The organism is Neisseria sp. P0018.S001 (assembly GCF_051957355.1).
Lineage (GTDB): Bacteria > Pseudomonadota > Gammaproteobacteria > Burkholderiales > Neisseriaceae > Neisseria > Neisseria subflava_A.
The window spans coordinates 57,672-115,342 of the sequence record NZ_JBQCWN010000005.1 but is presented as its reverse complement, the minus strand read 5'-3'; the positions used below and the strand labels follow the sequence as shown (position 1 = coordinate 115,342).

The window sequence follows — 57,671 nt, the reverse complement described above, 5'->3', positions numbered from 1 at the left end:
GAAGGCAACCTTGGTATGGCTAATGCCGTATTGGGCTTTTTGTCTGAAAAACTGCCGATTTCCCGTTGGCAGCGCGACCTGACCGACAGCACCGTATTGCGCAATATGGGCGTAGGCGTGGGCTATGCCGTATTGGGCTTTGCCGCCCATCTGCGCGGTCTGAACAAGCTTGAGCCGAATCCTGCCGTCCTTGCTGCCGATTTGGACGCTACTTGGGAGCTGCTGGCCGAGCCGATTCAAACCGTGATGCGTCGTTACGGCGTAGCCAATCCTTACGAGAAGCTGAAAGACCTGACACGCGGTAAAGACGGCATTACGCCTGAAGTGTTGAAACTCTTTATCGAGTCGTTAGAAATTCCGGCAGAAGCCAAAGCCAAATTGCTTGAGCTGACCCCTGCATTGTATGTGGGTAAAGCTGAAGAGTTGGCAAAACGAATTTAAAAGGCTTTTGTAGGGTGCACTTTCTTAGTTATTGAAATTTTTTGATAGATAAGAAACCAACCCTCTACATCCGACAAATTAAAAAGGCCGTCTGAAATCTCTTTCAGACGGCCTTTTTCGATTCAATCCGTTATTTCACTTTGTCTTTCAATGCGCCGTAGCCGGCAGCGTCCATTTCTTCCAAAGGGATGAATTTCAAACTTGCGCCGTTGATGCAATAGCGCAGGCCGCCTTTGTCTTTCGGGCCGTCGGCGAAGACGTGTCCCAAGTGCGAGTCGGCGGCATGGCTGCGCACTTCGGTACGGCGCATGTTGTAGCTGAAATCGTCGTGTTCGGTAACGGCGGCGGCATTAATCGGGTGGGTAAAGCTCGGCCAGCCGCAGCCGGAATCGAATTTGTCGGCAGAGCTGAACAGGGGTTCGCCGCTGACAATGTCCACATAAATACCGGGTTTGAACAAGTGGTCGTATTCATGACTGAAGGCGTATTCGGTCGCGCTGTTTTGGGTAACTTGGTATTGTTCTTCGGTCAGGAGGCGTTTGAGTTCGGCAGTGCTGGGTTTTTTATACGTTGCCGCGTCAAAGCCTTTGCCTTGCGGGGTAGCTTTGGTTTTGCCCGGCAGCGGTTCGTCGGCTTTGCGGATGTCGATGTGGCAGTAGCCGTTGGGGTTTTTAATCAGGTAGTCCTGATGGTATTCCTCGGCGTCGTAGAAGTTTTTCAGCGGCTCGTTTTCGACGACGAGGGGCTGTTGGTATTTTTGCTGCTCGCGTTTGAGGGCGGCGGCAATGACGGCTTTTTCTGCGGGGTCGGTGTAGTACACGCCGCTGCGGTATTGCGTGCCGATGTCGTTACCCTGTTTGTTGAGGCTGGTCGGGTCAACGACGCGGAAGAAATATTGCAGGATGTTGTCTAGGCTGAGTTTGTCGGCATCGTAGGTGACTTTGACGGTTTCGGCATGGCCTGTATCGCGGTAGGACACGTCTTCGTAGCTCGGGTTTTCCGTTTTGCCGTTAGCATAGCCGGAGACGGCGTCAATCACGCCGTCTATGCGTTGGAAATAGGCTTCCAAGCCCCAGAAGCAGCCGCCGGCGAGGTAGATGGTGCGCGTATTCATGATTGCTGAATCCTTTTTCTGTGTGTCGGGTTTGTAGAACGAGTTTTTCAGACGGCCTATATCGGCATTCGGGTCGCGGATTAACGCCAATGCCTGCGCTTCATTGATGCTGCCTTTGACGATGCGCTGTACGTCGCCGTCTTTGCCGATTAATGCCCACGACGGATAAACGCCGATATTCAGGCTTTGGGCGATGGTGCCGCCGTTGTCGGTCACGACAGGCAGCTTAGGATAGTTCAAACCGGCATACCATTTTTGAAAGTCGCCGTCTTTTTTCTCGTGCAGAAAACCGGGAGACGCGACGGTAATCAGATTGGCAGAACCGAATTTTGCATCTTGCGCCCATTTTTCGGTTTGTCCCAATTCGGACAAACACAAAGGACACCAACTTGCCCAAAATTTAATCAGGGTCGGTTTGTCTTTTTTCAAGAAAACACCGGCAGGGCGGTTGTCAGGGGTTTTCAATGAGGACAATGTCTGCGGTACGGTTGCGGCTTCGGTATCCATTATTTTGGATGAGCAAGCGCCAAGCGCAAGCAGGCAGCTGAACTTGGTGCAAAGTGAAAATAATGTGCGGGGATTCATCTCTATGTTTCCTGTATGGATGGTTTGTTTCATTAGACGTTGGAAATGCCAAAACCTGACAACCTTGATTTTCAGACGACCTTGCCACGTAAAATACGCTACAATACTCCCTATTTCAAGTTTCTAAAATTAAAAGGAAAATTTAATGTTCAGCTTCTTCCGTCGCAAGAAAAAACAGGAAACTCCGGCTCCTGAGGAGGCTCAAGTTCAGGAAACCGCAGCAAAAGTAGAATCTGAAGTTGCTCAAGTAGTTGAAAATATTAAAGAAGATGCCGAATCTTTAGCAGAAAGAGTCAAAGGGCATGTTGAATCAGTTGTCGAATCGGCTGTTGAAACTGTCAGCGAAACCGTCGGGCAGGTACGGGAAGCTTTGACCGAAACGCCGTCTGAAACAGTCGAAAAAGTAGAAGAACACATTGAAGTGGCAAAAGAAGCGGCCGTTGAAACCGTCAGCGAGGCTGTTGAACAGGTTCAAGAAACCGTTTCCGAGATGCCGTCTGAAGTGGCCGAGGTTGCTGAGGAAGCAGCAGAACAGGCTGAAGCGGTAAAAGAAGCAGCTGTTGAGGCAGTTAGCGAGACTGTCGAGCAAGTTCAAGGAGCCGTTGCGGAAACACCGGTTGAAGCCCCTGTTCCGGCAGAAGAACAAAAGCTCAGTTGGGCTGCGCGTTTGAAACAAGGCTTGACCAAATCACGCGACAAAATGGCAAAATCGTTGGCCGGCGTGTTCGGCGGCGGACAAATCGACGAGGATTTGTACGAAGAGCTGGAAACCGTGCTGATTACCAGCGATATGGGCATGGAAGCCACTGAATACCTGATGAAAGACGTGCGCGACCGTGTCAGCCTTAAAGGCCTCAAAGACGGCAACGAATTGCGCGGTGCGCTGAAAGATGCGCTGTACGACTTGATTAAGCCTCTGGAGAAGCCTTTGGTCTTGCCGGAAACCAAGGAGCCTTTCGTGATTATGCTTGCCGGTATCAACGGCGCAGGCAAAACCACGTCTATCGGCAAACTCGCCAAATACTTCCAAGCGCAGGGTAAATCTGTATTGCTGGCGGCAGGCGATACTTTCCGTGCCGCTGCGCGTGAGCAGCTTCAAGCTTGGGGCGAGCGCAACAATGTGACCGTGATTTCGCAAACCACAGGCGATTCCGCAGCCGTTTGCTTTGATGCCGTCCAAGCCGCCAAAGCGCGCGGGATCGACATCGTGCTGGCCGATACTGCCGGACGCCTGCCGACGCAGCTTCATTTGATGGAAGAAATCAAAAAAGTGAAACGCGTGCTGCAAAAAGCCATGCCTGATGCGCCACATGAAATCATTGTCGTGCTTGATGCCAACATCGGTCAAAACGCCGTCAACCAAGTGAAAGCCTTTGACGAAGCGCTGGGTCTGACCGGCCTGATCGTCACCAAGCTCGACGGTACGGCCAAAGGCGGTATCCTTGCCGCCCTTGCCTCTGACCGCCCTGTTCCTGTCCGCTACATCGGCGTAGGCGAAGGTATCGACGATTTGCGTCCGTTTAATGCCAAAGCGTTTGTAGATGCCCTATTGGATTAAACAGATAGGCTGAGGCTTGTCAACGCAGTTTGCGGGGGGTTTTTGAGTTGTATTTTGAATGACTCTGCATTCGGTTGATACCAGCCAAACAGGCTGTTAAAAAGGCCGTCTGAAACCCAAAATCAGGTTTCAGACGGCCTTTATTTATTTGCAGGTTTAGTTTTTCCGTGCAGTAACAAACTCAGCCAGTTGGCGCAGGCGCAGGGCTTTGTCGCCGAATGGTTCGATCAGGGCAACGGCTTCTGCAATCAGCGTTTCTGCGTAAGTGCGCGCGGCGTGCAGGCCCATCAGTTTGACGTAGGTCGGTTTGTCGTTGTCCGAGTCTTTGCCGGCGGTTTTGCCCAAGGTGGCGGTATCGGCTTCACAGTCCAATACATCGTCGATCACTTGGAAAGCCAGGCCCAATTTGGCGGCGTAGTGGTCTAAGGTTTGGATTTGCGCCGGTGTTAAGCCTGGGCAGGAAAGTGCGCCTAAGGCCACGGCCGCGCGGATGAGTGCGCCGGTTTTGAGGTTGTGCATCTGTTCCAATTCGGCCTGATTCATGGCTTTGCCGACATTGGCCAGGTCGATGGCTTGTCCGCCCGCCATGCCGAGGCTGCCGGATGCCTGGGCCAGTGTGGACAACATGGCAAGCTGGCGTTCGGCAGGCAGGCCTGTCGGACGGCTCAGTACATCAAAGGCTTGGGTTTGCAGCGCATCGCCGACCAAAAGGGCGGTTGCTTCATCGTATTGCACATGGCAGGTCGGTTTGCCGCGGCGCAGGCTGTCGTTGTCCATCGCCGGCATATCGTCATGAACCAACGAATAGACGTGCACCATTTCGATGGCCGCCATCGCCTGCTCGACGGCATTTTGGTTTGCTTCGCCCAATTCGGACGCGGCAAGCACCAAGAGCGGGCGCAGCCGTTTGCCGCCGCCGAGGGTAACGTAACGCATGGCTTCGTGCAGCGTGTGCGGCACTTGGCTTTCAGACGGCAAGAAATGCGCCAGCAGCAATTCGGTTTGCGCTTGGGCTTTTTGCTGCCATGTTTTGAGTTCATTCGCCGGGTTCAAGGTTCAACTCCTTCAGTTCGCCGGCATCCAAGACTTGCAGTTTCTGCTCGACTTCCGCCAATTTGGTTTGGCAGTATCTGACCAATTCGTTGCCTTCCTGATAGGCGGCCAGAGCGTCTTCCAGCGGCATTTCGCTGCTTTGCATGGCCTGGGTCAGGGTTTCGAGGCGGGATAAAGCTTCTTCAAAGGATTGGGGGGCGTTTTTTTTCATGGTTTGAAATGATGGGCAGAAAAGGGGAATTGTAGCATTTTTAGATGATGAAGGCCGTCTGAACTGGGATGAAAACGAAATCAAAGATTTCTGTTTCTTTGTTCAGACGGCCTTTTTTCAAACGGAATAACGTTATCAGCCCGGTAAAACGGCTTTTTGATAGTTGAGCGCGATAAACTGCTTCTCGGCATCCAATTCAGTGATTTTGAACAATGCCTGCGATTTGGGCAGCGCGTCAAACGGAATACCGGTCGCACGCGTTACCAGCGGCAGGCCTTCAATGCGGACGAGGTCTTCTTTGAGGATGGTGGCCGTCAGCTCGCTCGTGCCTTGCTGTTGCAGATAGACGAGGCTCCAGTAGGCTTCCATTTGGCGTTGGAAGTCGGCGTAGGCTGTATAGGCGGCATCAAAGTCGCGCAGCGCGGCGAAAAGCTCGGCATCGCTGTTTTGATACAGCGGCTCGGCAGTGTCGTCGATCAGGCTGATCAGCTGCTTTTGGTTGATGTAGTCGGCGGCGCGGCGCAGCGGCGAGGTAAACCAGCCGTAATGCTGCACGCCCATGCCGATGTGCGGCTCGGATTTGGTGCTCATGCGCACTTTGCCTGCCGGTTGGACGCGGAAAAGGCCGGGCAGCTCGTTTTCGTCCAGCATTTGCGCCCAAGTGCTGTTGGCAAGAATCATCATCTCGCTGACCAGCGTATCGATGGGCGAACCGCGTTCGCGGCGGACGACGGATACGTTGCCTTCCTCATCCAATTCGATGCTGTAATCGTATTGCGGCGCACGGTCGGGTTCGTATTTGCCGCGCGCTTTTTGCAGGGCGATGGCAAATTGATAGAACCAAATCAGGTCTTGATGGTGGGCGAACATCATTTCGCCGGCTTCGTCCAAGCCGGTTTCGGCGTTGAAATGCGGCTCGATGGTCTGAATGCGCAGGTTTTCAGCGATGTTGACGGCTTCGATTTTGCAGGTCGGCTCGCCGACGTTGAACTCGCCGTCCACATCGAAATAAATGCTGACGGCAGGGCGGTACGCGCCCGCATCAAGGCTGAACGCGGCAATCCAGTTTTCGGGCAGCATGGTGATTTTGCCACCGGGGAAATAGACCGTGCTCAAGCGTTCCATGATGTTTTTTTCCATTTTGTCGCCTTGAGCGACAGCGAGAGACGGTGCGGCGATGTGGATACCGACGCGCTTCGTGCCGTTGCCCAAGTCGGTCAGGCTCAAGGCATCGTCCACTTCGGTGGTCGATTCGTCGTCAATGGAAAAGGCGGTAACGTCGGCCTTGGGCAGGTCGGGCATTTCGGGAAGGGAGAGGTCGGGGAAACCTGTTCCTTTGGGGAAATATTTGATTTCAAACCCGTCTTGCAGGTATTGGGGAATGGACGTAATGCCGCCTGTTTTTTTCGCCAGTTCGTAGGCGGAGGTTTTCAGCGCATCGGCGGCTTTGGTAAAGGCTTTGTAGGTCAGCGACTGCTTGTCGGGCGCGTGCAGGATGGTTTTCAGATCCGCTGCGATTTCAGACGGCATCTCGCCGCGTTTCAAGGCTTCCGCCCAAGCGTCGATTTGCGCGTCTTGTTGTTTTTTGCGTTCGATGGCGGCAAGCGCTTGTTTTAAGGTTTCTTCGGGCGCGGCTTTGAACACGCCTTTGGCTTTTTTGTAGAAATACATCGGCGCGGCGTAAAGCGCAATCAAAGTCGCCGCCAGCTCGGTTTTGGTCGGCGCATGGCCGTAATATTCTTCGGCGATGGCTTCGGCGGTAAATTCCTCTTCGCCGCATACTTCCCACAATAAATCGGTGTCGATATCCGCCGCCTGTGCCTGCGCGTTTTCCAAAAATGCCGCCATATCGCCGTCAAACTCGGCAAAGACATTGTTTGCCTTCACTTTGGTGCGTTTGCCGTGTTGGGTATCGACTTGGTAGGTGGCGTCGTTTTTTTGGACGATGGAGGCAACTTTGAATTGGCCGGACTCTTCGTAAAAGATATTCATTTTTTTCGGATTTTATGATTTGTAGGAAACGCGTGATTTTAGCAGATTTGCACAAGAAAGGCCGTCTGAAAAACATACTTTCAGACGGCCTGTTCAAACGGCGGATGATTAATACTGATATGCCGCCAGTTTGCGTTTGATTTCAGGCAGGGCTGCGCGTGCGGCCTGTTCACCCAGTTGGATGGCGCGTTGTTTTTGGTCGAAGCCGCCAACCGAACCCAGCTCCAAAACCTGCGGTTTGATGACCACATTGGCTTGTCCCAATTCTTGATGCAACGCAGTTTGACTCATCACGTTGAAGGTTTGGTCAAGATAGGAGAACATGCCTTGGCTGACATTTTTGGCCGGACGGGCGGAAATATCGACGGCAATGATGAAGTTTGCGCCCATTTTTTTCGCCGCGCTGACCGGTACGGGTTGCGACAGGCCGCCGTCTACATATTTGCGGTTGCCGATGACGACAGGCTGGAATACGTTTGGAATCGACGCAGAAGCGCGGACGGCCTGTCCGGCATTGCCTACGTTGAACACCACCGGTTTGCCGCTTTCAAAATCAGTCGCAACGGCGGCAAACTTGATGGGGAACTGCTGCATCGGGCGGTTGCCGACTTTGCGGTTGATGTAGTTTTGCAGTTTTTCGCCTTTGATGAAGCCGCTGGTGGACAAGGTCAAATCCACCAAATCGGTTTTACCCAAAATTTCCGCTTCCAATTCGAGGCGGTCGGGCGACATTCCCGAAGCGTACATACTGCCGACAATCGAGCCTGCGGATGTGCCGGTAACAATTTTGACCGGAATATTGTTTTCTTTCAAAACCTTAATAATCCCAATATGGGCAAAGCCTTTGGACGCGCCGCCGCCCAAAGCCAGCGCAACTGTGGCTTTCGGTTTGGGTGCAGGATGCGAAACCGTATTTTGACCCTGCGTAGAAGGTTTGGATTGCGGTGCGTTGCCGCTCGGACAGGCAGCCAATACCAAGACGGACGAAGCGGCTAAAAACGTTTTGAATGTGGAAAAAAGTTTATTCATGTTCAGACAGCCTTTAATATGTCGAAAGGGTTATTTTACTCTGAAATTAAGTCGAAAGGCCGTCTGAAATCAAGTTTCAGACGGCCTTTTAAATCAAGCTTAAGCCAATTCGAGCTGTTTTTCCAAGCTTTCGACCAGTTGGTCGTCCAAATTCAAAGCTTGGGACAAACGGCTCAGGAACACAATTTCCTTGCGCGACAAGTCCGCGCAGACCAATCGGGCCGCTAGATAAGTTTCGGCTGCCAAAGCCTCGTCGCTGCCGACCGAAGCGGCAATTTGCTCGATAGAGGCCGGTTGCGCATATTCTGCTTGCAACCATGCCGCAGTTTCCGCATCACTGCCGCTTTCACGCTCAATCGCCGCGCGTTCCGCATCGTCAATCAGGCCGTCTGAAGCCGCCGCCGCAATCATCGTTTGCAAAATTACACGGCTGTGGTTTTCGCCAATCAGACCGGCAGGTTGGAATGCACTTTGCGGCAATTCGTCCTGCTGGCGGTTTTGTTTCCAGTTTTGATAGCCTTTATAAGCCAGAAAACCCAAAGCAGCGACCGAGCCGGCCTTGACCAGCTTCTTCGTATTTTTCTTTTTCAACAGCATCGATGCCAAAGCACCCGTCAGCGCACCACCGCCGAAAGAATTGAGCGGACTGTCCGCCACTGCTTTGCCGCCTTTTTGAGCCGCACCCAAAACCTGATTGAGCAACTGACTGAAATCCATAAAAAAATCTCCTGAAAACAAATACATTGCAAATATAGGGCAGAAACACCAAAAAACCAAGCCAAAGAAAGTTAAAAGGTGCAAACAAGTTTTCAGACGGCCATAGCCGACTTTCGGTACAATCACACCATTCCAAACAATAAACCCCATCATGACCGATACCGCCCAAATCATTACCAGCTATGGCCGCCGCTATATTGTCCGCACCCCCGATGGCCAAACATATGACGCCACCACCCGCAAAAAACGCGTCGATTTCGCCTGTGGCGACCAAGTCCGCATCAGCCCCATCAACGGCGAACAAGTCGTGATTGAAGACTACCTCCCGCGCGAAAGCCTGCTCTACCGCCAAGACGCGTGGAAAACCAAACTGATTGCCGCCAACGTTACCCAACTCCTCATCGTAACCGCCGCCAGTCCCTCACCCAGCGAAGCCCTGTTGCAACGCGCCCTCCTCGCGGCAGAAGCGGCCGGTATCGACGCCGTCATTATCCTCAACAAAGCTGACCTCCCCGAAACCGCCCAATGGCGCGAGAAACTCAAATTCTACGAAACCCTCGGCTACTCCGTGGTCGAAACCAACGCATTGGAAAACGCCGACATCCTGCGTCCCATTTTAGAAGGGCAAACCAACATCCTGCTCGGACAAAGCGGCATGGGCAAGTCCACCCTGACCAACGCCCTACTCGGCAACCAAGCCGCCCGAACCGGCGACATTTCCACCGCGCTCGACTCCGGCAAACACACCACCACCCACGCCCAACTATACGATTTAAACGCAGAAACCCGACTCATCGATTCCCCCGGTCTGCAAGAATTCGGCCTGCACCATCTCCAAGCCGCCGATTTATTGCAATACTTCCCCGACCTGCGCCACCTTATCGGCCAGTGCCGTTTCCACAACTGCACCCACCGCGCCGAACCCGGCTGCGCCGTCAAAGCCGCTGCCGAATCAGGCGAAGCCAAACCCGAGCGTATCGAATTTCTGCAACGCGTTACCGATGAATTATTGAAATAAAGTTTTAACGGAAATAAGCGTTTGGATAAATAAAAAGGCCGTCTGAAAGTTTCAGACGGCCTTTTGTTGAAGCATAACCAAATTTACCTTTCAACCGGTATCGCTACCTTAGCGGGAAAGAGAAGGTGCTTTTCGTGGCGGATTGATCATGAGAAGCACGGCTTCTTCAATTTGTTTGTCCTCCCGATCATGGAGCTCTACCGGAAACTTCAGACGCAACACTGTAACAATAGCGCCAACCGATAAGCCTGCATCATTAAGCAACTCAATTTCTTTAAGTACCGGTGCGGAAAGGTTTAACATGGTTTCTCCTTAAGATTTGATACTTAGCCCACTTTATCCCCGGGCTGTGCGCCTGCGTCGACATCGAGGAGCTTCAGTTTGCCCTCTGCCATGGCGGCGGAGAGGATCATGCCTTCGGATACGCCGAATTTTGCCATTTTGCGCGGAGCGAAGTTGGCGACGGCGATGACCATGCGGCCGTTCAATTCGGCAGGATTTGGGTAAGAGGCGGCGATGCCGGAGAAGATGATGCGTTTTTCAAAACCGAAATCGAGGTCGAATTTCAAAAGTTTGGTGCTGCCTTCGACGGCTTCGCAGTTTAAGACTTTGGCGACGCGCATATCGATTTTCATAAAGTCGTCAAAGCTGGCCTGTTCGGCGACTTTTTCGTATTTGCTCTCTTCGGTGGCAGGCGCGGCTGCGGCGGCGATGCTTTGTTTGTTGGCTTCGATTAAATCGTCCACTTGTTTTTGCTCCACTCGCTGCATGAGGTGTTCGTATTTGTTGATGGCGTGTTCGCCCAAGGTTTCGCGTGTATTTGCCCAAGTGATGGCTTCCAAATTCAGGAATTTGGCGGCATTTTCGGCCACTTTCGGCAAGACGGGGGCGAGGTAGGCGGTCAACATGGTAAAGGCGTTGATGAGCTCGCTGCATACTTCGTGCAGGCGTGCGTCTTGGCCTTCTTGTTTGGCGAGTTCCCAAGGTTTGTTGGCATCAACGTATTCGTTGACAATGTCCGCCAAGGCCATGATGTCGCGCAGGGCTTTGGCATATTCGCGGCTTTCGTAGCATTCGGCAATGGCTTCGCTTTGTGCGACAAGTTTTGCCAGCAATTCGCTGTCGGCAACATCTTTCAGACGGCCTTCAAAGCGTTTGGCGATGAAACCTGAAGCGCGGGCGGCGATGTTGACGTATTTGCCGACGAGGTCGCTGTTTACGCGGCTGATAAAGTCTTGCAGGTTCAAATCGATGTCTTCGATTTTGCTGTTGAGTTTGGCGGCGATGTAGTAGCGCATCCACTCGGGGTTCAGGCCTTGTTCCAAATAGGATTTGGCGGTGATGAAGGTGCCGCGCGATTTGGACATTTTTTGTCCGTCCACGGTCAAAAAGCCGTGTGCGTACACGCCGGTCGGGGCGCGGTGGCCGGAGAAATGCAGCATGGCAGGCCAGAACAGGGCGTGGAAATAGAGGATGTCTTTGCCGATGAAGTGGTACATCTCGGTTTGGCTGTCGGCTTTGAAGTATTCGTCAAAATCGATGCCGATGCGGTCGCACAGGTTTTTAAACGACGCCATGTAGCCGACGGGCGCGTCCAGCCAGACGTAGAAGTATTTGCCCGGCGCGTCGGGGATTTCAAAACCGAAATACGGTGCGTCGCGGGAGATATCCCAGTCGGACAGGGTGGTTTCTTCGCCTTCGCCCAGCCATTCTTTCATTTTGTTGAGGGCTTCGGGTTGCAGATGGAGCTTGCCGTCGTGCGGGTTGTTGCCGGAAGTCCATGCTTTGAGGAAGTCGGCACATTCACCCAGTTTGAAGAAGAAGTGTTCGGATTCGCGCAATTCGGGTTTGGCACCGGAAACGGCGGAATACGGATTAATCAGTTCGGTCGGGGAATAGGTCGTGCCGCAGACTTCGCAGTTGTCGCCGTATTGGTCTTGGGCGTGGCATTTCGGGCATTCACCTTTAACGAAGCGGTCGGGCAGGAACATTTGTTTTTCGGGGTCGAAAAGCTGCTCGATGACGCGGCTTTCAATTTTGCCGTTGGCTTTCAGCGCGCGGTAAATGTCTTGGGAAAACTGTTTGTTTTCAGGAGAATGGGTGCTGTAATAATTGTCGTAGCCGATGTTGAAACCGGTAAAGTCGGCGAGGTGCTCTTCGCGTACTTTGGCAATCATGTCTTCAGGCGCGATGCCTTGTTTTTGCGCGGCAAGCATCACGGGCGTGCCGTGGGTGTCGTCGGCGCAGCAGTAGTAGCATTCGTGGCCGCGCAGTTTTTGGAAGCGTACCCAAACGTCGGTTTGGATGTGTTCGACCATGTGGCCGAGGTGGATGCTGCCGTTGGCATACGGCAGCGCGGAAGTGACAAGGATTTTGCGTGTCATGGTTTGTGCTTTGAAAAACAATGGATAAAGATGTTGGGAATTATACCGCAAAACAATACGCAAAGGCCGTCTGAAACCCGATTGCCGGTGTTTCAGACGGCCTTTTATTTATCGGCTGCGTATGGGATCAACCACGTACGCGTTCAATTTTTGCGCCTACGCCGCCAAGTTTTTTCTCGATGTATTCATAGCCGCGGTCGAGGTGGTAGATGCGTTCGACGATGGTTTCGCCTTCTGCGACCAAGCCGGCCATGACGAGGCTGGCGGAGGCGCGCAGGTCGGTTGCCATCACGACGGCGCCGGAGAGTTTTTCCACGCCTTTGATGTAGGCGGTGTTGCCTTCGGTGGTGATGTCTGCGCCCATGCGGTTGAGTTCGGGAACGTGCATGAAGCGGTTTTCAAAAATGGTTTCCACCACGCGGCTGCTGCCCTCGGCAATGGCGTTCATGGCCATAAACTGCGCCTGCATGTCGGTTGGGAAGCCCGGGTGGACGACGGTGCGGATGTCCACGGCTTTGGGGCGTTGTTGCATGTCGATGGAAATCCAGTTGTCGCCTGCTTCGATGATGGCGCCGGCTTCGGTCAGTTTGTTTAACACAACTTCCATGGTTTTCGGTGCGGCATTGCGCAGGACGACTTTGCCGCCGGTCATGGCGACGGCGCAGAGGAAGGTACCGGCTTCGATACGGTCGGGAACGACGCTGTGTTCGCAGCCGTGCAGCTCTTTTACGCCTTCGATGGTCATGGTTGCTGTGCCGATGCCGCTGATTTTTGCGCCCATTTTAACGAGGCATTCGGCCAAATCGACGACTTCGGGCTCGATGGCGCAGTTTTCGAGGATGGTGGTGCCTTCGGCAAGCGTGGCCGCCATCAGCAGGTTTTCGGTACCGCCGACGGTTACGACATCCATGGTGACGCGCGTGCCTTTCAGACGGCCTTTGGCTTTGACGTAACCGTGTTCGATGGTGATTTCCGCACCCATGGTTTCGAGGCCTTTGAGGTGTTGGTCAACCGGGCGCGAACCGATGGCGCAACCGCCGGGCAGGCTGACTTGGGCTTCGCCGAAGCGGGCGAGGGTCGGGCCTAAAACCAAAATGGATGCACGCATGGTTTTTACCAGCTCGTAAGGTGCGCAGGTGTTGTTGACAGTGCCGCCGTTGATTTCAAATTCGGAGATGTTGTCGGTCAAAACGCGTGCGCCCATGCCTTGCAGCAGTTTTTGGGTGGTTTTGACGTCGGCGAGCATGGGTACGTTTTTCAAGCGTAAAGTGCCGGAAGTCAGCAGACCGGCACACATCAGCGGCAGGGCGGCGTTTTTTGCGCCGGATACGATGATTTCGCCGTTGAGGGGGCCGTTGGCAGAGATTTTGAGTTTGTCCACAGGATGTCTTTCGTTATTTGTCTGCACGGTTTATGCCGCACAAATGAAATGAGATGGGTAATAAACCATCAATTATAAGGGATTATGCCCTTGCTGTTAGATTTGGCAGTATTAAATTTTCACAAGGTTTGTTTAAGTTGCAAAAGGAATAAGATTTCAGGCCGTCTGAATGGTTCAGACGGCCTGTTTGCTAAGGCTTATTTTTTGGCTTTGAAGCCTAAGAGGTGTTGCGTGGTGGCCAGCCATGCGCCAAATACGCCCAGCGCGATGACGAAGCCGAATACCAACGACACTTCGCTAAATGTGAAGAAACGCCAGCCGATGTTCAGACCGTAGGGTTTGAAAATCGCGTCCACCAGCGGCCGTACTTCGGCCAGCAGCCAAGCCGACAAGCCCAAGCTGACGGCGGCGGAGAAAATACTCTGCCACATTGCCTGATAAAGGAAAGGACGGCGGATGAAGGAAGCGGGCGCCCCCAACAGCTTGGTGATTTCCAACTCTTCCTTACGGCTGAGGATTTGCAGGCGGATGGTGTTGTGTGCCACCAAGACAAAGGCCATGCCTAAAGTCAGCGAGAGAAACCACAAAATCTTGCGGATAAATTCGTTAATACGATAAAGGGTCTGTACCCATTCGGTATCCATGGTTGCCGATTCGACGCGCGGCAGTTTGGTAATGTCTTTATAGATGGCCTGCATTTGATCCGGAGAAGTGGCAGGGTCGGGTGTAACGATAAAGACATCGGGCAACGGGTTGCCATCGAGCATGGAAACGAGGTTTTGGTCGAGATTGGTCTGCAATTCTTCCAAACCTTCCTGCTTGCTGATAAAGCGGACTTTATCGATACGGCTGTCGCGTTGGAGCAGGTTTTTCACCGTATCGGCATCAGAACCTGCCGCATCGGTGTCCATATAAACCGTAATCTGCGGCGACTCGTTGAGTTTGCCCAACACGCTTTGACCGCTTTGGATGCCCAAATACATAAACAGCGGCAAGGTCATGGCAACGGCAAGCATGAGCAGGGTCAGCAGCGTGCCGATGGGTTGGCGCAGAAGCTCTTTGAGCGCGGCGCGCGCCGATTCGACGTGTAACGAGATGTAATGAATCATGCTCATGCGAGGCGTCCTTTCTGCAGGCGCAAGACGCGGTGGCCGTAATCTGCCATCAGCGTTTCATCGTGCGCCGCAACAATCACGGTTGTGCCTGCTTCATGGAAGGTTTTGAACAATTCCATAATATCCAGCGCATAGGCGCGGTCGAGGCTGGCGGACGGCTCGTCGGCAATCAGCAGGCTGGGTTGGTGAACCACTGCGCGCGCGATGCACAAACGCTGTTGTTCGCCGCCGGACAAAGTGATGGGCATATCGTTTTCGCGGCCTTTCAAGCCGACTTTCTCAATCGCAATACGTGCGCGCTCTTCCGCTTTGCGCGGCTGGTAGCCGCTAATCCGCAAAGGCAGGATAACGTTTTGCAAGACATTGCGGTCGTAGAGGATTTTGTGGTCTTGGAAGACAATGCCGATATGTTGGCGCATAAAGCCGATCTGATTGTCGCTCAAGGTGCCGAGGTCTTGATTGTTGAACCAAACCTTGCCTTTAGTAGGCTTGGTAATGCCTGAAATCAGCTTCAAAATGGTGGATTTGCCCGAGCCTGAATGGCCGGCGATAAAAATCATCTCACCTTTGTTAATCTGGAAACTGACATTTTTCAGGGCTTCGAAACCGCCGGGATAGGTTTTGGAAACTTGTTCGAAACGGATCATGGGTTTTCCTGAAAATAGGGATTCAGACGGCCGGCGTCATCGATAGGGCAACATGCCGTCTGAAAAAATGGGATTATTCACAGATTATAAATATTTCGGCTGCTTTTTGATAGTGAAACCCCGGTTCTGCTGGCGGAGACACTGCCGGTTTGCAACACAAAGCAATATGGTTTGAAATAAAGGCCGTCTGAACGATTGGGTTTCAGACGGCCTCGATATCAGCGTAGGTTAAGCACCCTATCTGCTGTTTTATTTACATTTGGTTTTGGCCAAATTCACGGCGGCGGTCAGGCTTTTTTCGTTGACTTCGCCGGTGATGGTTTGTTTGTAGCCGCATTTCGGCGCTTCGACAACTGTGAAGGGCAATACGCCGACGTTGTTGCCGTGGGCTTTCATGAAGTTGCGGCTGTTGGCGCCGGTGTAACGCCAAATCGGGTAGCTAACCGGCGTTTGTTTCAGGAACTTGCCGATGTTGTCGGTGGTATCCAGCGCGATGCCGACCATATCGACGCTGCCTTTTTTCTGAGCTTTGTACCATGCGGACATGGCGGGCATTTCTTTACGGCAGGGGCCGCACCAGGTTGCCCAAAGGTTGACCACGCGCACGGGGGCTTTGAGCGATTCCAGGCTTTGCGGTTTGTTGTCCTGCCAACCTGCCGTTTCATCGGCGGCAAAGGCCGGAGCAGCGGTAAAAACGGTGGCGGACAGTAGAAGGGCGGTTAAGGCTTTCATGGTTGTATCCTTGAGGTTGCCAATCGAAATTGTGTTTATTGTAAAACGGTTTGGTGGGTATGCCTACCGATTCGTATCAAGATATCAGGTAAAAAGTTTGAGTAAAAATCAGTTGCAGACGATAATAACCGCCATCATTGAATGATTTTGCAATAATACGGAGACTTTCATGCCGTCTGAATTCACACTTTATCACAACCCGCGTTGCAGCAAATCACGTGACGCGCTGGCTTTGCTCGAAGAAAAAGGCGTTGCCGCCGACGTGGTCAAATATCTGGATACCGCGCCCGATTTGGCGACTTTGCAGGATATGTTTGCCAAACTCGGCATCGAATCGGTGCGCGGCATGATGCGCACCAAAGACGATTTGTACAAAGAATTGGGTTTGGACAATCCCGATTTGGACAATGCCGCCCTGCTTCAGGCAATTGCCGAACACCCTGCCCTGCTCGAGCGTCCCGTTTTGGTAACGCCTACGCGCGCAGCCATCGGCCGTCCGTTGGAAAACATTGCCGCCCTACTCGGCTGATGGGGTTGGATAAGGCCGTCTGAAGATGATTTCCCTGCTTAAAAGCCGCAATGGCCTGCGATATTACCTGTTTCGCGGCCTTGCTTTGAGCGTTTTGCTGGTGTGCGGTATTTTTTTGAGCGGCACATGGCAGATTTACCGGACAGGTTTGCAAACCTTGCCGAAGGACGCTCATGCCGATGCGGCGGTGGTGTTGGGTGCGGCGGCGTGGGACAAACGCCCGTCGCCAGTGTTCCGTGAGCGCATCAACCATGCCATCACGCTCTACCAAAGCCATCGGGTCGGCAAAATCATTTTCACCGGCGGTACGCCCAAAAAAGGATTTATGACCGAAGCCGAAGTGGGGCGCCGATACGCGCTCAAGCAGGGCATACCGGCGCACAATATCCTATTTGAAAACACGTCGCGCAACACTTACGAAAACCTGCGCAATATCGTCCCTATCATGCACGCCAACGGAGTCGGCAGCATTATCGTTGTCAGCGACCCGTATCATTTGGCGCGCGCTGAAGAAATGGCCGCCGATTTGGGCTTGTCAGATGCGCAGTTCTCCGCCACCCCGACCACGCGCTTTGATGAGCGCAGCAAGAAAGCCAAGTTCCTGATGCAGGAGAGCTATTCTTTGTTTCTCTACCGTATCGGCAAATGGAGCGATGCGGTTTGGAATTGGATAGGTGGTTGAGCTTTCGGTAATCCATGTAAAAGGCCGTCTGAAGCCTTTTAGGTTTCAGACGGCCTAAATGTATTCTTGCTTATTGATATTGATTTGCAGCTACACTGCCAAAAAAGACTACAGCCAGTACCAGATAAATTACCATTACGATGGCAAACAGAATCAAGGTAGCCTTGAAATAATTGGCTTTATTTGGATTGGTGTTTGAGCCGAATGCCCATACAAGCATCATAACTATATTGACCAGCGGAATCATCATAATCAAGTTTGTTATCAACCATTCTTTGATGCTTACAATCGGAGCCTGCTGATGGCCGATTTGGTTTTGTTCAATCATATCTTGTCCAATTATATTAAATAAAAAGAATAATAATTATACATAATAAAGCCTTATTAGTATAGCATACATATTCAGACGGCCTGAGCCTATGATTTTTGCAGCCGCTATTTCAATCGGATGTAAAACGTACCGTCCGGCACGACGGGCAGGTATTTGCGGTAGAAGTCCAGATAGGTCTTGTTTGGGTCTATGTCGGCAAACTGCTGCGGGTACAGGGTTTTGGCGATAAATTGCGCGCTGGCCAAATCGGTGAGCGAGCGGGAGGCGGTGTGGTAGATGCCGTAAACGCGTTTGTTTTTGACGGCAGGAATGTCTGCCCAGCCTTTGCGTTTGACAAATCCGGCCAGGCGGCGTTGCGCATCGGCCTGGCTGATGCCTATGCCCATCGCCATAATGTCAGGCTTGTCTTTATGGCCGTTTTCCGTCCCCGAAATGACGATGACGTCGGGTTTGGCCGTCAGGAATTTTTCAGGGTTTATCGGTCCCCAGTTTTTAACGTAAGGCGCGGCGATATTGTTGCCGCCTGCTGTGTCGGCAATCGCGCCCCACATATCTTTGCCGAAGGTGTAGCTGTATTCGGACGGGCCTTTGTCGCCGAACTCGATATAGATTTTCGGTTTGGACTGCTTGGCGCGCGCGACGCGTTTTTGGATGTCGGCAATGCCTCGGGCGTATTCGGCGGCAATTTTTTGGGCGCGCGCCTGCGTACCGTTGAGTTCGCCGAAAATTTCCGCACTGCGCGTGTGCCGCGCGACGGTTTCGGCGTTGAAATCGACCACGACGACGGGTATGCCTGCCGCTTCAATGCGCGGCAGGTGGGTGGCGACGACCTTATACTGCCAGTCGGCCAGAATCAATACGTCCGGCTTGAGCGCGAGCGTTTTCTCCAGTGAAAACGTGCCGGTGTTGATGTTGCCGATGTCCGCAATGTTTTGCAGCGTAGGCAGCTTCTGTTTGAACATCGCCCAGCTGCCGGGATTGAATTTCTCCCAAAACTCACGCGAAATACCGATGACGTTTTTAAATTTGTCCGCGCCCGTTACCGCGATATAGTCGGGATAGTAAAACGCCAAAACCGCGCGTTTGACAGGGACATCGACTTTGACTTCGCGTCCCAATACGTCTTTGATAGTTTTGATTTCGGCTTGGGCAAAAAGGGGCAGGAGGGCAAGGGCGGTAAATAAAGCGCGTTTGTTCATGAGCGGATACTTTCAAAGAAATGATTATCATTTGTCTTGTTTTCAGGAGAAAAGTTCCCAGACGGTCCTTCTGCGCCGACATTATTTTCAGACGGCCTTACATTGTTTAAACCACGCCGAAAAAGTAAAATAACCGTTTTAAAAGATTTTGGAGCCATCATGACCGTCAAAACCCGTTTCGCCCCCAGCCCCACCGGCTACCTGCACATCGGCGGCGTACGCACCGCCCTGTTCTCATGGGCATTTGCCCGCCATCATAAAGGCGAATTCCTATTGCGTATCGAAGACACCGACTTGGCGCGCTCTACTGCCGAATCCGTCAACATCATCCTTGACGGCATGAAATGGGTCGGCCTGAACTACGACAACGCCGACAACGTCGTTTACCAAACCCGCCGTTTCGACCGCTATAAAGAAGTCATTGCCGAACTTTTAGAAAAAGGCCATGCCTACTACTGCTATTGCAGCAAAGAAGAGCTGGAAGCCATGCGCGAGAAAGCCGAAAAAGAAGGCACGGCGACTTACGATCGCCGCTGGCGTCCGGAAGAAGGCAAAACCCTGCCCGAAATCCCTGCCGACGTGCAACCCGTCGTCCGCTTCAAAACGCCTTTGGACGGCGTTACCAAATGGACGGACTTGGTCAAAGGTGAAATCTCCATTCCCAACGAAGCGCTCGACGACCTGATTATCGCCCGCGCCGACGGCACACCGACCTACAACTTCTGCGTCGTGGTGGACGACTACGACATGGGCATTACCCACGTTATCCGCGGCGACGACCATGTGAACAACACCCCTAAACAAATCAACATCTTAAAAGCCATTGGCGCTACCCTGCCCGAATACGGCCATCTGCCGATGATTCTTAACGAACAAGGCAAAAAAATCTCCAAACGCAGCGGCGATACCGTTGCCATTACCGACTTTGGCGCAATGGGCATCCTGCCCGAAGCTATGCTCAACTATCTGGCACGCTTGGGCTGGGCGCACGGCGACGACGAGTTCTTCACGATGGAACAATTCATCGAATGGTTTGATTTGAAAGACGTTTCCCCATCCCCAAGCCGCATGGATTTGAAGAAACTCTACTGGATTAACGGCGAACACATCAAAATCACCGCCAACGAAAAACTGGCCGAAATGGTGAAACCGCGCCTCGCCCTGCGCGACATCCATGAAACAAGCAAGCCTGCTTTGGAAGATGTGTTGGCATTGGTCAAAGACCGCGCCCAAGACCTGAACACACTTGCCGACGAGTGCCTCTACTTCTACGTCAAACAAACGCCTGCCGAAGCAGACGTGCAGAAACACTGGGACGACGAAGCCGCCGCCCGTATGCTGCGCTTTGCCGAACGCCTCGAAGGGCTGGAAGACTGGACAGCCGAAGCCATCCACGACCTCTTCAAACCTTTCTGCGACGAAGAAGGCATCAAAATGGGCAAACTCGGTATGCCCCTGCGCCTCGCTGTCTGCGGTACGGCGAAAACCCCAAGCGTCGATGCCGTATTGGCATTAATCGGCAAAGAAGAAGTGTTGAAACGGATTCGTTCGTAAGGCATGAATGATAAAAGGCCGTCTGAAATGTTTCAGACGGCCTTTTCTAATAAAACCAGAAAATAATGGAATAAGGCGGAGAATATGAGAAAATAATAGCCGCCTGCCTGCCACAACAGTTGATTGAATTAACTTTTATCGGCAGCCTGAATGTCCGGATTGGATAAAATAAGCCATTAAGAACAAAGACCAACAAGCATATTATGTAAACTTGGCGGCTGAAAAATCAGCTCTGCGCTTTACTTTGCAAATCAAACAACTTTAAAGGAAAACCCATGAAAAAAACCTTACTTGCCCTGATGATGCTATCTGCCGCCGCGGCGTATGCCGGTGAGGCGGAAGACCGTTTGCTGTCTGTTCAATCGGTTTACCGTGCCGCTTTGAATGAGCAAAACAGCAACGACAGCAAAATCATTTCCCTGCAAAGCGATTTGGAAAGCGCGCAGCGCCGTTTACAGGCTGCGCAATCCGATATTGACCGTTTGAAAGGCGAAATTCAGACGGCCTTGGCTCAGAAAGAGCAGCAAAATGCCAAGCTGCAACAAGCCGGCCAGATGTTGGACGCGGCTTGGAATGCCGTTTACGGCGTAGGCGGCAGCAAGGCGAATCAATAATTTAGACATTGTATTATTTGCGTTTTACGCTTCTTTTATTATATTTATAAGGAAACCTCATGTCCCTACCTCCCTGCCCGAAATGCCACTCCGAATACACTTACGAAGACGGTGCTCAATACGTTTGCCCTGAGTGTGCCCATGAGTGGAACGAGGCTGATGCTGCGGCTGCAAGCGATGATGCCTTGGAAGTCAAAGATGCCAACGGCGCGGTCTTGCAAGATGGCGATACGGTTGTCTTGATTAAAGATTTGAAAGTCAAAGGCAGCTCTATGGTCATCAAGCAAGGCACCAAAGTCAAAGGCATCCGCCTGCAAGAGGGCGACCACAATATCGGTTGTAAAATCGATGGCAGCGCGATGAACTTGAAATCTGAGTTCGTCAAAAAAGCCTAAAGATTTTATTTTTGAAAGGCCGTCTGAAACCCTAATATCAGGTTTCAGACGGCCTTTATATATTTCATTCAAAATAAAACAAATCTTTATTTAAAATTAAATAAATTCAATAGAGTTGAATTTCAGGCCGTCTGAAAAAGCGGCGGAAAAATGTTCCGCACATACGCGGGTGCAAAAACGTTAAAATAACGCTTTCCCCTATTCTACGGAACCATTATGCCTCAGCCGACCGCCAAACAGATTTTGCACGAAGTATTCGGTTATCCCGAATTTCGTGGCAAGCAGGAGGCTATTGTCAATGCTTTGGCCGGCGGCGAGAGTTTGATGGTGCTGATGCCGACGGGCGGGGGCAAGTCTTTGTGTTACCAGATTCCGGCGCTGATGCGCGAAGGTGTGGCGGTTGTTGTATCGCCGCTGATTGCGCTGATGAACGACCAAGTGGCCAGCCTGCATGTGGCCGGGATTGAAGCGGCGGCAGTCAACAGCAGCACATCGGCAGATGAGGCGCGCGAGATTGCCGACAAACTTGCCCAAGGCCGTCTGAAACTGCTTTATGTCGCACCGGAACGCTTGGTTACCGACCGCTTTTTACGTTTTCTCGACCAACAAACCGTCAGCCTGTTTGCCATTGATGAGGCGCATTGCGTCAGCCAATGGGGACACGATTTCCGCCCCGAATATCAACAGCTCGGCATGCTTGCCGAACGCTATCCGAACGTCCCGCGCATCGCCCTGACCGCTACCGCCGATGCGGCCACGCGCGCCGACATCAAGCATTATCTGCATTTGGACAATGCGCCCGAATTTATTTCCAGCTTTGACCGCCCGAATATTTATTATCAGGTTATCGAGAAAAACAATGGCAAAAAACAATTGCTGGATTTCATCCGCAAGCAGATGCATGGGCAAAGCGGTATTGTGTATTGCCTAAGCCGCAAAAAAGTCGAGGATGTGGCGCAGTTTTTGTGTGAAAACGGCTTGGAGGCGATTCCATATCATGCCGGTTTGAGCATGGATGTGCGCGAGGAAAACCAGCGCCGCTTTACGCATGAAGACAATATTATTGTGGTGGCGACCGTGGCGTTCGGTATGGGCATAGACAAACCCGACGTGCGCTTTGTCGCCCATCTCGATATGCCCCAGAGTGTCGAACATTTCTATCAGGAATCGGGGCGCGCCGGTCGGGACGGGCTGCCTGCCGTGAGCTGGCTGTGTTACGGTTTGAACGATTGGGTGTTGCTGCGCGAACGTATTGCCGAAGGCAACAGCGATGAAGTGCAAAAGCAAATCGAAATGCAAAAACTCGATGCCATGCTTTCCGTCTGCGAAACCGCTGCCTGCCGCCGCGTGCTGCTGCTCAAACATTTCGGCGAAGAATCCGAACCCTGCGGCCATTGCGACAACTGCCTGCATCCGCCCGTGCGGTTTGACGGCACGGTGTTGGTGCAAAAATTACTCAGCTGCGTGTACCGCGCCGGACAACGTTTTGCCGCCGGTTACATCACCAACCTTTTACGCGGCAAAAGCGACGATTGGATACTGCGCAACGGCCATGACAAGTTATCCACATTCGGCATCGGCAGCGAACAGACCGACAAGGAATGGCGCAGCGTCATCCGCCAGTGCATCAGCTTGGGCTATCTCACCGTCAATGTCGAGCAGCATCAAGCCCTGCAGCTGACAGAAGCGGCAAAAAAAGTCCTTAAGGGCGAAACCGAAGTCATGCTGCGTCCCCTGCGCCGCGAAAAAACGGCCACCCAAAAACCGAAAGACGATTGGTTGCGTACCGAGCGCGAAGAGCGTTTGTGGCAGGCATTGCGCCAATGGCGGCAACAACGTGCCCGGGCAGAGGAAGTGCCGGCCTATGTGGTTTGCGGCGACAAAACCCTGCGTGATATTGTCGAAAAAATGCCCAGAAGTTTGGAAGATTTACACCAAATATACGGCTTGGGCGAGGCTAAAATCAATAAATTCGGTTTGGAGATACTCGACGTTTGCGAAACGGCTGAAGCCGCTACGGTTTCCACAGACAGCGCATAAGTTATCCACAGCTTGGGCGAGCGCGAACAAGCCTTAAAACAGGCTTTGGAAACTTGGCGCGAGCAGCAGGCAAGTGCCGATCAAGTGACGCTGGGAACGGTATTCTCCAACGAAAGCATGGACGATTTGCTGACCAATACGCCTGCCGAACCCATCGACCTTTTAGGCGTGTATAAACTCGGCGAAAAACGCATCGAGCAATACGGCGAGGGCATTTTAAACATCTGCCGCCCGTTTTCAGACGGCCTGAGTGAAGAGGACAAACGCAAACGCCGATTGATGCGCCGTCTGCTTCAGTGGAACATTGATACTGCCCGCCATGAAGGCATCGAAGCCTATCAGATATGCAGCAAAGTTACCCTGCGCGCCATTGCCGCCCGACGGCCGCAAGATTTGGCGGAGTTGGCGGAAATCCACGGCATGAATGAGGAGAAAACCGACAAATACGGCACGGAAATTGTCGAATTGTGTAAACAAGTGGATTAATTGACCGCGTTTTATCGTTAAAGGCCGTCTGAAACCCAATCAAGTATGGTGTTTCAGACGGCCTTTTTGAATTTTTAATCTTTATAAAACAATGAATAAGAAAATAACTTTATTTGTTTTGTCAGTTTTTTAAAGCTGTCTCGTCTAAACAGGCATGAAATATGGGATGGTGCCGATTGATTTTTCGTTCCATCTCATTCGACACACATCGATTAGGAAAATAAATGAACACCTCATCCAACCCCTCTTGGCAGGCCGCTTTCGGCTTGTTGGCACTCAGGCTTTTTGCCGCGTATGAATTTCTTGAGTCTGGCCTGGAAAAATGGAACGGGGAAAACTGGTTTGCAGATATCAACGGTCAATTTCCCTTTCCGTTCAATTTGTTGTCGGATACTGTCAACTGGAATTTGGCCATGTGGGCGGAACTGGTTTTGCCTGCGCTGTTCATCGTCGGCTTGGCAACGCGGCTGTCCGCGCTGGGATTGATGGTCGTGACGGCTGTCGCATGGTCTGCGGTACATGCCGGCTTAGGGTACAATGTGTGCGACAACGGTTATAAAATGGCACTGATTTATTTGGTGGTTTTATTTCCTGTCCTATTGCAGGGCGCAGGCCGTCTGTCTTTGGATGCCCTGCTGAAGAAACGCTGCTGTCGTATCAAGCATTTTCTTTAAGGATTAACGGTCGCGGGCCGACTTTAAATGCCCGATATTATCCCTTGATTTATTTAAACTCGTATTTTAAAAAGGAAGTTAAAATGAAAAAAAATGTAGCTGCTGCTTTGGCCGGTGCGCTGTCCCTGTCTCTGGCTGCCGGCGTTGTTGCCGCTGATAAACCGTTAAGCAGCAAAGCAGGTGTTCAGAAATCTGCTCAAGGCTCTTGCGGTGCGGTTAAAGCCGGTGAAGGTTCATGCGGTGCAAGCGCTGTTTCTAAAGCAAGCGAAGGCAAATGTGGCGAAGGCAAATGCGGTTCAACCGTGGAAAAAACCCACGCCAAAAAAGGCAAAGCATCTAAAGCCAAAGCTGCCAAAGTAGTAGAAGGCAAATGCGGCGAAGGTAAATGCGGTTCTAAATAATCCTGCAATATACCTTTAACAAAGTCGCATTTTATAAACGAAAATGCGACTTTGTCGTTCATACGGCACCATAACAGGACATCACCATGATTCAACATGCAGGCTTGGGCTACCGCCGCGACTTGGCGGAAGACTTCCTCTCGCTTTCAGACGACAGCCCGATACGCTTTATCGAAGCCGCCCCCGAAAACTGGCTGAAAATGGGCGGCAGGGCGCGCAAACAGTTTGACCGCGTGGCGGAACAGCTGCCGCTGGCATTGCACGGATTATCCATGTCGTTGGGCGGACAAGCCCCGCTGGATACCGCCTTGATAGACGGAATCAAAGAAATGATGCGCCGTTATGACTGCACGTTTTTCTCCGACCATTTGAGCTACTGCCACGACGGCGGTCATCTTTACGATTTGTTGCCGCTGCCTTTCACTGATGAGATGGTGAAACATACCGCGCGGCGTATCCGCGAAGTGCAAGACCGGTTGGGCTGCCGTATCGCCGTAGAAAATACCTCCTACTACCTGCATTCTCCGCTTGCCGAAATGAACGAGGTTGAGTTCCTTAATGCCGTTGCCCGTGAAGCCGACTGCGGTATTCATTTGGATGTGAACAATATTTACGTCAACGCCGTCAATCACGGCCTGTTGTCGCCTGAAGCCTTTTTAGAAAATGTGGACGCAGGGCGCGTGTGCTATATCCATATTGCCGGGCATGATGTGGCAACACCCGAATTATTGATTGATACGCATGGCGCGGCGGTTTTACCGACTGTTTGGGATTTGCTCGAACTGGCCTATGCCAAACTGCCGACGATTCCGCCCACCCTGTTGGAACGCGATTTCAATTTCCCGCCTTTTGCCGAACTCGAAGCCGAAGTTGCTAAAATCGCCGACTATCAAATGCGTGCCGGAAAGGAATACCGCCGTGCAGCCTGAAACCTCCGCCCAATATCAACACCGCTTTGCCCAAGCCATACGCGAAGGCAAAGCCGCAGACGGATTGCCGCAAGAGCGCCTGAACGTCTATATCCGCCTGATACGCAACAATATTCACAGCTTTATCGACCGCTGCTATACCGAAACGCTGCAATACTTTGACAGCGAAGAATGGGGCCGTCTGAAAGAAGGTTTCGTCCGCGACGCGCACGCCCAAACGCCCTATTTTCAAGAAATCCCCGGCGAGTTCCTCCGATATTGCCAAAGCCTGCCGCTTTCAGACGACCTCTTGGCATTGATGGACTTTGAACACACCCAGCTGCTCGCCGAAACCGCTCAAACCGACAGCCAAACAGTCCATGACGATTCAGACGATTTGGCCTACATCCTTTCTCCCGCCGCCTTTGTGCGCCGTTATCAGTATGACGTGACCGACGAATTGCAGGAGGCGGAAACCGCCGTTTTGGTGTGGCGCGATAAGGAAGACGACGTGATGTATCAAACGCTCGACGATTTCGACGCCTTATTGCTGGAAATGCTGGCAGAAACGCCCACTTCCCTAAACGGCCTGCAAACCATGCTGGCAGAGTTCATGCCGTCTGAAAACGCTTGGCAGGACGCATTAAGGCAAAAATGGACGGAATGGTTGGAACAGGGCATTTTGGTTGCGGCATAAACCAAGGCCGTCTGAAACGGGCGCAGTCGGTTTCGGCGAAACAAAAATACTACTGAAATCGTTTATAGATTCAATCGCATGCTCTTTCCGTATCAGCGTAAAATCAGAAGCATATTGATCATTCATTTCATACTGATACATTATGGCCCTACCCGAACTGACCGATGCCGAGCTTGCCGAATCCCGCAAGTTGCTGCTGCGCTTTGCCCATATCCAGCTGCCCGACCGCCCCGACTTGGTGGAAGACCTCGTACAGGAAACCATGCTTTCCGCCTACCGTGCGGCCGAGGGTTTCAAAGGCGACGCCCAAGTGAGCAGCTGGCTGTTTGCAATCTTAAAAAACAAAATTACCGACTGCCTGCGCCAAATCGGACGGCAACGCCAAGTTTTCGTCACGCGCGACGAGGAAGCCTTGGATGAAGCCTTTGAAGGACATTTTGCCGCTGACGGGCATTGGACGGATGAAGGACAACCTCAGGGTTGGGACTCACCCGAAGCCAGTTTGAACAATAAAGAGTTCTACCAAGTTTTACAGACCTGCCTCTACCATCTGCCGGAAAACACCGCCCGCGTGTTTACCATGAAAGAAATTCTCGGTTTTTCAAGCGATGAAATCCGCGAACAATGCGGTATCAGCCATGCCAACTATCACACCATCATGCACCGCGCGCGCGAAACCTTGCGCCAGTGCCTGCAAATCAAATGGTTCTCCCATGCCTGACAGGAAAATGCCATGAAAAAATGTCGCAAAATAACCGATCTGATTTCCAAACAGCAAGACCAAGTGCGTCTCAGTCTTTTTAACCGCATTGCCCTTGCCGTGCACCTGTCGCTCTGCCCCCGTTGCCGCGAATATAAGAAACAGCTCGAATTAATCAGCAACGCCATGCACAAGATATTTCGATGATTAAAAAAAGGCCGTCTGAAACCTACCCCTGTCAGTTTCAGACGGCCTTTTTGTATCTGTTTGATTTATCGCTAACCTTGAATAAGCCATGGTTTGCCGTTCACTTTTTTAGCTGCATTTATTTTTAAACTTGCGCCGTTGACCTTTGTTTTTGAGGCATAGCTGAAGATTCTAATATACGGTAGAACAAGATAAAGGCCGTCTGAAAGATGAATTTCAGACGGCCTTTTTCACGGCTTTTAGTGTTGTTCTTCCGGCTCGGGTTCGTCTTTGCCGAACCAGTTGTCAAAGCGGATGGTGTATTTCAACTCGCCGCCGGAGGAACGCGTGCCAATGCGGGCAACGGCTTGGATGGCGCGGGTCAGTTGGTACACGAGTTTGACGGATTGTTCGGCGCTGGAAATACCGTATTCGTAACCTGCGTAGAGGTTGTTGGTGAGCTGTTTGCCGACGGTCAGGACTTGTTCGGCAGGGTTGAGCTCGCCTGTTTGGGCGTTGCGGCTGCGTTTGCTGGTAAAGCCTAAATCATCGACAAGGCCGATGCGGTCGTTGACTTGGCCGGCAAGCAGCGCGCTGGCGGCCGCAGAGAGCGTGGCGTTGTCGCCGTCGCTGCCGCTGCTGGCACGGTTGAGGATGAGCCAGGAGAGTTTATCTTTTTCACTCATGGCTTCTTTGGCAACCAAGGTTACGCGCGGATTGTTGAGGCTGCCGAGGACTTCGACACCTGCACCGACCGGGGAGAGACGGCGTTCGGCACGGATGTTGAGGTTTGGATTGGTCAGCGGGCCGACAAAGGAAACCGATCCTTTGGTGATGTCGAGGTCTTGGCCGTAGGCTTTGTAGCGGCCTTTGACAACGCGAACGGTACCGACGCCTTGTACGGCTTCGCCCGGACGGGACGTGATGGCCAGTTTGCCGCCGATGGTAACGTCTGCGCCGTAGCCGACAAAACGGACATTGTCGTTGATATTCAAGACAAGATTCATATTAATCGGCGTGGTGGCCGTTGCTTCTTTTGGGGTTTCGCCCAGTACAACCACATCATCGTCGAGGGTCGGCATGGAGGATTTTTGCGAACCGAACATACCGTAGTCGGTATTGAGCGTGCCGTTGAGCGATACGCCTTTTTCCGGATTGTAGAGGACTTTGGCCGTGCCGGAGAGCTGCAGTCGGCGGTTTGGACGCGAGAGGGTGCGGTATTTGTCGAAGATGATGTCCACGTCGACATCGGGGTTGGCGTTGGCAAGGTTGACCGCGCCTTTGAGCTCAATCGTGCCGCCACGGTGGAATTTGAGGCTGTCGATCACCCATTTTTGCCCCTGCAGGCGTGAACGCAATACGCCGTTGTCGAGGATCAGGCCTTGGGTTTGATGGCGGTAATAGAGGTTGTCGCCGTTAATCAGGCCGCTCAGTTGCGGATCGTTCAGACGGCCTGCCAAGTTGACGGCGGCGTTCAGACGGCCTTTGAGGGTTTGGCCGACGGGCAGGAAGTTGCGGAAGACTTCGAGGTTGGCAACGTTCAGGTTGAGTTTGCCGCTCAGAGGGGCGGTATCGAAGCTGGTACCCTGACCGATGTTGACGGTACCGTCGGCACGGCCGTAATTGGTTTGGAGGTCGAGGTTGCTGTTGACGGTAGGCGAACCGAGTCGGCCGCCGATGGTGGCGGTCGCGTTCAGACGGCCTGCAATACCTTGGGCTGTAGCCGGCATAAAGGATTTGAGCGAGCCCAAATCGGGAACGTTGATATTGACTTTGCCGCTGACGGGAGCGTTGTTGATGTTGTTGCCGAACTGTTGGGCGATGCCGAGCGTGCCGTTAACTTTGCCGAAGCGGGTGTTGCCTTCCAGCGTGCTGTCGATGCGGCCGTTTTGGAAACGGGTGCGCAGGGCGAGTGCGGAAAGTCCCAAAGGTTGTTTGTTTTTCGGGTCTTTGCTCGGCAGGATGATGTCGCCGCTTTGTCGGCTGATATTGAGGAAGCCGCGCGCGTTTTGACTGTACGCCAAATCCCAGTCGCCGCCCAAGACGAGGTTGTGTTCGATAGGCGGAGTGTAGAAGTTGTGCAATTCGGTAATGTGCAGATTTTGTGCGCTGCCTTTACTGGTAATGCCGGCTTTCTTGTCCCAAACGAAATTTTGCAGGTTGAGGCTGCCGCCCATGGCCGCCCAGCGCGCGCTGCTGAGGGAAACGCGTTCGCTGCCGGCTTCGAGGTTGAGGCGGTTTTGCAGTTTGAGGTTGAACGCGCCGTTGATGTCGAGCGTGTCAACCGTGCCTTTCCATTGGGTTTGGTCTTTGTTGAGGCCGCCGGTGGCGTCGAGGTCGAGCTTGTAGCGTTTGTTGTCCACCGCCATGCTGCTGTTGCCGCGGATGTGGTGGTGCGAGCCTGTGCCGCTGATGAGCAGGTTGACGTTGTCAATCATGGCCGCGCCGCCGGAGACGGCGATGTGTTCGCCTTTAATATCGGCACTCAACGGACGGTTGATATCTGGCGAACCTTTAAGCTTGAAGTCGAGGGTGCGGATGTTGACGGTATCGGCGACTTTGAAGTTGCGCGCTTCTCCGTTCAAATCGGCTTCAAGGGTTTTGAGGCCGTCTGAAAAACTGCCGGAGATGTAGCCGCGCGCGTTGAGCAGGCCGCCCAAGCCGAAGCCGAAACGCGACAAATCGGGGGCGGTAATGTTGAGGTTGAGGCGGTCGCCTTTTTTGCCGAAGCTGCCGTTGGTTTTGATGACGTTGCTGCCGAGGGTCAGGTCGGTCAGGGCGCGCGAGAGGTGTTTGTTTTCATAGGCGACGTCGGCTTTGCCACTGAGCGGAACGCCGTTGAGCGTACTCGGTGCAAACTGCATTTTGCCGGCGAATTTTTCTTGCGCCAGTATGCCGGTCAAGTTGATGTTGCCGTTGACGCTGCCTTGCGGAAGCTGCGGATCGATGCGCGCAGGGTTGAAGGCTTTGCTGACGATGTCCAGCTGCAGTTTGCGGTCTTTGAAGAGTTCGAGCGAGCCTTTGGCGTTGAGCTCGCCACCGTTTTGCGGAACCAGGCGGACTTTGTCGAGCTTGAGCGTGCGCTGGCCGAGCTGTTTGTCGGTTTGGAAAAACAGCATGCCGTCTGTACGCGCAAATCCGCTGTCGAGATTCCAGTTGACGACGGGGGAGGAGGTTTCGCCTTTGACGTCGATACTGCCGTTCAGACGGCCTGCGATGTTTTGACGGACGAAGTCGTCCGCGCCGGTATTGTTGATGCCCAGTGCGAGTTTGAGCTGGTCTTGGGCGGTGTCGATAGAGCCGGATACATCAATGCTGCCGTCTTTGAGCAGGCCGACACCGATGTCTTCGATTTTGACCGTGCCTTTATCGTCGACGATGAATTCGCCGAGGATGCGTTTTACGGGGATATGGTTTTCATCGGCAAAACCGGCTTGGTCGTTTTCCAAGTCAATCGAGCCTTCCAACGCAACGCCGTCAGTAAAGGACGGAATGGTGGTGGCGTCGAAATTCAGGCGCGCTTTGGGCAGGCTGGGCAGGAAGGCCTGCGGATTGATGTTGGAACCTTTAATCAGGATTTCGCCGACGGTTTCGTTGAGGCTGTCGGCGAATGGGTGGATGGTGGATTTGGCAGACAAATGAACGTTGTCGCCGTCGAGCAGCAGATCGGTGTACACGTCTTGCAGGCTGCCCCACAGGCGCACCGTGCCGTGTATGGTTTCGCCCTCAAGCTGACCTTTGGTGTAGATGGCGGTATTGAGGACGTAGGGTTTGTTCAAACCGACCACCACCGCGCCTGTCGAGCTGCTCCAAGGCGTGTCGGCGGTTTTGATGTGGAGGCGGTGTTCTTTTTTGTCGTAATGATAGGCCGCGTGCAGATGGTCGAGATAGACGGTCTGCTTGTCAAAACGCTTGCCCACGCTGATTTTGCCGGTTTCCAAACGGTCGAGATAGGCGGTAACGGGCAGGTCTATGCTGTCGGGTAGGCCTTTTGAAGGCTCTTCTTCTTTGGGCGGCGTGCGTTTGGTTACGATGGCGATGTCGCCGGCCACGACTTCGGTAATGTGCAAGGACGGACGGGTCAGCTCGGACGGTTTCCAATCAAAGCGGAAGCTGCTGATTTTGACATCCGCACCTTCTGTTTCAATCAACCATTTGTCGCCTTCAAAACCTTCAATCAGCGTACCCTTCAGCGTATCCGAAGAGATTTTGACGCCGAACCATGACGGGATCTTGTACAAACCGAAACGCAAACCCGATTCCGTACCGACCAGCCAGCCGATTGCGCCGGCGGAAACGGTCAATACGCCCAAGGCGGACAGGACAAAGCCGCGCAACAGGCGTTTTTTGCGCTTTGGCGGGGCGGGCTGTTGTTCAGACGGCGTGGAAGTGTTTGCAGTATCGGTCATGATATTTTTCTGTTTGTCTGTTGTTCAGACGGCCTGAAATGGCTGAGGCCGTCTGAAAGAATGGATGGTGTATGTTTGTTAAAACCTTGTGCCCAAGCTGATGTGCCAGCGGATTTTTTTGTCGTGATGGCCGTAGGCAATGTCGAAGGAGAACGGTGCAACCGGGCTGAACCAGCGTACACCCAAGCCGGTACCGTGTTTTAAGGTCATGTGTTTGAAGTTGCTTGCCGCATCGCCAACATCGTGGAAGATGGCGCCGGAGAAGCTTTTGGTAACCGGGAATTGATATTCGAGGCTGCCGACCACCAAGGCGCGTTGCGGCAGGACGGAGCCGTTGGGGCCGGCCAAGCCGATGCTGTCGAGTTCGTAACCGCGTACGGAAGTTGCGCCGCCGGTGCGGAACATCAGGCTGGACGGTACTTCTTCGCCTTCGCGGGCATAAACGTAGCCTGCTTGTCCGCGTACGATGAATGTACCGATTTTTTTGTTTTCAGGTGTGAAGAAATAGCCTGCGCGTGCCGTGGCGCGTGCCATTTGGGTGGAGGAGAGGAATTTGCCCAAAGTTGCCCCGATTTTGCCGTCGAGGTAGTAGCCGTTTTGAGGGTGCAGCTCGGTTTCGATGCTTTGTCGTTTCCATGAGGCGGTCAGCATGGTGGCATGGCTTCGGCCCAAATCGTAGCTGGTGTCGGGGACTTTGCGGTCTTCGGTAATGAATTCGAGGCCGAAGCGGGCATCGATATTGTTGCGGTCGCGGACATACCAAATACCGCTGGTCAGGGCGCGTTTTTCAAGGTTTTGCGTGGTCGAGCGGTTGTAGGAAACGTTGCTGGTCCAGTAGTTGCCGCGGTTGTTGCGCGGTTGGCTGATACCGGCGGCCAGCGTGGTCTCGTATTTGTCCATGTCCCAAACGATGGAACCGATGTAACCTTTGTTAAAGAGGTTGTAATAGTCGTAGGCGATACGGCCGCCGATTCCGTATTCGGAGTCGTAGCGGATACCGGTTTCCAGTTTGTGGCGTTTGACTTCGGTCACGTTGATTTTGACGGGAACGCGGTCGCCCTGCAGTTGGTCGAAGTCGGCTTGTACGGACGCGCCGGAATAGTGGCCGTTTTGCTCGAGCGCCTGTTGTAGGTCGAGGATTTTGTCCAAGTCGTAAGGCGAACCGGGGTGGAAACGCGCCATGCCGGAAACCACACTCTCAGGGTAGCGGCGTGTGCCGGTGATTTGGAAATCGCCGAAGTAAATGGGGCGGTTGCTCTCCACGATGACGTTCAAGTCGGCTTTTTGGGTATTGGGATTGATGGTGGCTTGGGTGGTGGTGAGTTTCGCCAAAGGATATTTTTTGCGTGTTACCGCGCTGAGTACGGAGGTTTTACTCGCACTCCAGCCGTCTTGGTCGAAGTTTTCGCCAACGGGCTGCTGCCAGTTTTCCATCGCATTTTGGTAGTACTCGGCCAAGTTGTCGTCATTCAATACGTCGCCGAGGATGGCCACGCTGACGTTGTCGACTTTGGTGCGCGGGCCGGGGGTGACGTTGACGGTATAGCTCTCGCCGTGGTCTTGAATATTGACGTTGCTGTTGAAGTAGCCTTTGGTCCGGAGCATGGTTTTGACGTTGTCGGGTGCCTCTTCGGCGAGGAAGCCGACCTGCTCTTTATCCAGCTCTTCTTCCTGCTGCTGGGTAATCAGCGGCAGGTATTCTTCAAGCATTTCTTTGACTTCGCTGTCTTGGGTGTCGATTTTGACGGGGAATTTGGGCTTGAGTTTGCCTGTTTGGTCGTCTTTGGGCTGCTTGGGCATTTCGGATTCGGGAACAGCTTCGTAGTCTTCTGCTTTGGGAACGGAAGTATCTACTGCCAACGCGTGTCCGTAGGCGAGCGCCAATGATGCAAATAAAACAGGGTAGGTCAGTTTGGTCATGATGTGTGTTCGACAGCGACAATTCTTCAGTTTGGGGATTTTAACATTATTTCTGCAAGCTTTCAGACTATGGTTATAAACGGAAATTTAGCGCGATAACGTTGCAAAATGCGATTTAAGGGCGGATTTTGGTTTGTTTCTATCTGATTGTAATATTTATGTTTTGTGTTTTGACTGATGAAGTTGCCTTTGTATTCGGCCTTATGGCGCAGATTTCAGGCCGTCTGAAATCAAGATACAGAGGGATAAGGCAACGGTATGGGCGTACTTTAAAGTAGGGTTTGAGCGGGTTTGACCGTATTTTGGGCATAAAGTGCCAACTGTGTGATAATAAACCTATCAAGTCCTATGAAAGACTTTAAAGCCTTGAAAATAATGACTTCAATGCTTTTTTATTGCGCTTTTAACGTCTATCAAACTCTCGAATTTGAGTAGTACGTTAATAGTTGGAGCTTATTGATTGGTTAAATTGTTGCATTACTAAAGTGCTTCATAATCGGTAAATTATTAGCTAAAGGAGAATAAATGAATATTTTATTATTAGACGGTGGAAAAGAGTTTGGTCATTCACATGGCGAGTTGAACCACACACTTCACAAAAAAGCGAAAGAAGTTTTGACCGCACTTGGACACAATGTACAAGAAACCGTGATTGATGCCGGCTATGATGTTGAAGCAGAAATTGAAAAATTCTTGTGGATGGATGCCGTGATTTGGCAGATGCCAGGTTGGTGGATGCACGAGCCTTGGACAGTGAAAAAATACATAGACGAAGTATTAACCGCTGGACACGGCAAACTTTACCACAGCGATGGTCGTCATCGTGTCAATCCGACAGAAGGCTACGGCACAGGTGGCTTGTTGCAAGGCAAAAAATACATGCTTTCACTTACTTGGAATGCGCCGATTGAAGCCTTCACCTGCGAAGGCGACTTCTTCGAAGGCAAAGGTGTGGATGCTTTGTATATGCACTTCCACAAACTTAACGAGTTCATCGGGTTGAGCCGTCTGCCGACATTCTTATGTAACGATGTGATTAAAAACCCACAAGTAGAAAAGTACTTAACCGATTACCAAGCACACTTGGAAAAAGTATTTGGCTAATCGCAAAATATTAGTGTAGAAGGTGGGCATTTTTGCTCACCTTTTTTATTTCAAACGCTTATTAAATCCCCAGATAGGGAAAGGAAGATGAATAGACTGAGTTTAGATAAAACAAGCGGTCAAGTTTTGACGGAGATTTGCAAAAACACCTAAAAATTTGACCGCACTTTAAAATAAAAAGTAAACATCCTCAATTTGAAACTGCTTAAATGCTAAACTTTGATGCTGTTTTTGTGAGGTGTGCATGAAAACCTCGCCGACAAATGATTTTTATTTTAGAATGTAAGACTTTTTTAACATATCTTTAAATTGTGAAGGAACGGATATGGCAAGTGGCAATCCGATTTTGAACGCGCTCAATCGCGTCAGCCTGGTGGCGCAAATCGCCATCGGCTTGGTTTTAGGTATTCTTGTGGGTGCAGTTTCGCCGCAAGTCGGTATTAGCGCAGGACTGCTAGGCAGCCTGTTTGTCGGTGCGCTTAAGGCTATCGCGCCGATTTTGGTATTTGTTTTGGTGACTGCCGCCATTGCGCAACACCAAAAAGGCAATCAGGCCTATATCAAACCGATTTTGATTTTGTATATTTTTGGTACGTTTGCCGCGGCTGTGGTGGCAGTTATTGCCAGTATGGCATTCCCGACCACGCTGATTTTGCGTGCGGCCGGCGATGTGTCCGTTGCGCCGCCTTCCGGCATTGTCGAGGTGTTGAAAACGCTGTTGATGAATTTGGTGGCCAACCCGATTAACGCGCTGGCCAATGCCAACTATATCGGCATTTTGGCTTGGGCTTTGGTATTGGGTGCGGCTTTGCGCCATCACGGTTCGGATACGACCCGCCAAGTGGCGGCCGATTTGGCCGATACCGTTTCGACCGTTGTGAAATGGATTATCCGTTTTGCGCCGCTGGGTATTTTCGGCTTGGTGTCTTCTACCATTGCGGAAACCGGTTTTGAAGCGCTTGCCGGTTATATGCAGCTGTTGGCCGTATTACTCGGCTGTATGCTGTTTATTGCTTTGGTGGTCAACCCGATTATTGTGTGGTCGCAAATCCGCCGCAACCCTTTCCCGCTGGTGTTTACCTGCCTGCGCGAAAGTGGCGTTTATGCCTTCTTTACCCGTTCTTCCGCCGCCAATATCCCTGTGAACATGGCATTGGCGAAAAAACTGGGTTTGCACGAAGACACTTACTCCATCTCCATTCCATTGGGTGCAACCATCAATATGGCCGGTGCGGCAATCACCATTACCGTTTTGGCGATGGCTGCGGCGCACACGCAAGGCATTACGGTTGACTTCGCCACTGCCCTGCTGCTGAGCCTGGTGGCTACCGTCAGCGCGTGCGGTGCATCGGGTGTGGCCGGCGGCTCGTTGCTGCTGATTCCTTTGGCGTGCAGCCTGTTCGGTATCGATAACGATGTGGCCATGCAGGTGGTTGCCGTCGGCTTCATCATCGGCGTGATTCAAGACTCTGCAGAAACTGCGTTGAATTCTTCCACCGACGTTTTGTTTACTGCCGCTGCCGATTTGGGCCGTCAACGTAAAGAGTAATTTTTAAGGGCAACCTAAATCCAGTAAAGGCCGTCTGAAAAGTTTCAGACGGCCTTTGTTTTGGGCAAAGCAAAGGGATTTTTAGATGGCCAAGCTGATAGATTGGTTTGGTCGGACTGACGGTATCCGCTGTCATCAGTTGGATTTTTCCCGTAAAATACAGTCTTGAATGTATTTGAACACCTCTTTTCAGACGGCCTGACCGTCTTATCACATTTGCAAAAACAATGATTAAAAAAATATTCTCATGGTTCGAGTCCCGCATCGACCCTTATCCAGAAGCCGCGCCGAAAACGCCAGAAAAAGGGTTGTGGCGGTTTATTTGGAGCAACATTGAAGGCGTGCGCAAATGGATTGCCGTGTTGGCCGTATTTACGGTCGGCGTCGGCATCATGGAAGCCTTGATGTTCCAATTTATGGGCAAGGTGGTCGACTGGCTCGGCGCTTATACGCCGCAAACGCTTTTTGTTGAAAAAGGCCATGCATTAATCGGCATGATGGCCATGGTGGCATTTTTTGCCGTTTGGACCTTTTTCGCTTCCAGTGTGCGCCTGCAAACCCTGCAAGGCGTGTTCCCCATGCGCCTGCGCTGGAATTTCCACCGCCTGATGCTGGGTCAAAGCCTGGGCTTTTATCAGGACGAGTTTGCCGGCCGCGTGTCCGCCAAAGTCATGCAAACCGCGCTGGCGCTGCGTGATGTGGTGATGACCGTTGCCGATATGGTTGTGTATGTGCTGGTGTACTTCATCACTTCCGGCGTAATTCTGTCCTCATTTGATGCATGGCTTATTTTGCCGTTTATCTGCTGGATGATTGGATTCGCCATGATTATGCGCTTCCTGATTCCCAAACTCGGCAAAACCGCCGCGCGTCAGGCCGATGCGCGCTCGTTGATGACCGGCCGCATTACCGACGCCTATTCCAATATCGCCACCGTCAAACTCTTCTCCCATGGCGCACGCGAGGCCGCCTATGCCAAGCAGTCGATGGAAGAGTTTATGGTAACCGTCCATGCCCAAATGCGTTTGGCAACGCTGCTGTACACCTGCAGCTTTATCGTCAACAGCTCGCTGACCGTCGGTACGACCGCCTTGGGTATTTGGCTTTGGTATCACGGCCAAGTCGGCGTGGGCGCGGTAGCCACGGCCACGGCCATGGCATTGCGTGTGAACGGTTTGTCGCAATACATTATGTGGGAGTCTGCCCGATTGTTTGAAAACATCGGTACCGTCAACGACGGCATGGCCACCCTGTCCAAACCCCACACCATCCTCGACAAACCGCAAGCCCTGCCGCTGAAAGTTACCCGGGGCGAAATCAAGTTTGAACACGTCGATTTCTCCTACGAAGCAGGCAAACCGCTCCTCAACGGCTTTAACCTGAACATCAAACCCGGCGAAAAAGTCGGCTTGATCGGCCGCAGCGGCGCAGGCAAATCCACCATCGTCAACCTGCTCCTGCGTTTTTACGAACCGCAAAGCGGCACGATTTCGATCGACGGCCAAAACGTGGACAGCGTTACCCAAGAAAGTCTGCGCGCCCAAATCGGTTTGGTAACGCAAGATACCTCCCTGCTGCACCGCTCCGTCCGCGACAACATTATCTACGGCCGTCCCGATGCGACCGAAGCCGAAATGATTTCTGCCGCCGAACGCGCCGAGGCCACCGGTTTTATTCCTAACTTAAGCGATGCCAAAGGCCGACGCGGCTATGATGCACACGTTGGCGAACGCGGCGTGAAACTTTCCGGCGGCCAGCGCCAACGCATCGCCATCGCCCGCGTTATGCTCAAAGACGCGCCGATTCTGTTGCTTGACGAAGCCACCAGCGCGCTCGACTCCGAAGTCGAAGCCGCCATCCAAGAAAGCCTCGACAAAATGATGGAAGGCAAAACCGTGATTGCCATCGCCCACCGCCTCTCCACCATCGCCGCGATGGACCGTCTCATCGTCTTGGACAAAGGCCGCATCATCGAAGAAGGCAGCCACACCGAGTTGCTCGCGAAACAAGGTCTGTACGCCAAACTTTGGGCGCACCAAAGCGGCGGCTTCTTGAGTGAGCATGTCGAGTGGGAAAACAATTAAGCGCTTTGAAAGAAGATAAAAGGCCGTCTGAAAACATTTTCAGACGGCCTTTATTAATGAAGCAAAGGACAGGTGGGATAACCGCTTTTTCAGTTGAAACCGTAGTTTTTTACAGCCCCAGCGACCAAGCATTTTGGTGTTCGGACAAGTCTTCCAAGCGGTTTTCGTAATGGGCGAAGATTTCTTCGATGATTTCGTCTTCGTCGTCGATGACGTGGATCAGGTTCAAATCCTCTTCCAAAATCAGGTTTCTACCCAGCAACTGCTCGCGTATCCAGTCCAACAGTCCCGCCCAAAATGCTTTGCCCACTAAGATAATCGGGCGGTCGGGCGTTTTGCCGGTTTGTACCAAGGTCAGGCTTTCAAACAATTCGTCCAATGTGCCGAAACCGCCGGGCATGACGACATACGCCACGGCGTGTTTGACGAACATGACTTTGCGTGGGAAGAAGTGTTGGAATTTAATCGACAAATCCTGATACGGATTGGCTTTTTGCTCGTGCGGCAACACGATATTCAGCCCCACCGCCGGACTTGCGCCTGCAAACGCGCCTTTGTTGGCCGCTTCCATAATGCCCGGCCCGCCGCCGGAAATTACCGAAAATCCGGCATCCGACAGTTTGCGCGCCAAGCGTAATGTGAACGCGTAGTCGGGATGATCTTCAGGCGTACGCGCGCTGCCGTAAATGCTGACGGCTGGCTGAATGGCGCGCAATTCTTCGCCGGCTTCGACAAATTCGGAAATAATCTTCAATACATGATACGACTCGCGCGCCTGAATATCGCGGCGGGTTTCGTCGGGCAGCATGGGTTTGGGCAGTTTTTTGAGCAGGCTCACGGTTTTTCCTTCGAGTTTTTATGTGCCGTATTGTAACCCGAAAGGGGCAGGCCGTCTGAAAGTCGGGTTTCGGTGGTAAGTGTACCTGCCACATTTTCAAAAGCCCGTTACAATATCTGCTTTTATTCAACTGCTCCGCCATGCTCGATATTATCCACCGCGACAGCCGCACCATCGCCGTCAACAAACCTGCCGGAATGCTGGTGCACCGAAGCTGGTTAGACAAACACGAAACCCGTTTTGCCGTGCAGACCCTGCGCGACCAAATCGGGCAGCACGTCTATCCCGTCCACCGCCTCGACCGCCCGACTTCCGGCGTCTTGCTGTTTGCCCTCGATACGGAAGCCGCACGGTTATTGATGCAGCAGTTTGAAAACAAAACCATCGAAAAAACTTATTGGGCGATTGTTCGCGGTCATCTGCCTTCAGACGGCCTGATTGATTACGCCCTCAAATATATGCCCGACAAAATCGCCGAAGCGCAGACCGAAGCCACATTGCAGGAAGCGCAAACCACCTACCGCTGTCTGGCGCAAACCGAGTTGCCGTTCCAATCCGCCCTGCGTTATCCGACCTCGCGTTATTCGTGGGCCGAACTTACGCCGCACACAGGTCGCAAACACCAACTCCGCCGCCATATGAAACACATTTTCCACCCCATCGTCGGCGACACCAACTACGGCGATTTGCGCCAAAACCATGCCGTTGCCAAACATGTCGGCACGCAACGCCTGATGTTGCACGCGCGAAGCCTCAGTTTTCAAAGCATAGAAGACGGTAGTCGGATTACTGTAAACGCGCCAACAGACAACGACTGGCGGCTTTGGATGGAAAAATTTAAAACCGAGGCCGTTTGAAAAGCCAAACTGCACATTATTCAGACGGCTCAGTCATGGAAAAAAACAGGCAAATCCCTTACAATACGCCCCTAAAATTTTGAAAGAACACAAGAATCATGGAAGCCGAAGTAATCAACCAGCTTAACAACACCCTAAACGACTTGGAGAAGCGCAGCGAAGACATCCGCGTCTATATGGACTATCAAGGCAAAAAAGACCGCCTTGAAGAAGTCGTCGGCCTCTCCGAAGATCCGGAACTCTGGAACGACCCCAAACGCGCCCAAGAAATCGGCAAAGAGCGCAAAATCCTCGAAGGCATCGTGGTGACCCTCGACAACATCGCCACAGGTATCGAAGACAACCGCATGCTGATTGAAATGGCCGTCGAAGAAAACGACGAAGAAGGTTTCGCCGCCGTGCAGGAAGACGTGGCCGGTTTGGAAAAACAAATGGCCGATCTCGAATTCAAACGAATGTTCAACCAGCCTGCCGACCCGAACAACTGCTTTATCGACATCACCGCAGGCGCAGGCGGTACGGAAGCGGAAGACTGGGCGGGTATGCTGTTCCGTATGTACAGCCGCTACGCCGAACGCAAAGGCTTCAAAATCGAAATCCTTGAAGAAGACGACGGCGAAATCGCAGGCATCAACCGCGCCACCATCCGTGTGGAAGGCGAATACGCCTACGGCCTGCTGCGTACCGAAACCGGCGTTCACCGCTTGGTTCGCTATTCGCCGTTTGACTCGAACAACAAACGCCACACGTCGTTCTCGTCCGTGTTCGTGTACCCCGAAATCGACGACTCCATCGAAATCGAAATCAACCCGGCCGATTTGCGTATCGACACTTACCGTGCATCCGGTGCCGGCGGTCAGCACATTAACAAAACCGACTCCGCCGTGCGTATTACCCACGAGCCGACCGGTATTGTGGTGCAATGTCAAAACGACCGTTCTCAACACGCCAACAAAGCGGCCGCGATGGAAATGTTGAAATCCAAACTGTACGAATTGGAAATGCGCAAACGCAACGAAGAGAAACAGGCGTTGGAAGAAGGCAAGTCCGATGTGGGTTGGGGCAGCCAAATCCGCTCATACGTTTTGGATTCCTCACGCATCAAAGACTTGCGTACAGGCTACGAAGTCGGCAACACCAAAGCCGTATTGGACGGCGACTTGGACGGCTTCATCGAAGCCAGCCTGAAACAAGGTGTGTAAACCGTAAGAGATAAACAGGCCGTCTGAAAGGTTTCAGACGGCCTGTTTGTTGTTGAATATGGCAGTAACTATATCCACTCCGATGATTTATATTTCCAGCGGGTAAAAGGTTTTATCTATTTGAATAAGCTAAAGTCTTATCAGTCTAAATGGAATGCCAAACGCCGTAAATATATCCGTTTTCGGCCGCATGAAAAATACAATATAGCAAATCTAAAAATTAATAGGTTTTTGAATATGTAGGGCATGACGGAGATGGCCGCGATATGCTTGTGATGTAGCTATTGAGTTCTTTTTTAAATGCGAATATTAATCTTTCTGTAAAAATATGCTTTTTAATGTTTTGCAAATGCAAAGATTGGCGGTAATATATGGCTTCCATAAAAATGATTGGTAGGTATAACAGGCCGTCTGAAGCCTGAGCCTGTCTAATATATAGGAGAACTCATAATGTCCGGTCAAAAGCCATCTTCTGCCGAGAAAACTTTCTTCGGCCATCCTTTGCAATTATCCACCCTATTCCACATTGAGCTGTGGGAACGCTTTTCCTTCTACGGTATGCAGGGCATCCTGCTGATTTATCTGTATTACGCCGCGAATCAAGGCGGTTTGGGTATGGATAAGGCTTTGGCCGGCGGTATCGTTGGCGCATACGGCGGCAGCGTTTACTTGTCCACTATTCTCGGCGCATGGTTGGCCGACCGCATTTGGGGTGCGGAACGTACCCTGTTTATCGCCGGTATCGTCGTGATGACCGGCCATATTTTATTGGCGATTGTGCCGGGTTTGATGGGATTGCTGTTGGGCTTGGTGTTTATCGCGCTGGGCAGCGGCGGCGTGAAATCGTCTGCCGGTTCGATGGTCGGCTCTTTGTATGAACGGGACGACCTGCGCGAATTACGCGATGCCGGTTTCTCCATTTTCTATATTTCCATCAATATCGGCGGTTTCTTAGGCCCTTTGTTGACCGGTATTTTGCAAGACAGAATGGGATTCCATTACGGTTTCGGCGCGGCGGCCGTCGGTATGGCATTTGGCCTGCTGTGGTATTCGCGCGGCCGTAAAAACCTGCCGCATACGCCGGCTCCGAATCCGTTGCGCCCTGAAAAGGTTCAGACTGCAATAGCTGTCGGCGTGTTGCTGGTTTTGGTGTTGGGCAGCGTGATTGCTTCCGGCGTGCTCAATCTTGAGAACTTTTCACGCTGGCTTTTGGGCGTGGTCATTATTACCGTCATTGCTTATTTTGCACGCCTGCTGGGCAGCAGCCAGGTTGAGGCAGCCAATAAACGTTACATCATGGCCTATATTCCGCTGTTTTTGACTATTTGTATGTTCTGGGCGGTTTGGTTTCAGGTGTACACCGTTGCAACGGTTTATTTTGACGAAACGGTTGACCGTACTTTCTTCGGCTTTACCGTGCCTGTTTCATGGAAAGACTCGATACAGGCCATGTGGGTGGTTCTCTTCTCCGGCGTGATGGCGGCGGTGTGGACGAAAATGGGCAAGCGCCAACCTAAAACGCCGTTGAAGTTTGCGCTGGCCATGTTGGTAACCGGCGTCTCTTATTTGTGTTTCATCCCGTATATTTCATCCGGAACCCCGATGCCGATTATCGTGTTTATGCTGGTGTTGCTGGCGATTACGATAGGTGAGTTGATGCTGTCGCCGATTTCGTTGTCGTTTTCTACCAAAATCGCACCGAGCATGTTTAAAACACAAATGGTTGCTTTGAATTTCTTGGCTTTGTCCATCGGCTTTACCTTGGGCGGAGTGTTGTTTAAAGACTACTACAATGCTCAGTCGCCATTGGATTTCTACTGGATGCTGGCCACCATCGGCGCAGTGACCTGCGGTATCCTGCTGGTACTTACCCCGGTATTGAACCGCATGCTCAAAGGTGTCGATTGATTTTTCTATTTAAAATAATGTGATGTACGCAGGCCGTCTGAAAAGAATCAGTTTTCAGACGGCCTGATGCTTTTATTGAGGTTTGGGAAAGGACGGTTTTCCAGATTTTTGAAGTAAATCGGACAGGCGGAAAATCCGAATTAAATGATACATGATTAAAACGAAATTAAAATTTAGAAATATTAAATAAGAATAAGAATTGTTCTCATAACTTTATTGAATTTATTAGGGTTTTTTTGCTGATTTGATGATATTTACCTTTAAATGGCTTTTGAAATTCGATAAAATGGTAATCTATTTTTAAGATTTGTCTGTCAACCAGTTAGGTACGACCATGTTGGCCAGTTATTTTCCCGTCCTCGTATTCATCCTCGTCGGTCTTGCAGCCGGCGTGCTGTTTATCCTGCTCGGCACGATTTTAGGCCCGAAACGCCACTATGCCGAAAAAGACGCGGCTTACGAATGCGGTTTTGAAGCCTTTGAAAACGCAAGGATGAAATTCGACGTGCGCTATTACCTCGTCGCCATCCTCTTCATCCTGTTTGATTTGGAGGTCGCGTTCATGTTGCCGTGGGCAGTCGTGTTCAAAGATTTGGGCGCGTACGGCTTCTGGTCTATGCTGGTGTTTATCGTCGTTTTGACGGTAGGCTTTGTTTACGAATGGAAAAAAGGTGCGCTGGAATGGGAATAGAAGGCGTTTTGAAAAAAGGTTTCATCACCACCAGCGCGGATACGGTGTTGAACTATATGCGTACCGGTTCATTGTGGCCGGTTACTTTCGGCTTGGCCTGCTGCGCCGTGGAAATGATGCATGCGGGTATGGCGCGTTATGACCTTGACCGTTTCGGTATCATTTTCCGTCCGTCCCCACGTCAGGCCGACCTGATGATTGTGGCAGGTACGCTGACCAACAAAATGGCGCCCGCCCTGCGCCGCGTATACGACCAGCTCGCCGAGCCGCGCTGGGTATTGTCTATGGGCTCGTGTGCCAACGGCGGCGGCTATTATCACTATTCTTATTCCGTTGTGCGCGGTGCCGACCGTGTCGTGCCGGTAGACGTTTATGTGCCGGGTTGTCCGCCGACTGCGGAAGCCCTGATTTACGGCCTGATTCAGCTCCAACAAAAAATCAAGCGCACTTCCACCATCGCGCGTGACGAGTAAGGAGAGGACGATATGGCAAGCATTCAAAACTTATACGAGACCGTCATCGGCGTGCTTGGCGATCAGGCAAGCAAAGTCATTTCAGCTTTGGGCGAGATTACCGTCGAGTGTCTGCCCGAACACTATATTTCCGTCATGACCGCATTGCGCGACCATGAAGAGCTGCATTTCGAGCTTCTGGTTGACTTGTGCGGTGTCGATTACAGCACTTACAAAAACGAAGTATGGCAGGGCAAACGCTTTGCCGTCGTCAGTCAGCTGCTTTCCGTTAAAAACAATCAACGCATCCGCGTACGCGTCTGGGTTTCAGACGACGACTTCCCCGTAGTCGAATCCGTCGTCGATATTTACAACAGCGCGGATTGGTACGAACGCGAAGCCTTCGATATGTACGGCATCATGTTCAACAACCACCCGGACTTGCGCCGCATCCTGACCGATTACGGTTTCGTCGGACATCCGTTCCGCAAAGACTTCCCGATTTCCGGTTATGTTGAAATGCGTTACGACGAAGAGCAAAAACGCGTGATTTACCAACCTGTTACCATTGAGCCGCGCGAGATCACGCCGCGTATCGTCCGTGAGGAGAATTACGGTGGCCAATAAATTAAGAAACTACACCATCAACTTCGGCCCGCAACACCCTGCGGCGCACGGCGTATTGCGTATGATTTTGGAGTTGGAGGGCGAAACCATCGTCCGCGCCGACCCACATATCGGCCTCCTGCACCGCGGTACTGAAAAACTGGCTGAAACCAAAACCTATCTGCAAGCCCTGCCCTATATGGATCGCTTGGACTACGTTTCTATGATGGTCAATGAGCAGGCGTATTGTTTGGCAGTAGAAAAACTTGCCGGTATCGATGTACCTATCCGCGCCCAATATATCCGCGTGATGTTTGCTGAAGTAACGCGCATCCTCAATCACTTGATGGGCATTGGTTCGCACGCCTTCGACATCGGCGCGATGACCGCCATCCTTTACGCCTTCCGCGACCGCGAAGAGCTGATGGACTTATACGAAGCCGTGTCCGGCGCGCGTATGCACGCAGCCTACTTCCGTCCCGGCGGCGTTTACCGCGACCTGCCCGACTTCATGCCCAAATACGAGAGCAGCAAATTCCGCAACGCCAAAGTATTGAAGCAGCTCAACGAATCCCGTGAAGGCACCATGCTCGACTTTATCGACGCCTTCTGCGAACGTTTCCCGAAAAACATCGATACACTCGAAACCCTCCTGACCGACAACCGTATTTGGAAACAGCGTACCGTCGGCATTGGCGTTGTCACTCCTGAGCGCGCCATGCAAAAAGGCTTTACCGGCGTGATGTTGCGCGGTTCCGGCGTAGAATGGGACGTGCGTAAGACACAGCCTTACGAAGTGTACGACAAAATGGATTTCGACATCCCAGTTGGCGTCAACGGCGACTGCTACGACCGTTACCTCTGCCGTATGGAAGAAATGCGTCAATCCGTACACATCATCAAACAATGTTCCGAGTGGTTGCGTGTCAATCCAGGTCCGGTCATTACCACAAACCACAAATTTGCTCCGCCCAAACGTACCGAAATGAAAACAGGTATGGAAGACCTGATTCACCATTTCAAACTCTTTACCGAGGGTATGCACGTTCCCGAGGGCGAGACCTACACCGCTGTCGAACATCCGAAAGGCGAGTTCGGCGTTTACATCATTTCAGACGGCGCAAACAAACCCTACCGCCTGAAAATCCGCGCACCCGGCTTCGCCCACCTGCAAGGCATGGACGAAATGGCAAAAGGCCACATGCTGGCCGACGTCGTTGCCATCATCGGTACGCAGGACATCGTATTCGGGGAGGTTGACCGATAATGTTATCCGCAGAATCCTTAAAACAAATTGATATTGAGTTGGCAAAATATCCTGCCGACCAACGCCGATCCGCTATTATGGGCGCATTGCGTATTGCCCAGACCGAAAAAGGCTGGCTCGCTCCCGAGACCATCGCCTTTGTCGCAGACTATATCGGCATCTCGCCTGCACAAGCCTACGAAGTCGCTACTTTCTACAATATGTACGACCTTGAGCTTGTCGGCAAATACAAACTGACCGTTTGTACCAACCTGCCCTGCGCCCTGCGCGGCGGTATGGCTACCGGCGAATACCTCAAACAAAAACTCGGTATCGGCTACGGCGAAACCACGCCTGACGGCAAATTTACCCTTGTTGAAGGCGAATGCATGGGCGCATGCGGCGACGCACCGGTCATGCTGGTTAACAACCACAGCATGTGCAGCTTTATGACCGAAGAAGCGATTGAGAAAAAATTAGCAGAATTAGAATAGATCGTCTGAACATATTCGGTTTGTAATCAAACTTACTAGTTATTCCAAAATTTTAAATTGTGATTTAAAAGTAACAATAAAAAGGGAAGCGGTTAATGAAAGGGATAATTGTTAAGTGGGATGATGAAAAAGGTTATGGTTTTATACGGATAGATGGTAGTAAACAAGAAATTTTCTGCCATATTTCTGACTTTTCCCAAAGAAGCCCTCGTCCTGAACTTAATGAGGCGGTTGGCTTTGAGGTATCTGCTAACGGAAAAGGAAAAAATGTTGCTAAACAGATTCGTTACTTGAATCGTGAGGCAAGAGATTTTAAGCGGAATCATAACCATCGTTCGAGTGCAAAGAAAAAATCATTTTTTGCCTTAGATACGTCGTCTTCCATATTGACGAAATTGGTAGGGTTGGCACTTTTTGGGTTAATTGGTTATCAGATATATCAATTCGCCGCAGCAAAATTAGCCCCTAAACAAACTAATGCACCAGTAGAGCTTAATGATCCAGCTACGATACAAGCTAAAAAAAGCAATAGTAATAAATATCGTTGTGATGGCAGGCAATATTGTTCTCAGATGGTGTCATGCGAAGAGGCTAAATGGTTTTTACAGAATTGTTCTGATACCAAAATGGATGGTGATGGTGATGGGATTCCATGTGAAGATAAATGCGGTGGATGGTGATAACTTCAGCAAAGTAGACTAGGTCTATAACCATGAAAACGAAATACAAGGTCGTCTGAAATATCAACTTTAGTGAATCAACATATTTTATTTTAGACGGCATAGAGTCGATATACAAAGGTATATTAGGCCGTCTGAAAACAACGGCTGCAACCTATACGAAAACAAACAGGCACACCAAAAATGGCTATTTACCAATCAGGCGTGATTTTTGACCAAGTGGATACCGCCAATCCCGATTGCTGGACATTGGACGAATACGTCAAACGTGGCGGTTATACCGCCCTGCGTAAAATCCTGTCCGAAAACATCTCGCAAACCGATGTGATTGACGAAGTCAAAACCTCCGGCTTGCGCGGTCGTGGCGGTGCGGGCTTCCCGACCGGTTTGAAATGGAGCTTTATGCCCCGTTCCTTCCCGGGCGAAAAATATGTAGTTTGCAACACCGACGAAGGCGAGCCGGGTACATTTAAAGACCGCGACATCATTATGTTCAATCCTCATGCCCTGATTGAAGGCATGATTATTGCCGGTTACGCGATGGGTGCGAAAGCCGGCTACAACTACATCCACGGCGAAATTTTCGAAGGCTACCAACGTTTTGAAGCCGCTTTGGAGCAGGCTCGTGCCGCAGGCTTTTTGGGTAAAAATATTTTGGGTTCGGATTTTGGATTTGAACTCTTTGCCCACCACGGCTACGGCGCATATATTTGCGGCGAAGAAACCGCATTGCTCGAATCGTTGGAAGGCAAAAAAGGCCAGCCGCGCTTTAAACCGCCATTCCCTGCTTCGTTCGGCCTGTACGGCAAACCGACCACCATCAACAATACCGAAACGTTCTCCTCCGTCCCCTTCATTATCCGTGACGGCGGACAGGCATTTGCCGATAAAGGTATTCCGAATGCAGGCGGTACCAAATTGTTCTGTATTTCCGGCCATGTCGAGCGTCCGGGCAACTATGAAGTGCCATTGGGTACGCCGTTTGCCGAAGTCCTGAAAATGGCGGGCGGTATGCGCGGCGGCAAAAAACTCAAAGCCGTCATTCCCGGCGGTTCGTCCGCGCCAGTTTTGCCTGCCGATATCATGATGCAGACCAATATGGACTATGACTCGATTTCCAAAGCGGGCTCGATGTTGGGTTCCGGCGCGATTATCGTCATGGACGAAGACGTGTGCATGGTCAAAGCCCTTGAGCGCCTGAGCTACTTCTACTACGACGAGTCTTGCGGCCAATGTACGCCTTGCCGAGAAGGTACGGGCTGGCTTTACCGCATCGTCCACCGCATCGTAGAAGGCAAAGGCCGCATGGAAGACTTGGATTTGCTGGATTCTATCGGTAACCAAATGGCAGGCCGCACCATCTGCGCCCTTGCCGATGCCGCTGTCTTCCCAGTTCGCAGCTTTACCAAGCATTTCCGTGATGAGTTTGTGCATTACATCGAACACGGCGGACCGATGAAACCGAATAAATGGTGCTAAGTTTTCAGACGGCCTCTAAAAGAATTATTTATTAAATACCCGTAACTAGGAACGAACCATGTTACAAATCGAAATCGACGGCAAACAGGTATCTGTGGAGCAGGGCGCGACGGTAATTGAAGCCGCGCACAAGCTCGGTACTTATATCCCGCATTTCTGTTACCACAAAAAACTTTCCATCGCCGCCAACTGCCGTATGTGTTTGGTGGATGTGGAAAAAGCCCCCAAACCTCTGCCCGCCTGTGCCACGCCGGTTACAGACGGCATGATTGTGCGTACGCATTCGGCAAAAGCCCGAGAGGCGCAAGAAGGCGTGATGGAGTTCCTGCTCATCAACCATCCGCTTGATTGTCCGACCTGCGACCAAGGCGGCGAATGTCAGTTGCAGGATTTGGCGATGGGCTACGGCAAAACCACCAGCCGTTATACCGAAGAAAAACGTTCCGTCGTCGGCAAGGACATGGGGCCTTTGGTTTCCGCCGAGGAAATGAGCCGTTGTATCCACTGTACCCGTTGCGTTCGTTTCACTGAAGAAATCGCCGGCGTGCAAGAAATCGCTATGGCCAACCGCGGCGAACATTCCGAGATCATGCCTTTTATCGGCAAAGCGGTGGAAACCGAATTGTCAGGCAACGTCATCGATTTGTGTCCTGTCGGCGCATTGACCAGCAAACCGTTCCGCTTCAACGCGCGTACTTGGGAGCTAAACCGCCGCAAATCCGTTTCCGCCCATGATGCTTTGGGCAGCAACCTGATTGTGCAAACCAAAGACCATACCGTCCGCCGTGTGTTGCCGCTGGAAAACGAAGCCATCAACGAATGCTGGCTGTCCGACCGCGACCGTTTTGCCTACGAAGGCCTGTATCACGAAAGCCGTCTGAAAAACCCGAAAATCAAACAGGGCGGCGAGTGGATGGACGTGGATTGGAAAACCGCGTTGGAATATGTCCGCAGCGCGCTTGAATGTATCGCCAAAGACGGCAACCAAAACCAAGTCGGCGTTTGGGCCAATCCGATGAATACGGTTGAAGAGCTGTATCTGGCCAAAAAACTCGCCGACGGCTTGGGTGTTAAAAATTTTGCCACCCGCCTGCGCCAACAAGACAAACGTCTTTCAGACGGCCTTAAAGGTGCGCAATGGTTGGGACAAAGCATTGAATCTTTGGCTGACAACGATGCCGTGTTGGTAGTCGGAGCGAACTTACGCAAAGAACAGCCGCTCCTGACCGCCCGCCTGCGCCGTCCCGCCAAAGACCGTATGGCCTTGAGCGTATTGGCCAGCAGTAAAGAAGAATTGTTTATGCCGCTTCTGTCTCAAGAAGCCGCACATCCCGACGAGTGGGCAGGCCATCTGAAAAACCTGTCTGCTAATGCGGAACACGCCGTTACCGCCAGCCTGAAAAACGCTGAAAAAGCAGCGGTGATTTTGGGCGCGGAAGTGCAAAACCATCCTGATTACGCCGCCATTTATGCCGCCGCGCAAGAGCTGGCAGACGCAACTGGCGCAGTGCTGGGCATCTTGCCGCAAGCCGCCAACAGCGTTGGTGCGGATGTCTTGAATGTAAACTCCGGCGAGAGCGTTGCCGAAATGGCAAACGCGCCGAAACAGGCAGTCTTGCTGCTCAACGTCGAGCCTGAAATCGATACGGTTGACGGTGCAAAAGCCGTGGCCGCGTTGAAACAGGCGAAAAGCGTGATGGCGTTTACACCGTTTGTCAGCGAAACGCTGTTGGACGTGTGCGACGTATTGTTGCCGATTGCGCCGTTTACCGAAACATCAGGCAGCTTCATCAATATGGAAGGCCGTCTGCAATCTTTCCACGGCGTGGTACAAGGCTTCGGCGATTCGCGTCCGATGTGGAAAGTGTTGCGCGTATTGGGCAACCTGTTTGACCTGCAAGGTTTTGAATACCACGATACCGCCGCGATTCTGAAAGATGCGCTGGATGCGGAAAGCCTGCCGTCCAAACTGGACAACCGCAGCACATGGACAGGGGAGGGCGTTCAGACGGCCTCAGACCGCCTCGTCCGTGTCGGCGGCGTCGGTATTTATCACACCGATTCTATCGTGCGCCGTTCCGCACCGTTGCAAGAAACCAGCCATGCCGCTGTGCCCGCCGCGCGTGTAAATCCAAATACTTTGGCACGCTTGGGCCTGCAGGACGGACAAACCGCTGTCGCCAAACAAAACGGCGCAAGCGTATCGGTTGCTGTCAAAGCCGATGCCGGTTTGCCTGAAAACGTGGTGCATCTGCCGCTGCATACCGAAAATGCCGCGCTGGGTGCGTTGATGGACACTATTGAACTGGCGGGAGCTTGATCATGCAAGAATGGTTCCAAAACCTCTTTGCCGCAACGCTCGGTCTGGGCGATTTGGGTATCACCGTAGGCTTGGTGGTATCCGTCATCGTCAAAATCGTGATTATCCTGATTCCGCTGATTCTGACCGTTGCATACCTGACGTATTTCGAACGTAAAGTCATCGGCTTTATGCAGCTTCGTGTTGGCCCGAACGTGACCGGCCCGTGGGGTCTGATTCAGCCGTTTGCCGACGTGTTCAAACTCTTGTTTAAAGAGGTAACCCGTCCGAAGCTGTCAAACAAAGCCCTGTTCTACATCGGCCCGATTATGTCGCTTGCTCCGTCTTTTGCGGCGTGGGCAGTGATTCCGTTCAACGAAGAATGGGTGCTGACCAATATCAATATCGGCCTTTTGTACATCCTGATGATTACCTCGCTGTCGGTTTACGGTGTGATCATCGCGGGCTGGGCTTCCAACTCCAAATATTCGTTCTTGGGTGCAATGCGTGCTTCCGCACAAAGCATTTCCTACGAAATTGCCATGAGTGCTGCGCTGGTGTGTGTCGTGATGGTATCGGGCAGTATGAACTTCTCCGACATCGTTGCCGCACAAGCCAAAGGTATTGCCGGCGGTTCGGTATTCTCTTGGAACTGGCTGCCGCTCTTCCCCATCTTCATCGTCTATCTGATTTCCGCCGTTGCCGAAACCAACCGCGCGCCGTTTGACGTAGCAGAGGGCGAATCTGAAATCGTTGCCGGTCACCACGTTGAATACTCCGGCTTCGCATTCGCGCTGTTCTTCCTTGCCGAATACATTTTCATGATTCTGATTGCCGCGCTGACATCGCTGATGTTCCTCGGCGGCTGGTTGTCTCCGTTCCCGCAAAGCTGGGGCTTTATCGGTACGCCTTCCGCATTCTGGATGTTCGTGAAAATGGCGGCGGTTCTGTACTGGTATCTTTGGATCCGTGCAACTTTCCCACGCTACCGTTACGACCAAATCATGCGCTTGGGCTGGAAAGTGCTGATTCCGATCGGCTTCGCCTACATCGTGATTTTGGGCGTGTGGATGATTTCACCGCTGAATTTGTGGAAATAGGGCAGGGAGCCCGTCTGAAAGTTTTCAGGTAGCCTGAACCCCAAATTTTTAACCGTTTCAAACCGAGAGAAACCGATGAAAGCTCAATGCCTGTGCGGCGCAGTATCACTGGAAACCGCCGAAAACCGCGAACTCCACGCCTGCCATTGCGGGAAATGCCGCACATGGGGCAGCGGCGCGTCTTTTACTTTGGCCGCCCGGTCGCCCGAAATCACAGGCAGCGAGCACATCGCGCATTATCAGTCGTCCGAATGGGCGCAACGCTGTTTTTGCAAACACTGCGGCACACACCTGTTTGTGCAGGTTGGCAACGATTATTACATCAACGCCGGGCTGTTTGCCGACAACGCGGGCTTTGAAACTACCTCACAAATCTTTATTGATTGCAAAGCTCCGTATTATGACTTGGCCAACGATACCCCGAAGCTGACCGAAGCCGAGTTTTTAGAAATGGTGGGCGCGGCAGGTTAAAAAAACCGCTTTCAGACGGCCTGTAAACAGAACAATCCGAAAAGAGCATCCGAAAATGGCTAATTTAGTAAAAACCTTCCTGCTGGGCGAATTGGTGAAAGGCATGGGCGTAACGCTCAAAAACTTCTTCGCCCGCAAAGACACGATTTACTTCCCCGAAGAAAAAACGCCGCAATCCGTGCGTTTCCGCGGCCTGCACGCGCAACGCCGTTATCCGAACGGCGAAGAGCGCTGTATTGCGTGTAAATTGTGCGAGGCAGTTTGTCCGGCAATGGCGATTAACATCGAATCGGAAGAACGCGAAGACGGCACACGCCGCACCAAGCGTTACGACATCGACCTGACCAAGTGCATCTTCTGCGGTTTCTGCGAAGAGGCCTGCCCGACCGATGCGATTGTGGAAACCCATATTTTTGAATACCACGGCGAGAAAAAAGGCGACTTGCACATGACCAAGCCGATTCTTTTGGCAATCGGCGACAAATACGAAGCTGAAATCGCCAAACGCAAAGCCGCTGACGCGCCGTATCGTTAAGGAGCAGACGAATGACTTTTTCCGCGATTCTGTTCTATATTCTTGCCGCCATCGTTTTATACGGTGCGGTTCGTACCGTTACCGCTAAAAACCCCGTGCACGCCGCTTTGCATCTGGTGCTGACCTTCTGCGTGAGCGCGATGCTTTGGATGCTGATGCAGGCCGAATTCTTGGGCGTGACGCTGGTGGTGGTTTACGTCGGCGCCGTGATGGTGTTGTTCCTGTTCGTCGTGATGATGTTGAACATCGACATTGAGGAAATGCGCGCCGGTTTCTGGCGTCATGCGCCTGTTGCCGGTGTGGTCGGCACATTGTTGGCAGTTGCCCTGATTCTGATTCTGGTCAACCCGAAAACCGACCTGGCCGCATTTGGTCTGATGAAAGACATTCCGGCCGATTACAACAATATCCGCGATTTGGGCAGCCGTATTTATACCGACTACCTGTTGCCGTTTGAATTGGCGGCGGTATTGCTGCTGTTGGGTATGGTGGCCGCGATTGCGCTGGTTCACCGTAAAACTACCAATCCGAAACGCATGGATCCTGCCGACCAAGTTAAAGTACGTGCCGATAAAGGCCGTATGCGTCTGGTGAAAATGGAAGCCGTGAAACCACAAACCGAATCTGCGGAAGAAAACGAAGTTTCAGACGACCTCAAGCCGAAAGAGGAGGGCAAAGCATGATTACCTTGACGCATTATTTGGTATTGGGCGCGCTCCTGTTCGGTATCAGCGCGATGGGCATCTTTATGAACCGCAAAAACGTGCTGGTATTGTTGATGTCCATCGAGCTGATGCTTTTGGCGGTAAACTTCAACTTTATCGCCTTCTCGCAACATTTGGGCGATACTGCCGGACAGATTTTCGTATTTTTCGTACTGACCGTTGCTGCTGCCGAATCTGCCATCGGTTTGGCGATTATGGTATTGGTGTACCGTAACAGAAAAACAATCAACGTTGCCGATTTGGATGAGTTGAAAGGGTAATCATGAACGACATGACTTTATATTTGGTAATTGCCCTTGTGCCTTTGGCAGGCTCGCTGATTGCGGGTTTGTTCGGCAATAAAATCGGACGTGCCGGCGCGCATACGGTTACGATACTCGGCGTGGCGGTGTCCGCCGTGCTGTCGGCTTATGTGCTGTGGGGCTTTATCGACGGCAGCCGTGCCAAGTTTGACGAGAACGTCTATACCTGGCTGACAATGGGAGGTTTGGATTTCTCCGTCGGCTTCTTGGTCGATACGATGACGGCGATGATGATGGTCGTGGTAACGGGCGTGTCGTTGATGGTGCATATCTACACCATCGGCTATATGCATGATGAAAAAGTCGGCTACCAACGCTTCTTCAGCTATATTTCTTTGTTTACTTTCAGCATGTTGATGCTGATTATGAGCAACAACTTCATCCAGCTCTTCTTCGGCTGGGAGGCTGTGGGCTTGGTGTCGTATCTCTTGATCGGTTTCTATTTCAAACGTCCAAGCGCAACATTTGCCAACCTGAAAGCCTTTTTGATCAACCGTGTCGGCGACTTCGGCTTTTTGCTCGGTATCGGCTTGGTGCTTGCCTATTTCGGCGGTAGCTTGCGCTATCAAGATGTATTCGCTTATCTGCCTAATGTTCAGACGGCCACTATCCAACTGTTCCCCGGTGTGGAATGGTCTTTGATTACCGTAACCTGTTTGCTCCTGTTTGTCGGTGCGATGGGTAAATCGGCACAATTCCCACTGCATGTCTGGCTGCCTGATTCGATGGAAGGCCCGACTCCGATTTCTGCATTGATTCATGCCGCAACCATGGTTACCGCCGGTCTGTTCATGGTATCGCGTATGTCGCCGATTTATGAGATGAGCAGCACTGCGCTGTCTGTCATCATGGTAATCGGTGCGATTACCGCCTTGTTTATGGGTTTCTTGGGCGTGATTCAAAACGACATCAAACGTGTGGTTGCGTATTCCACCCTGTCGCAACTGGGCTACATGACCGTGGCTCTGGGCGCGTCTGCCTATTCCGTGGCGATGTTCCATGTGATGACTCACGCTTTCTTTAAAGCCTTGTTGTTCTTGGCCGCAGGTAGCGCGATTATCGGTATGCACCATGACCAAGACATGCGCCACATGGGTAACCTGAAAAAATACATGCCGATTACTTGGCTGACCATGCTGATCGGTAACTTGTCGCTGATCGGTACGCCATTCTTCTCCGGCTTCTATTCTAAAGATTCGATTATCGAAGCAGCGAAATACAGCACCCTGCCGGGTAGCGGCTTTGCTTATTTTGCCGTCCTCGCCAGCGTGTTTGTTACTGCGTTCTACGCGTTCCGCCAATACTTTATGGTGTTCCACGGCGAAGAGAAATGGCGCAACCTGCCTGAGCATCATGACGATCATCATGGCGAAGAACATCACGGCTTGGGCAAAAACGACAATCCGCACGAAAGCCCGCTGGTTGTTACCCTGCCTTTGATTTTGCTGGCCATTCCGTCCGTCATCATCGGCTATGTTGCCATCGAGCCTATGCTTTACGGCGATTTCTTCAAAGACGTGATTTTCGTCAACGCCGACGCGCATCCGACTATGCACATCATGAAGGAAGAGTTCCACGGCGCATTGGCAATGGTGTCGCACAGCCTGCATTCGCCTGTACTCTACCTCGCTATCGCAGGTGTCTTGAGCGCATGGCTTTTGTACGTCAAACTGCCGCACCTGCCTGCGAAAATTGCACAGGCGTTCCGTCCGGTTTACGTTTTGTTTGAAAACAAATACTACCTCGACGCCCTGTATTTCAACGTCTTCGCTAAAGGCACGCGCGCATTGGGTACTTTCTTCTGGAAAGTCGGCGATACCGCCATTATCGACAACGGTATTGTCAACGGCTCCGCCAAACTGGTTGGCGCGATTGCCGCGCAAGTGCGTAAAGCCCAAACCGGCTTTATCTACACCTATGCCGCCGCTATGGTATTTGGCGTATTGGTACTGCTCGGCATGACCTTCTGGGGATTGTTCCGATAGGAATAAGGTTTTAGACGGCCTTAAACCTTCAGGCCGTCTGAAACGAAGAAATATCCACATAAACACATTTTTATTTTAACCACAGGTTAACCACTATGTTTTCCAACTACCTACTCAGCTTGGCAATATGGATACCCATCGCCGCAGGTGTGCTGGTTTTGGCGACCGGTAAAGACAGCCGTGCGCCGCTGGCGCGTGTGCTTGCCTTCATGGGTGCGCTTGCCGGTTTCTTGGTAACGCTGCCCCTGTTTACCGGTTTCGACCGTTTGAGCGGCGGCTATCAATTTACCGAGTTCCACGAGTGGATTCCGCTTCTGAAAATCAACTATGCATTGGGCGTGGACGGTATTTCAGTGCTCTTTATCATCTTGAATGCGTTTATTACGCTGTTGGTGGTATTGGCCGGTTGGGAAGTCATTCAGAAACGTCCGGCGCAGTATATGGCGGCATTCCTGATGATGTCGGGTTTGATTAACGGTGCGTTTGCTGCGCAGGATGCAATTCTGTTTTATGTGTTCTTCGAGGGTATGCTGATTCCGCTGTACCTGATTATCGGTGTATGGGGCGGCCCGCGTCGCGTCTATGCGTCGGTCAAGCTGTTCCTCTATACGCTGATGGGTTCACTCTTGATGCTGGTTGCTATGGTTTACCTGCACTATCAGACAAACAGCTTCTCTATTGTTGATTTCCAAAACATCAAACAGATTCCGTTGGGCGTACAACAGCTTTTGTTTGTAGCGTTCTTCCTGTCATTCGCCGTAAAAGTGCCGATGTTCCCTGTGCACACTTGGTTGCCGGATGCCCACGTTGAAGCGCCGACCGGCGGTTCGATGGTGTTGGCGGCAATTACGCTGAAACTGGGTGCGTATGGTTTCTTGCGCTTTATCCTGCCGATTATGCCGGATGCGGCACGCTATTTCGCCCCTGTAATCATTGTATTGAGCCTGATTGCCGTGATTTACATCGGTATGGTGGCTTTGGTGCAAACCGATATGAAAAAACTGGTGGCGTATTCTTCCATCAGCCATATGGGTTTTGTCACTTTGGGTATGTTCCTGTTTGTGAACGGCCAATTGAATGATTGGGCATTGAAAGGTGCAATCATTCAAATGATTTCCCACGGTTTTGTGTCTGCCGCGATGTTTATGTGTATCGGCGTGATGTACGACCGCCTGCATACTCGCAATATTGCCGATTATGGCGGCGTGGTCAATGTGATGCCTAAGTTTGCGGCGTTTATGATGTTGTTCGGTATGGCCAATGCCGGTCTGCCTGCGACTTCCGGCTTCGTGGGCGAGTTTATGGTGATTATGGGCGCGGTTAAAGTGAATTTCTGGGTAGGCGCTTTGGCTGCCATGACCC

Annotated in this window: 52 protein-coding genes and 1 pseudogene (2 of these 53 cut by a window edge); 36 read left to right on the top strand and 17 right to left on the bottom strand. The window is 51.9% G+C overall.

Features of this window, described 5'->3' with window-relative positions; genetic code table 11:
* On the top strand, positions 1-441 hold the 3' end of the coding sequence (purB, locus tag ACTHTJ_RS05070; protein WP_070584468.1) for an adenylosuccinate lyase. It extends 930 nt beyond the left edge of the window; only the last 441 of its 1,371 coding nucleotides appear in the window; its start codon lies off the left edge, out of view; the stop codon is at positions 439-441.
* A 130-nt stretch (positions 442-571) separates the two neighbouring features.
* Here the strand turns inward: purB and msrAB are convergent, their stop codons facing one another.
* Positions 572-2,140, bottom strand: a complete 1,569-nt coding sequence (gene msrAB / locus ACTHTJ_RS05065) for a bifunctional peptide-methionine (S)-S-oxide reductase MsrA/peptide-methionine (R)-S-oxide reductase MsrB (protein ID WP_440360801.1) — start codon at positions 2,138-2,140, stop codon at positions 572-574.
* 145 nt (positions 2,141-2,285) lie between these two features.
* On the opposite strand from msrAB, the gene ftsY reads away from it, so the two are divergent.
* Positions 2,286-3,698, top strand: coding sequence for a signal recognition particle-docking protein FtsY (gene ftsY / locus ACTHTJ_RS05060; protein WP_070584466.1), 1,413 nt, complete (start codon positions 2,286-2,288; stop codon positions 3,696-3,698).
* Between the two features lie 156 nt (positions 3,699-3,854).
* Here ftsY and ACTHTJ_RS05055 read toward each other — a convergent pair whose 3' ends face one another.
* The 5 genes from ACTHTJ_RS05055 to ACTHTJ_RS05035 all read right to left on the bottom strand — a co-directional run bounded on the left by ACTHTJ_RS05055 (position 3,855) and on the right by ACTHTJ_RS05035 (position 8,700).
* Positions 3,855-4,751, bottom strand: coding sequence for a polyprenyl synthetase family protein (locus ACTHTJ_RS05055; protein WP_070584465.1), 897 nt, complete (start codon positions 4,749-4,751; stop codon positions 3,855-3,857).
* Positions 4,735-4,962 carry an exodeoxyribonuclease VII small subunit gene (locus ACTHTJ_RS05050; RefSeq protein ID WP_003681131.1) on the bottom strand — a complete coding sequence of 76 codons (228 nt, stop codon included), beginning with the start codon at positions 4,960-4,962 and terminating at the stop codon, positions 4,735-4,737. The genes ACTHTJ_RS05055 and ACTHTJ_RS05050 overlap by 17 nt, the downstream gene beginning before the upstream one ends.
* A 135-nt stretch (positions 4,963-5,097) precedes the next feature.
* Positions 5,098-6,954, bottom strand: a complete 1,857-nt coding sequence (locus ACTHTJ_RS05045) for a ribonuclease catalytic domain-containing protein (RefSeq protein ID WP_070584463.1) — start codon at positions 6,952-6,954, stop codon at positions 5,098-5,100.
* Between the two features lie 108 nt (positions 6,955-7,062).
* Complete coding sequence (locus ACTHTJ_RS05040; protein WP_070712400.1) at positions 7,063-7,983, bottom strand: patatin-like phospholipase family protein; 921 nt, start codon at positions 7,981-7,983, stop codon at positions 7,063-7,065.
* A gap of 99 nt (positions 7,984-8,082) precedes the next feature.
* Positions 8,083-8,700, bottom strand: coding sequence for a tellurite resistance TerB family protein (locus ACTHTJ_RS05035; protein WP_049349212.1), 618 nt, complete (start codon positions 8,698-8,700; stop codon positions 8,083-8,085).
* A gap of 151 nt (positions 8,701-8,851) precedes the next feature.
* Here ACTHTJ_RS05035 and rsgA point away from each other — a divergent pair, with 151 nt between their 5' ends.
* The gene (gene rsgA, locus ACTHTJ_RS05030; protein ID WP_440360800.1) at positions 8,852-9,718 is read left to right on the top strand and encodes a ribosome small subunit-dependent GTPase A; all 867 of its coding nucleotides are present in this window, start codon (positions 8,852-8,854) and stop codon (positions 9,716-9,718) included.
* A 108-nt stretch (positions 9,719-9,826) separates the two neighbouring features.
* Here rsgA and ACTHTJ_RS05025 read toward each other — a convergent pair whose 3' ends face one another.
* The 6 genes from ACTHTJ_RS05025 to ACTHTJ_RS05000 all read right to left on the bottom strand — a co-directional run bounded on the left by ACTHTJ_RS05025 (position 9,827) and on the right by ACTHTJ_RS05000 (position 15,977).
* Complete coding sequence (locus ACTHTJ_RS05025; protein WP_049323023.1) at positions 9,827-10,021, bottom strand: hypothetical protein; 195 nt, start codon at positions 10,019-10,021, stop codon at positions 9,827-9,829.
* Positions 10,022-10,044: 23 nt separating this feature from the next.
* Positions 10,045-12,102, bottom strand: a complete 2,058-nt coding sequence (gene metG, locus ACTHTJ_RS05020) for a methionine--tRNA ligase (RefSeq protein WP_440360799.1) — start codon at positions 12,100-12,102, stop codon at positions 10,045-10,047.
* Between the two features lie 127 nt (positions 12,103-12,229).
* On the bottom strand, positions 12,230-13,483 hold the full coding sequence (murA, locus tag ACTHTJ_RS05015) for a UDP-N-acetylglucosamine 1-carboxyvinyltransferase (protein ID WP_036492379.1): 1,254 nt from the start codon (positions 13,481-13,483) through the stop codon (positions 12,230-12,232).
* Positions 13,484-13,680: 197 nt separating this feature from the next.
* Positions 13,681-14,598, bottom strand: coding sequence for a permease-like cell division protein FtsX (gene ftsX, locus ACTHTJ_RS05010; protein ID WP_063076502.1), 918 nt, complete (start codon positions 14,596-14,598; stop codon positions 13,681-13,683).
* A complete protein-coding gene (gene ftsE / locus ACTHTJ_RS05005) occupies positions 14,595-15,245 on the bottom strand; it encodes a cell division ATP-binding protein FtsE (RefSeq protein ID WP_003681151.1) in 651 nt (216 codons plus the stop codon). The genes ftsX and ftsE overlap by 4 nt, the downstream gene beginning before the upstream one ends.
* 249 nt (positions 15,246-15,494) lie before the next feature.
* Positions 15,495-15,977, bottom strand: coding sequence for a TlpA disulfide reductase family protein (locus tag ACTHTJ_RS05000; RefSeq protein WP_049349226.1), 483 nt, complete (start codon positions 15,975-15,977; stop codon positions 15,495-15,497).
* A gap of 169 nt (positions 15,978-16,146) precedes the next feature.
* On the opposite strand from ACTHTJ_RS05000, the gene arsC reads away from it, so the two are divergent.
* Positions 16,147-16,506 carry an arsenate reductase (glutaredoxin) gene (gene arsC / locus ACTHTJ_RS04995; RefSeq protein WP_070584450.1) on the top strand — a complete coding sequence of 120 codons (360 nt, stop codon included), beginning with the start codon at positions 16,147-16,149 and terminating at the stop codon, positions 16,504-16,506.
* A gap of 25 nt (positions 16,507-16,531) precedes the next feature.
* The gene (locus ACTHTJ_RS04990) at positions 16,532-17,188 is read left to right on the top strand and encodes a YdcF family protein (protein ID WP_070584448.1); all 657 of its coding nucleotides are present in this window, start codon (positions 16,532-16,534) and stop codon (positions 17,186-17,188) included.
* A 70-nt stretch (positions 17,189-17,258) separates the two neighbouring features.
* Here the strand turns inward: ACTHTJ_RS04990 and ACTHTJ_RS04985 are convergent, their stop codons facing one another.
* Complete coding sequence (locus ACTHTJ_RS04985; RefSeq protein WP_049349229.1) at positions 17,259-17,516, bottom strand: hypothetical protein; 258 nt, start codon at positions 17,514-17,516, stop codon at positions 17,259-17,261.
* Between the two features lie 107 nt (positions 17,517-17,623).
* Positions 17,624-18,718: an ABC transporter substrate-binding protein gene (locus ACTHTJ_RS04980; RefSeq protein WP_070584446.1), complete on the bottom strand. Its 1,095-nt coding sequence runs from the start codon at positions 18,716-18,718 to the stop codon at positions 17,624-17,626.
* Between the two features lie 159 nt (positions 18,719-18,877).
* Between ACTHTJ_RS04980 and gltX the strand changes: the two genes are divergently transcribed.
* The 10 genes and pseudogenes from gltX (at position 18,878) to ACTHTJ_RS04930 (ending at position 27,394) form a co-directional block, all read left to right on the top strand.
* Positions 18,878-20,272 (top strand): glutamate--tRNA ligase, encoded by a 1,395-nt coding sequence (gltX, locus tag ACTHTJ_RS04975; protein WP_070584445.1) that lies wholly within the window; start codon positions 18,878-18,880, stop codon positions 20,270-20,272.
* Positions 20,273-20,547: 275 nt separating this feature from the next.
* On the top strand, positions 20,548-20,886 hold the full coding sequence (locus tag ACTHTJ_RS04970) for a hypothetical protein (protein ID WP_049333033.1): 339 nt from the start codon (positions 20,548-20,550) through the stop codon (positions 20,884-20,886).
* A gap of 59 nt (positions 20,887-20,945) precedes the next feature.
* Complete coding sequence (locus tag ACTHTJ_RS04965; protein ID WP_003682724.1) at positions 20,946-21,281, top strand: zinc ribbon domain-containing protein YjdM; 336 nt, start codon at positions 20,946-20,948, stop codon at positions 21,279-21,281.
* 216 nt (positions 21,282-21,497) lie between these two features.
* Positions 21,498-23,807: pseudogene (gene recQ / locus ACTHTJ_RS04960) on the top strand (DNA helicase RecQ).
* Positions 23,808-24,031: 224 nt separating this feature from the next.
* A complete protein-coding gene (locus ACTHTJ_RS04955) occupies positions 24,032-24,481 on the top strand; it encodes an HvfX family Cu-binding RiPP maturation protein (protein ID WP_070584443.1) in 450 nt (149 codons plus the stop codon).
* 83 nt (positions 24,482-24,564) lie between these two features.
* Positions 24,565-24,882 (top strand): HvfA family oxazolone/thioamide-modified RiPP metallophore, encoded by a 318-nt coding sequence (locus ACTHTJ_RS04950; RefSeq protein WP_003686668.1) that lies wholly within the window; start codon positions 24,565-24,567, stop codon positions 24,880-24,882.
* A gap of 86 nt (positions 24,883-24,968) precedes the next feature.
* Positions 24,969-25,811, top strand: a complete 843-nt coding sequence (locus ACTHTJ_RS04945; protein ID WP_070584441.1) for an HvfB family MNIO-type RiPP peptide maturase — start codon at positions 24,969-24,971, stop codon at positions 25,809-25,811.
* Positions 25,801-26,487, top strand: a complete 687-nt coding sequence (locus ACTHTJ_RS04940) for an HvfC family RiPP maturation protein (protein WP_070584439.1) — start codon at positions 25,801-25,803, stop codon at positions 26,485-26,487. Before ACTHTJ_RS04945 ends, ACTHTJ_RS04940 begins: the two co-directional genes overlap by 11 nt.
* A 142-nt stretch (positions 26,488-26,629) precedes the next feature.
* Positions 26,630-27,208, top strand: a complete 579-nt coding sequence (locus ACTHTJ_RS04935) for a sigma-70 family RNA polymerase sigma factor (protein WP_003686679.1) — start codon at positions 26,630-26,632, stop codon at positions 27,206-27,208.
* A gap of 12 nt (positions 27,209-27,220) precedes the next feature.
* Complete coding sequence (locus ACTHTJ_RS04930) at positions 27,221-27,394, top strand: zf-HC2 domain-containing protein (RefSeq protein WP_141745160.1); 174 nt, start codon at positions 27,221-27,223, stop codon at positions 27,392-27,394.
* 239 nt (positions 27,395-27,633) lie between these two features.
* Here the strand turns inward: ACTHTJ_RS04930 and ACTHTJ_RS04925 are convergent, their stop codons facing one another.
* On the bottom strand, positions 27,634-31,782 hold the full coding sequence (locus ACTHTJ_RS04925) for a translocation/assembly module TamB domain-containing protein (RefSeq protein WP_070584438.1): 4,149 nt from the start codon (positions 31,780-31,782) through the stop codon (positions 27,634-27,636).
* Positions 31,783-31,860: 78 nt separating this feature from the next.
* Positions 31,861-33,702 (bottom strand): autotransporter assembly complex protein TamA, encoded by a 1,842-nt coding sequence (locus tag ACTHTJ_RS04920; protein ID WP_070584436.1) that lies wholly within the window; start codon positions 33,700-33,702, stop codon positions 31,861-31,863.
* Between the two features lie 525 nt (positions 33,703-34,227).
* Between ACTHTJ_RS04920 and ACTHTJ_RS04915 the strand changes: the two genes are divergently transcribed.
* The 3 genes from ACTHTJ_RS04915 to ACTHTJ_RS04905 all read left to right on the top strand — a co-directional run bounded on the left by ACTHTJ_RS04915 (position 34,228) and on the right by ACTHTJ_RS04905 (position 38,439).
* Positions 34,228-34,806, top strand: a complete 579-nt coding sequence (locus ACTHTJ_RS04915; protein ID WP_070584434.1) for an NAD(P)H-dependent oxidoreductase — start codon at positions 34,228-34,230, stop codon at positions 34,804-34,806.
* 325 nt (positions 34,807-35,131) lie between these two features.
* Positions 35,132-36,355: a serine/threonine transporter SstT gene (gene sstT / locus ACTHTJ_RS04910; RefSeq protein WP_070584432.1), complete on the top strand. Its 1,224-nt coding sequence runs from the start codon at positions 35,132-35,134 to the stop codon at positions 36,353-36,355.
* A 227-nt stretch (positions 36,356-36,582) separates the two neighbouring features.
* A complete protein-coding gene (locus tag ACTHTJ_RS04905) occupies positions 36,583-38,439 on the top strand; it encodes an ABC transporter ATP-binding protein (protein ID WP_070584431.1) in 1,857 nt (618 codons plus the stop codon).
* Between the two features lie 109 nt (positions 38,440-38,548).
* Here the strand turns inward: ACTHTJ_RS04905 and ACTHTJ_RS04900 are convergent, their stop codons facing one another.
* Entirely contained in the window at positions 38,549-39,277 is a 729-nt protein-coding gene (locus ACTHTJ_RS04900; RefSeq protein ID WP_070584429.1) for a TIGR00730 family Rossman fold protein, read from the bottom strand.
* Positions 39,278-39,417: 140 nt separating this feature from the next.
* Here ACTHTJ_RS04900 and truC point away from each other — a divergent pair, with 140 nt between their 5' ends.
* The 18 genes from truC to ACTHTJ_RS04810 form a co-directional block, all read left to right on the top strand.
* Positions 39,418-40,134, top strand: a complete 717-nt coding sequence (gene truC, locus ACTHTJ_RS04895) for a tRNA pseudouridine(65) synthase TruC (RefSeq protein WP_070584427.1) — start codon at positions 39,418-39,420, stop codon at positions 40,132-40,134.
* A gap of 98 nt (positions 40,135-40,232) precedes the next feature.
* Positions 40,233-41,336 carry a peptide chain release factor 2 gene (gene prfB / locus ACTHTJ_RS04890; protein ID WP_003681666.1) on the top strand — a complete coding sequence of 368 codons (1,104 nt, stop codon included), beginning with the start codon at positions 40,233-40,235 and terminating at the stop codon, positions 41,334-41,336.
* Positions 41,337-41,786: 450 nt separating this feature from the next.
* The gene (locus ACTHTJ_RS04885) at positions 41,787-43,244 is read left to right on the top strand and encodes an oligopeptide:H+ symporter (protein ID WP_440360798.1); all 1,458 of its coding nucleotides are present in this window, start codon (positions 41,787-41,789) and stop codon (positions 43,242-43,244) included.
* Between the two features lie 334 nt (positions 43,245-43,578).
* The gene (locus ACTHTJ_RS04880; RefSeq protein ID WP_049223664.1) at positions 43,579-43,935 is read left to right on the top strand and encodes an NADH-quinone oxidoreductase subunit A; all 357 of its coding nucleotides are present in this window, start codon (positions 43,579-43,581) and stop codon (positions 43,933-43,935) included.
* Positions 43,926-44,408: a NuoB/complex I 20 kDa subunit family protein gene (locus ACTHTJ_RS04875; RefSeq protein ID WP_002215610.1), complete on the top strand. Its 483-nt coding sequence runs from the start codon at positions 43,926-43,928 to the stop codon at positions 44,406-44,408. The genes ACTHTJ_RS04880 and ACTHTJ_RS04875 overlap by 10 nt, the downstream gene beginning before the upstream one ends.
* A gap of 12 nt (positions 44,409-44,420) precedes the next feature.
* On the top strand, positions 44,421-45,014 hold the full coding sequence (locus ACTHTJ_RS04870) for an NADH-quinone oxidoreductase subunit C (protein WP_002258030.1): 594 nt from the start codon (positions 44,421-44,423) through the stop codon (positions 45,012-45,014).
* Positions 45,004-46,260: an NADH dehydrogenase (quinone) subunit D gene (nuoD, locus tag ACTHTJ_RS04865; protein ID WP_070584424.1), complete on the top strand. Its 1,257-nt coding sequence runs from the start codon at positions 45,004-45,006 to the stop codon at positions 46,258-46,260. Before ACTHTJ_RS04870 ends, nuoD begins: the two co-directional genes overlap by 11 nt.
* The gene (gene nuoE / locus ACTHTJ_RS04860; protein WP_070584421.1) at positions 46,260-46,733 is read left to right on the top strand and encodes an NADH-quinone oxidoreductase subunit NuoE; all 474 of its coding nucleotides are present in this window, start codon (positions 46,260-46,262) and stop codon (positions 46,731-46,733) included. Before nuoD ends, nuoE begins: the two co-directional genes overlap by 1 nt.
* 95 nt (positions 46,734-46,828) lie before the next feature.
* Positions 46,829-47,413, top strand: a complete 585-nt coding sequence (locus tag ACTHTJ_RS04855; protein ID WP_070584420.1) for an excalibur calcium-binding domain-containing protein — start codon at positions 46,829-46,831, stop codon at positions 47,411-47,413.
* A gap of 183 nt (positions 47,414-47,596) precedes the next feature.
* On the top strand, positions 47,597-48,892 hold the full coding sequence (gene nuoF / locus ACTHTJ_RS04850; protein ID WP_070584419.1) for an NADH-quinone oxidoreductase subunit NuoF: 1,296 nt from the start codon (positions 47,597-47,599) through the stop codon (positions 48,890-48,892).
* Between the two features lie 58 nt (positions 48,893-48,950).
* Positions 48,951-51,212, top strand: a complete 2,262-nt coding sequence (nuoG, locus tag ACTHTJ_RS04845) for an NADH-quinone oxidoreductase subunit NuoG (RefSeq protein WP_296184591.1) — start codon at positions 48,951-48,953, stop codon at positions 51,210-51,212.
* A 2-nt stretch (positions 51,213-51,214) separates the two neighbouring features.
* Positions 51,215-52,291 (top strand): NADH-quinone oxidoreductase subunit NuoH, encoded by a 1,077-nt coding sequence (nuoH, locus tag ACTHTJ_RS04840; protein WP_002216340.1) that lies wholly within the window; start codon positions 51,215-51,217, stop codon positions 52,289-52,291.
* A gap of 75 nt (positions 52,292-52,366) precedes the next feature.
* Positions 52,367-52,762, top strand: coding sequence for a GFA family protein (locus ACTHTJ_RS04835; protein WP_003676990.1), 396 nt, complete (start codon positions 52,367-52,369; stop codon positions 52,760-52,762).
* A gap of 55 nt (positions 52,763-52,817) precedes the next feature.
* The gene (gene nuoI, locus ACTHTJ_RS04830; RefSeq protein ID WP_002216341.1) at positions 52,818-53,297 is read left to right on the top strand and encodes an NADH-quinone oxidoreductase subunit NuoI; all 480 of its coding nucleotides are present in this window, start codon (positions 52,818-52,820) and stop codon (positions 53,295-53,297) included.
* Between the two features lie 11 nt (positions 53,298-53,308).
* On the top strand, positions 53,309-53,980 hold the full coding sequence (locus tag ACTHTJ_RS04825) for an NADH-quinone oxidoreductase subunit J (protein WP_070584414.1): 672 nt from the start codon (positions 53,309-53,311) through the stop codon (positions 53,978-53,980).
* Positions 53,977-54,282 (top strand): NADH-quinone oxidoreductase subunit NuoK, encoded by a 306-nt coding sequence (gene nuoK / locus ACTHTJ_RS04820; RefSeq protein WP_003759427.1) that lies wholly within the window; start codon positions 53,977-53,979, stop codon positions 54,280-54,282. The genes ACTHTJ_RS04825 and nuoK overlap by 4 nt, the downstream gene beginning before the upstream one ends.
* A 2-nt stretch (positions 54,283-54,284) precedes the next feature.
* A complete protein-coding gene (gene nuoL / locus ACTHTJ_RS04815) occupies positions 54,285-56,309 on the top strand; it encodes an NADH-quinone oxidoreductase subunit L (protein ID WP_070584412.1) in 2,025 nt (674 codons plus the stop codon).
* Positions 56,310-56,404: 95 nt separating this feature from the next.
* Positions 56,405-57,671: the 5' portion of an NADH-quinone oxidoreductase subunit M gene (locus ACTHTJ_RS04810; protein WP_070584411.1), read on the top strand. 230 nt of this gene lie beyond the right edge of the window; 1,267 of the gene's 1,497 nt are visible here — the first part of the coding sequence; it begins with the start codon at positions 56,405-56,407; its stop codon lies off the right edge, out of view.

Bases quoted from the DNA above. Each gene is read 5' to 3' on its own strand.
- msrAB (WP_440360801.1), bottom strand. From the start codon at position 2,140: ATGAATCCCCGCACATTATTTTCACTTTGCACCAAGTTCAGCTGCCTG.
- ftsY (WP_070584466.1), top strand. From the start codon at position 2,286: ATGTTCAGCTTCTTCCGTCGCAAGAAAAAACAGGAAACTCCGGCTCCT.
- ACTHTJ_RS05050 (WP_003681131.1), bottom strand. From the start codon at position 4,962: ATGAAAAAAAACGCCCCCCAATCCTTTGAAGAAGCTTTATCCCGCCTC.
- ACTHTJ_RS05045 (WP_070584463.1), bottom strand. From the start codon at position 6,954: ATGAATATCTTTTACGAAGAGTCCGGCCAATTCAAAGTTGCCTCCATC.
- ACTHTJ_RS05040 (WP_070712400.1), bottom strand. From the start codon at position 7,983: ATGAATAAACTTTTTTCCACATTCAAAACGTTTTTAGCCGCTTCGTCC.
- ACTHTJ_RS05035 (WP_049349212.1), bottom strand. From the start codon at position 8,700: ATGGATTTCAGTCAGTTGCTCAATCAGGTTTTGGGTGCGGCTCAAAAA.
- rsgA (WP_440360800.1), top strand. From the start codon at position 8,852: ATGACCGATACCGCCCAAATCATTACCAGCTATGGCCGCCGCTATATT.
- ACTHTJ_RS05025 (WP_049323023.1), bottom strand. From the start codon at position 10,021: ATGTTAAACCTTTCCGCACCGGTACTTAAAGAAATTGAGTTGCTTAAT.
- metG (WP_440360799.1), bottom strand. From the start codon at position 12,102: ATGACACGCAAAATCCTTGTCACTTCCGCGCTGCCGTATGCCAACGGC.
- ftsX (WP_063076502.1), bottom strand. From the start codon at position 14,598: ATGAGCATGATTCATTACATCTCGTTACACGTCGAATCGGCGCGCGCC.
- ftsE (WP_003681151.1), bottom strand. From the start codon at position 15,245: ATGATCCGTTTCGAACAAGTTTCCAAAACCTATCCCGGCGGTTTCGAA.
- ACTHTJ_RS05000 (WP_049349226.1), bottom strand. From the start codon at position 15,977: ATGAAAGCCTTAACCGCCCTTCTACTGTCCGCCACCGTTTTTACCGCT.
- arsC (WP_070584450.1), top strand. From the start codon at position 16,147: ATGCCGTCTGAATTCACACTTTATCACAACCCGCGTTGCAGCAAATCA.
- ACTHTJ_RS04990 (WP_070584448.1), top strand. From the start codon at position 16,532: ATGATTTCCCTGCTTAAAAGCCGCAATGGCCTGCGATATTACCTGTTT.
- ACTHTJ_RS04985 (WP_049349229.1), bottom strand. From the start codon at position 17,516: ATGATTGAACAAAACCAAATCGGCCATCAGCAGGCTCCGATTGTAAGC.
- ACTHTJ_RS04980 (WP_070584446.1), bottom strand. From the start codon at position 18,718: ATGAACAAACGCGCTTTATTTACCGCCCTTGCCCTCCTGCCCCTTTTT.
- gltX (WP_070584445.1), top strand. From the start codon at position 18,878: ATGACCGTCAAAACCCGTTTCGCCCCCAGCCCCACCGGCTACCTGCAC.
- ACTHTJ_RS04970 (WP_049333033.1), top strand. From the start codon at position 20,548: ATGAAAAAAACCTTACTTGCCCTGATGATGCTATCTGCCGCCGCGGCG.
- ACTHTJ_RS04965 (WP_003682724.1), top strand. From the start codon at position 20,946: ATGTCCCTACCTCCCTGCCCGAAATGCCACTCCGAATACACTTACGAA.
- ACTHTJ_RS04955 (WP_070584443.1), top strand. From the start codon at position 24,032: ATGAACACCTCATCCAACCCCTCTTGGCAGGCCGCTTTCGGCTTGTTG.
- ACTHTJ_RS04950 (WP_003686668.1), top strand. From the start codon at position 24,565: ATGAAAAAAAATGTAGCTGCTGCTTTGGCCGGTGCGCTGTCCCTGTCT.
- ACTHTJ_RS04945 (WP_070584441.1), top strand. From the start codon at position 24,969: ATGATTCAACATGCAGGCTTGGGCTACCGCCGCGACTTGGCGGAAGAC.
- ACTHTJ_RS04935 (WP_003686679.1), top strand. From the start codon at position 26,630: ATGGCCCTACCCGAACTGACCGATGCCGAGCTTGCCGAATCCCGCAAG.
- ACTHTJ_RS04930 (WP_141745160.1), top strand. From the start codon at position 27,221: ATGAAAAAATGTCGCAAAATAACCGATCTGATTTCCAAACAGCAAGAC.
- ACTHTJ_RS04925 (WP_070584438.1), bottom strand. From the start codon at position 31,782: ATGACCGATACTGCAAACACTTCCACGCCGTCTGAACAACAGCCCGCC.
- ACTHTJ_RS04920 (WP_070584436.1), bottom strand. From the start codon at position 33,702: ATGACCAAACTGACCTACCCTGTTTTATTTGCATCATTGGCGCTCGCC.
- ACTHTJ_RS04915 (WP_070584434.1), top strand. From the start codon at position 34,228: ATGAATATTTTATTATTAGACGGTGGAAAAGAGTTTGGTCATTCACAT.
- sstT (WP_070584432.1), top strand. From the start codon at position 35,132: ATGGCAAGTGGCAATCCGATTTTGAACGCGCTCAATCGCGTCAGCCTG.
- ACTHTJ_RS04905 (WP_070584431.1), top strand. From the start codon at position 36,583: ATGATTAAAAAAATATTCTCATGGTTCGAGTCCCGCATCGACCCTTAT.
- truC (WP_070584427.1), top strand. From the start codon at position 39,418: ATGCTCGATATTATCCACCGCGACAGCCGCACCATCGCCGTCAACAAA.
- prfB (WP_003681666.1), top strand. From the start codon at position 40,233: ATGGAAGCCGAAGTAATCAACCAGCTTAACAACACCCTAAACGACTTG.
- ACTHTJ_RS04885 (WP_440360798.1), top strand. From the start codon at position 41,787: ATGTCCGGTCAAAAGCCATCTTCTGCCGAGAAAACTTTCTTCGGCCAT.
- ACTHTJ_RS04880 (WP_049223664.1), top strand. From the start codon at position 43,579: ATGTTGGCCAGTTATTTTCCCGTCCTCGTATTCATCCTCGTCGGTCTT.
- ACTHTJ_RS04875 (WP_002215610.1), top strand. From the start codon at position 43,926: ATGGGAATAGAAGGCGTTTTGAAAAAAGGTTTCATCACCACCAGCGCG.
- ACTHTJ_RS04870 (WP_002258030.1), top strand. From the start codon at position 44,421: ATGGCAAGCATTCAAAACTTATACGAGACCGTCATCGGCGTGCTTGGC.
- nuoE (WP_070584421.1), top strand. From the start codon at position 46,260: ATGTTATCCGCAGAATCCTTAAAACAAATTGATATTGAGTTGGCAAAA.
- ACTHTJ_RS04855 (WP_070584420.1), top strand. From the start codon at position 46,829: ATGAAAGGGATAATTGTTAAGTGGGATGATGAAAAAGGTTATGGTTTT.
- nuoF (WP_070584419.1), top strand. From the start codon at position 47,597: ATGGCTATTTACCAATCAGGCGTGATTTTTGACCAAGTGGATACCGCC.
- nuoG (WP_296184591.1), top strand. From the start codon at position 48,951: ATGTTACAAATCGAAATCGACGGCAAACAGGTATCTGTGGAGCAGGGC.
- nuoH (WP_002216340.1), top strand. From the start codon at position 51,215: ATGCAAGAATGGTTCCAAAACCTCTTTGCCGCAACGCTCGGTCTGGGC.
- ACTHTJ_RS04835 (WP_003676990.1), top strand. From the start codon at position 52,367: ATGAAAGCTCAATGCCTGTGCGGCGCAGTATCACTGGAAACCGCCGAA.
- nuoI (WP_002216341.1), top strand. From the start codon at position 52,818: ATGGCTAATTTAGTAAAAACCTTCCTGCTGGGCGAATTGGTGAAAGGC.
- ACTHTJ_RS04825 (WP_070584414.1), top strand. From the start codon at position 53,309: ATGACTTTTTCCGCGATTCTGTTCTATATTCTTGCCGCCATCGTTTTA.
- nuoK (WP_003759427.1), top strand. From the start codon at position 53,977: ATGATTACCTTGACGCATTATTTGGTATTGGGCGCGCTCCTGTTCGGT.
- nuoL (WP_070584412.1), top strand. From the start codon at position 54,285: ATGAACGACATGACTTTATATTTGGTAATTGCCCTTGTGCCTTTGGCA.